This is a genomic window from Methyloceanibacter stevinii (assembly GCF_001723355.1).
GTDB lineage: Bacteria > Pseudomonadota > Alphaproteobacteria > Rhizobiales > Methyloligellaceae > Methyloceanibacter > Methyloceanibacter stevinii.
On sequence record NZ_LPWE01000014.1, the window covers coordinates 160950 to 218620 of the forward strand.

At 62.6% G+C, this 57671-nt stretch carries 51 protein-coding genes and 5 pseudogenes (2 of these 56 cut by a window edge); 32 read left to right on the plus strand and 24 right to left on the minus strand.

The annotated features are described in order from the left end of the window. Both AUC70_RS15555 and AUC70_RS15560 read left to right on the plus strand, forming a co-directional pair. Positions 1-2523, plus strand: partial view of an efflux RND transporter permease subunit gene (locus tag AUC70_RS15555; protein ID WP_069445687.1) — the 3' portion only. It extends 600 nt beyond the left edge of the window; 2523 of the gene's 3123 nt are visible here — the last part of the coding sequence; the start codon falls outside the window, past its left edge; the stop codon is at positions 2521-2523. Between the two features lie 267 nt (positions 2524-2790). After that, positions 2791-3276, plus strand: a complete 486-nt coding sequence (locus tag AUC70_RS15560; RefSeq protein ID WP_069445688.1) for a YciE/YciF ferroxidase family protein — start codon at positions 2791-2793, stop codon at positions 3274-3276. A gap of 42 nt (positions 3277-3318) precedes the next feature. On the opposite strand, the gene AUC70_RS15565 is transcribed toward AUC70_RS15560, so the two are convergent. The 3 genes from AUC70_RS15565 to AUC70_RS15580 all read right to left on the minus strand — a co-directional run bounded on the left by AUC70_RS15565 (position 3319) and on the right by AUC70_RS15580 (position 5983). Further along, complete coding sequence (locus AUC70_RS15565; RefSeq protein ID WP_069445689.1) at positions 3319-4083, minus strand: Crp/Fnr family transcriptional regulator; 765 nt, start codon at positions 4081-4083, stop codon at positions 3319-3321. Between the two features lie 431 nt (positions 4084-4514). Further along, a complete protein-coding gene (locus tag AUC70_RS18970) occupies positions 4515-5270 on the minus strand; it encodes a sigma-70 family RNA polymerase sigma factor (RefSeq protein WP_425283615.1) in 756 nt (251 codons plus the stop codon). Positions 5271-5464: 194 nt separating this feature from the next. Further along, positions 5465-5983: a PRC-barrel domain-containing protein gene (locus AUC70_RS15580; protein WP_083241652.1), complete on the minus strand. Its 519-nt coding sequence runs from the start codon at positions 5981-5983 to the stop codon at positions 5465-5467. 417 nt (positions 5984-6400) lie between these two features. On the opposite strand from AUC70_RS15580, the gene AUC70_RS15585 reads away from it, so the two are divergent. Further along, a complete protein-coding gene (locus AUC70_RS15585) occupies positions 6401-6559 on the plus strand; it encodes a DUF3309 family protein (RefSeq protein WP_069445693.1) in 159 nt (52 codons plus the stop codon). Between the two features lie 34 nt (positions 6560-6593). Here the strand turns inward: AUC70_RS15585 and AUC70_RS18685 are convergent. Further along, positions 6594-7723 (minus strand): annotated as a pseudogene (locus tag AUC70_RS18685) (YihY/virulence factor BrkB family protein). Positions 7724-7835: 112 nt separating this feature from the next. Between AUC70_RS18685 and AUC70_RS15595 the strand changes: the two are divergent. The 3 genes from AUC70_RS15595 to AUC70_RS16910 are packed head-to-tail and all read left to right on the plus strand — an operon-like array spanning position 7836 to position 8760. Further along, positions 7836-8114, plus strand: a complete 279-nt coding sequence (locus AUC70_RS15595) for a DUF883 family protein (protein WP_069445694.1) — start codon at positions 7836-7838, stop codon at positions 8112-8114. A gap of 12 nt (positions 8115-8126) precedes the next feature. After that, on the plus strand, positions 8127-8528 hold the full coding sequence (locus tag AUC70_RS15600) for a hypothetical protein (RefSeq protein WP_069445695.1): 402 nt from the start codon (positions 8127-8129) through the stop codon (positions 8526-8528). 25 nt (positions 8529-8553) lie between these two features. Then, entirely contained in the window at positions 8554-8760 is a 207-nt protein-coding gene (locus AUC70_RS16910; protein WP_141702171.1) for a hypothetical protein, read from the plus strand. 81 nt (positions 8761-8841) lie between these two features. On the opposite strand, the gene AUC70_RS15605 is transcribed toward AUC70_RS16910, so the two are convergent. Then, positions 8842-9045 (minus strand): CsbD family protein, encoded by a 204-nt coding sequence (locus AUC70_RS15605; RefSeq protein WP_069445696.1) that lies wholly within the window; start codon positions 9043-9045, stop codon positions 8842-8844. 165 nt (positions 9046-9210) lie between these two features. On the opposite strand from AUC70_RS15605, the gene AUC70_RS15610 reads away from it, so the two are divergent. The 5 genes and pseudogenes from AUC70_RS15610 to AUC70_RS15630 all read left to right on the plus strand — a co-directional run bounded on the left by AUC70_RS15610 (position 9211) and on the right by AUC70_RS15630 (position 13174). Then, on the plus strand, positions 9211-10119 hold the full coding sequence (locus AUC70_RS15610) for an adenylate/guanylate cyclase domain-containing protein (protein WP_069445697.1): 909 nt from the start codon (positions 9211-9213) through the stop codon (positions 10117-10119). A gap of 33 nt (positions 10120-10152) precedes the next feature. Then, positions 10153-10991: pseudogene (locus AUC70_RS15615) on the plus strand (transglutaminase-like domain-containing protein). A 315-nt stretch (positions 10992-11306) separates the two neighbouring features. Next, positions 11307-11747 carry a sigma-70 family RNA polymerase sigma factor gene (locus AUC70_RS15620; RefSeq protein WP_244505664.1) on the plus strand — a complete coding sequence of 147 codons (441 nt, stop codon included), beginning with the start codon at positions 11307-11309 and terminating at the stop codon, positions 11745-11747. Next, positions 11744-12406, plus strand: a complete 663-nt coding sequence (locus AUC70_RS15625) for a ChrR family anti-sigma-E factor (RefSeq protein ID WP_069445699.1) — start codon at positions 11744-11746, stop codon at positions 12404-12406. The genes AUC70_RS15620 and AUC70_RS15625 overlap by 4 nt, the downstream gene beginning before the upstream one ends. After that, positions 12407-13174 (plus strand): SDR family NAD(P)-dependent oxidoreductase, encoded by a 768-nt coding sequence (locus AUC70_RS15630; protein ID WP_069445700.1) that lies wholly within the window; start codon positions 12407-12409, stop codon positions 13172-13174. Between the two features lie 9 nt (positions 13175-13183). Here the strand turns inward: AUC70_RS15630 and AUC70_RS15635 are convergent, their stop codons facing one another. The 4 genes from AUC70_RS15635 to AUC70_RS15650 all read right to left on the minus strand — a co-directional run bounded on the left by AUC70_RS15635 (position 13184) and on the right by AUC70_RS15650 (position 17045). Beyond that, positions 13184-14407 carry an SAM-dependent methyltransferase gene (locus AUC70_RS15635; protein ID WP_069445701.1) on the minus strand — a complete coding sequence of 408 codons (1224 nt, stop codon included), beginning with the start codon at positions 14405-14407 and terminating at the stop codon, positions 13184-13186. After that, positions 14404-15189 carry a DUF1365 domain-containing protein gene (locus AUC70_RS15640; RefSeq protein WP_069445702.1) on the minus strand — a complete coding sequence of 262 codons (786 nt, stop codon included), beginning with the start codon at positions 15187-15189 and terminating at the stop codon, positions 14404-14406. The genes AUC70_RS15635 and AUC70_RS15640 overlap by 4 nt, the downstream gene beginning before the upstream one ends. Then, positions 15186-16529 carry an NAD(P)/FAD-dependent oxidoreductase gene (locus AUC70_RS15645; RefSeq protein WP_069445764.1) on the minus strand — a complete coding sequence of 448 codons (1344 nt, stop codon included), beginning with the start codon at positions 16527-16529 and terminating at the stop codon, positions 15186-15188. Before AUC70_RS15645 ends, AUC70_RS15640 begins: the two co-directional genes overlap by 4 nt. Before the next feature lie 111 nt (positions 16530-16640). Then, positions 16641-17045, minus strand: a complete 405-nt coding sequence (locus AUC70_RS15650) for a DUF2177 family protein (RefSeq protein WP_069445703.1) — start codon at positions 17043-17045, stop codon at positions 16641-16643. A 255-nt stretch (positions 17046-17300) separates the two neighbouring features. Between AUC70_RS15650 and AUC70_RS15655 the strand changes: the two genes are divergently transcribed. After that, positions 17301-18140: a PfkB family carbohydrate kinase gene (locus AUC70_RS15655; RefSeq protein WP_206599415.1), complete on the plus strand. Its 840-nt coding sequence runs from the start codon at positions 17301-17303 to the stop codon at positions 18138-18140. Positions 18141-18166: 26 nt separating this feature from the next. Here AUC70_RS15655 and AUC70_RS15660 read toward each other — a convergent pair whose 3' ends face one another. The 3 genes from AUC70_RS15660 to AUC70_RS15670 are packed head-to-tail and all read right to left on the minus strand — an operon-like array spanning position 18167 to position 23138. Next, positions 18167-19288, minus strand: coding sequence for an ABC transporter permease (locus AUC70_RS15660; RefSeq protein ID WP_069445704.1), 1122 nt, complete (start codon positions 19286-19288; stop codon positions 18167-18169). 2 nt (positions 19289-19290) lie between these two features. Then, positions 19291-22080, minus strand: a complete 2790-nt coding sequence (rbbA, locus tag AUC70_RS15665) for a ribosome-associated ATPase/putative transporter RbbA (protein ID WP_244505665.1) — start codon at positions 22078-22080, stop codon at positions 19291-19293. Next, on the minus strand, positions 22077-23138 hold the full coding sequence (locus AUC70_RS15670; protein WP_244505666.1) for an HlyD family secretion protein: 1062 nt from the start codon (positions 23136-23138) through the stop codon (positions 22077-22079). The genes rbbA and AUC70_RS15670 overlap by 4 nt, the downstream gene beginning before the upstream one ends. 358 nt (positions 23139-23496) lie before the next feature. Between AUC70_RS15670 and AUC70_RS15675 the strand changes: the two genes are divergently transcribed. The 4 genes and pseudogenes from AUC70_RS15675 (at position 23497) to AUC70_RS15685 (ending at position 28501) form a co-directional block, all read left to right on the plus strand. Next, on the plus strand, positions 23497-24585 hold the full coding sequence (locus tag AUC70_RS15675; RefSeq protein ID WP_069445706.1) for a ligand-gated ion channel: 1089 nt from the start codon (positions 23497-23499) through the stop codon (positions 24583-24585). Positions 24586-24697: 112 nt separating this feature from the next. Beyond that, positions 24698-26527 carry an ABC-F family ATP-binding cassette domain-containing protein gene (locus AUC70_RS15680; protein ID WP_069445707.1) on the plus strand — a complete coding sequence of 610 codons (1830 nt, stop codon included), beginning with the start codon at positions 24698-24700 and terminating at the stop codon, positions 26525-26527. Between the two features lie 385 nt (positions 26528-26912). Then, positions 26913-27478 (plus strand): annotated as a pseudogene (locus AUC70_RS16525) (alpha/beta-hydrolase N-terminal domain-containing protein); the annotation flags it as partial. Positions 27479-27586: 108 nt separating this feature from the next. Then, the gene (locus AUC70_RS15685; protein ID WP_280138268.1) at positions 27587-28501 is read left to right on the plus strand and encodes an alpha/beta-hydrolase family protein; all 915 of its coding nucleotides are present in this window, start codon (positions 27587-27589) and stop codon (positions 28499-28501) included. Between the two features lie 56 nt (positions 28502-28557). Here the strand turns inward: AUC70_RS15685 and AUC70_RS15690 are convergent, their stop codons facing one another. The 4 genes from AUC70_RS15690 to AUC70_RS15705 all read right to left on the minus strand — a co-directional run bounded on the left by AUC70_RS15690 (position 28558) and on the right by AUC70_RS15705 (position 30646). Further along, on the minus strand, positions 28558-28842 hold the full coding sequence (locus AUC70_RS15690) for a hypothetical protein (RefSeq protein ID WP_069445708.1): 285 nt from the start codon (positions 28840-28842) through the stop codon (positions 28558-28560). Positions 28843-28870: 28 nt separating this feature from the next. Next, positions 28871-29680, minus strand: a complete 810-nt coding sequence (locus AUC70_RS15695) for a glycosyltransferase (RefSeq protein WP_083241658.1) — start codon at positions 29678-29680, stop codon at positions 28871-28873. Then, positions 29681-30073 carry a hypothetical protein gene (locus AUC70_RS15700; RefSeq protein ID WP_141702172.1) on the minus strand — a complete coding sequence of 131 codons (393 nt, stop codon included), beginning with the start codon at positions 30071-30073 and terminating at the stop codon, positions 29681-29683. It abuts the gene before it with no gap. A gap of 78 nt (positions 30074-30151) precedes the next feature. Then, positions 30152-30646: a c-type cytochrome gene (locus tag AUC70_RS15705; RefSeq protein ID WP_069445711.1), complete on the minus strand. Its 495-nt coding sequence runs from the start codon at positions 30644-30646 to the stop codon at positions 30152-30154. A gap of 904 nt (positions 30647-31550) precedes the next feature. Here AUC70_RS15705 and AUC70_RS15715 point away from each other — a divergent pair. The 11 genes and pseudogenes from AUC70_RS15715 (at position 31551) to AUC70_RS15765 (ending at position 43856) form a co-directional block, all read left to right on the plus strand. Beyond that, on the plus strand, positions 31551-32480 hold the full coding sequence (locus tag AUC70_RS15715; RefSeq protein ID WP_083241660.1) for a YegS/Rv2252/BmrU family lipid kinase: 930 nt from the start codon (positions 31551-31553) through the stop codon (positions 32478-32480). A gap of 241 nt (positions 32481-32721) precedes the next feature. Beyond that, positions 32722-33264, plus strand: coding sequence for a zinc ribbon domain-containing protein (locus tag AUC70_RS15720; protein WP_069445713.1), 543 nt, complete (start codon positions 32722-32724; stop codon positions 33262-33264). Positions 33265-33751: 487 nt separating this feature from the next. Further along, positions 33752-34429, plus strand: a complete 678-nt coding sequence (locus AUC70_RS17325) for a DUF3772 domain-containing protein (protein ID WP_069445714.1) — start codon at positions 33752-33754, stop codon at positions 34427-34429. Between the two features lie 23 nt (positions 34430-34452). Beyond that, complete coding sequence (locus tag AUC70_RS15730; RefSeq protein ID WP_141702173.1) at positions 34453-36552, plus strand: mechanosensitive ion channel family protein; 2100 nt, start codon at positions 34453-34455, stop codon at positions 36550-36552. 383 nt (positions 36553-36935) lie between these two features. After that, entirely contained in the window at positions 36936-37517 is a 582-nt protein-coding gene (locus tag AUC70_RS15735; RefSeq protein ID WP_069445716.1) for a phospholipase D-like domain-containing protein, read from the plus strand. Between the two features lie 60 nt (positions 37518-37577). Further along, the gene (locus tag AUC70_RS15740; RefSeq protein ID WP_069445717.1) at positions 37578-37787 is read left to right on the plus strand and encodes a hypothetical protein; all 210 of its coding nucleotides are present in this window, start codon (positions 37578-37580) and stop codon (positions 37785-37787) included. A gap of 154 nt (positions 37788-37941) precedes the next feature. Beyond that, positions 37942-38430 carry an ATP-dependent zinc protease family protein gene (locus AUC70_RS15745; protein WP_069445718.1) on the plus strand — a complete coding sequence of 163 codons (489 nt, stop codon included), beginning with the start codon at positions 37942-37944 and terminating at the stop codon, positions 38428-38430. A 67-nt stretch (positions 38431-38497) separates the two neighbouring features. Further along, positions 38498-39403 (plus strand): 30S ribosomal protein S6--L-glutamate ligase, encoded by a 906-nt coding sequence (rimK, locus tag AUC70_RS15750; RefSeq protein ID WP_069445719.1) that lies wholly within the window; start codon positions 38498-38500, stop codon positions 39401-39403. Positions 39404-39405: 2 nt separating this feature from the next. Next, positions 39406-40446: a succinylglutamate desuccinylase/aspartoacylase family protein gene (locus tag AUC70_RS15755; RefSeq protein ID WP_069445720.1), complete on the plus strand. Its 1041-nt coding sequence runs from the start codon at positions 39406-39408 to the stop codon at positions 40444-40446. 329 nt (positions 40447-40775) lie between these two features. Next, a pseudogene (locus AUC70_RS15760) lies at positions 40776-42769 on the plus strand (acyl CoA:acetate/3-ketoacid CoA transferase). A 121-nt stretch (positions 42770-42890) separates the two neighbouring features. Continuing rightward, positions 42891-43856, plus strand: a complete 966-nt coding sequence (locus tag AUC70_RS15765; RefSeq protein WP_158007477.1) for a D-alanyl-D-alanine carboxypeptidase family protein — start codon at positions 42891-42893, stop codon at positions 43854-43856. A gap of 410 nt (positions 43857-44266) precedes the next feature. Here the strand turns inward: AUC70_RS15765 and mdoH are convergent, their stop codons facing one another. The 3 genes from mdoH to AUC70_RS15780 form a co-directional block, all read right to left on the minus strand. Then, a complete protein-coding gene (gene mdoH / locus AUC70_RS15770) occupies positions 44267-46504 on the minus strand; it encodes a glucans biosynthesis glucosyltransferase MdoH (protein ID WP_083241662.1) in 2238 nt (745 codons plus the stop codon). Positions 46505-46507: 3 nt separating this feature from the next. Then, positions 46508-48049 (minus strand): OpgD/OpgG family glucan biosynthesis protein, encoded by a 1542-nt coding sequence (locus AUC70_RS15775; protein ID WP_069445723.1) that lies wholly within the window; start codon positions 48047-48049, stop codon positions 46508-46510. 237 nt (positions 48050-48286) lie between these two features. Continuing rightward, positions 48287-48628, minus strand: coding sequence for a hypothetical protein (locus tag AUC70_RS15780; RefSeq protein WP_141702175.1), 342 nt, complete (start codon positions 48626-48628; stop codon positions 48287-48289). Positions 48629-48701: 73 nt separating this feature from the next. Between AUC70_RS15780 and AUC70_RS15785 the strand changes: the two genes are divergently transcribed. Further along, entirely contained in the window at positions 48702-49508 is an 807-nt protein-coding gene (locus tag AUC70_RS15785) for a metallophosphoesterase family protein (protein WP_069445725.1), read from the plus strand. Here AUC70_RS15785 and AUC70_RS15790 read toward each other — a convergent pair. After that, positions 49468-49953, minus strand: a complete 486-nt coding sequence (locus AUC70_RS15790; protein ID WP_069445726.1) for a Crp/Fnr family transcriptional regulator — start codon at positions 49951-49953, stop codon at positions 49468-49470. The two genes, AUC70_RS15785 and AUC70_RS15790, sit on opposite strands and share 41 nt — an antisense overlap. Before the next feature lie 57 nt (positions 49954-50010). Continuing rightward, a complete protein-coding gene (locus tag AUC70_RS15795) occupies positions 50011-52320 on the minus strand; it encodes an AsmA family protein (RefSeq protein WP_069445727.1) in 2310 nt (769 codons plus the stop codon). A gap of 228 nt (positions 52321-52548) precedes the next feature. Between AUC70_RS15795 and gpmA the strand changes: the two are divergent. Continuing rightward, a pseudogene (gpmA, locus tag AUC70_RS15800) lies at positions 52549-53291 on the plus strand (2,3-diphosphoglycerate-dependent phosphoglycerate mutase). Between the two features lie 17 nt (positions 53292-53308). Here gpmA and AUC70_RS15805 read toward each other — a convergent pair. The 3 genes from AUC70_RS15805 to AUC70_RS15815 all read right to left on the minus strand — a co-directional run bounded on the left by AUC70_RS15805 (position 53309) and on the right by AUC70_RS15815 (position 55252). After that, positions 53309-53650, minus strand: coding sequence for a hypothetical protein (locus AUC70_RS15805; RefSeq protein WP_069445728.1), 342 nt, complete (start codon positions 53648-53650; stop codon positions 53309-53311). 46 nt (positions 53651-53696) lie between these two features. Then, positions 53697-54149: a hypothetical protein gene (locus tag AUC70_RS15810; RefSeq protein ID WP_069445729.1), complete on the minus strand. Its 453-nt coding sequence runs from the start codon at positions 54147-54149 to the stop codon at positions 53697-53699. 464 nt (positions 54150-54613) lie between these two features. Further along, a complete protein-coding gene (locus AUC70_RS15815) occupies positions 54614-55252 on the minus strand; it encodes a methyltransferase domain-containing protein (RefSeq protein WP_158007478.1) in 639 nt (212 codons plus the stop codon). Positions 55253-55562: 310 nt separating this feature from the next. Between AUC70_RS15815 and AUC70_RS15820 the strand changes: the two genes are divergently transcribed. From AUC70_RS15820 to AUC70_RS15830, 3 genes are all read left to right on the plus strand, one after another. Next, positions 55563-56300 carry a WecB/TagA/CpsF family glycosyltransferase gene (locus tag AUC70_RS15820; protein ID WP_244505667.1) on the plus strand — a complete coding sequence of 246 codons (738 nt, stop codon included), beginning with the start codon at positions 55563-55565 and terminating at the stop codon, positions 56298-56300. 192 nt (positions 56301-56492) lie between these two features. Then, on the plus strand, positions 56493-57365 hold the full coding sequence (locus AUC70_RS15825) for a hypothetical protein (protein WP_069445731.1): 873 nt from the start codon (positions 56493-56495) through the stop codon (positions 57363-57365). After that, positions 57320-57671, plus strand: partial view of a hypothetical protein gene (locus AUC70_RS15830; protein WP_069445732.1) — the 5' portion only. 272 nt of this gene lie beyond the right edge of the window; the window shows 352 of its 624 coding nt (coding positions 1-352); it begins with the start codon at positions 57320-57322; its stop codon lies beyond the right edge, outside the window. The genes AUC70_RS15825 and AUC70_RS15830 overlap by 46 nt, the downstream gene beginning before the upstream one ends.

Genomic DNA, 57671 nt, shown 5'->3' on the forward strand with positions numbered 1-57671 from the left:
ATCAGCATCGGCGACGTAGTGGATGCAGTGAAAGCCAACAACGGAAACGCCGGGGCGCAATACATTGTCAAGAACTCCGAGCAGTACCTCGTCCGCTCCATCGGCCTTGCGACCGGGATCGCCGACATCGAGGACACGATCCTGAAGGTCGTGGACGGTGTGCCCGTAAAAGTGCGCGACATCGGCCAAGTGAAAATCGGCGGCGAGGTTCGCCAAGGGCTGGCCACGAAAGACGGCGAGGGAGAGATCGTCGCCGGGCTTGTGCTCAAGCTGATCGGCACCAACACGTCCAAGGTCATCGAGGACGTGAAGGAGCGCCTCGACAAGATCAACGCCGCGCTCCCGGACGGCGTGCGGGTGGCGCCGTACTACGATCAGTCCAAGCTGGTGCTGCGCAGCGTGGAGACCGTGAACGGCGCGCTCGCCCAAGGGATCATCCTGGTCGTTTTGGTGCTGCTCGCCTTCATGGGTGCCTCCGGCCGAGCCTTGTCGGTGGCCTTTGCCATCCCATTCTCGATCTGCGTCGCCTTCATCGTCATGGGCGCCACCGGGTTGTCGGCCAACCTTATGTCCCTAGGAGGCATCGCGATCGCCATCGGCATCATGGTCGATGGTGCGATCGTCATCGTGGAGAATGTCGACCGCTATCTCAAAGAGCAGCACACGGCGCTATCCAAACGGGAGATCGTAGCGCGCGCGTGCGCCGAGGTCGTAAGGCCCATCGCCTTCGCCATTGTGATCATCATCGTCGTGTTCCTACCGCTCTTCACGCTGCAGGGCTATGAGGGCAAGACGTTCCGCCCCCTCGCCTTCACAGTTTCGCTGGCCATGCTGGGCTCGCTGTTGTTCGCCGTCTTCGTTGCTCCCGTCTTGTCGGAGATGCTCATGAAGCGGCCGAGCGAGACGGACCGCGACAAAGTAGGTTTCGCGGACCGGCTCTTAAACGGTCTGATCGGCGCGTACAGGCCGCTGATCCAGATGTTCGTACGGAAGAGGCCCCTCGCTATCGGGCTCGCGGTTGCAATTCTCGCGGTAGGACTTGCGATCTTTCCCCGGCTCGGCTCGGAATTCGTACCAAGACTGAACGAGGGCGACCTGCTGGTGCGCGTCACCATGGCGCCGTCCATCGCTTTGGAGGAGGCTCGCGACACGGTCACGCGCTTCGAACAGCAATTGTTGGAGACGTTTCCGGAAGTCGATCGTGTCGTATCGCGCGTCGGCCGCGGTGAAGTTGGCGCACACGCGGACCCGGTCAACAATGCGGAGGCGTTTGTTGGGCTGAAGCCCCAAGAAGACTGGCCGAGCGGGCGTACACCCGAACAACTGTTCGCCGCCATGAGCGAGACATTCGAGAGCTTTCCCGGTGCAAAGTTCAACTTCACCCAGCCCATCGCCGCCGCCGTGGACGAGCTGCTCACAGGCACGAAGGCAGAGCTTGCGATCAAGCTCTTCGGCGACGACCAGGATGTGCTGCTGGAGAAGGCCGGAGAGATCGAACAGGCTGTGCGTGACGTGCCTGGTGCGGCGGACGTACAGAAGGATCAGGTCACGGGCACACCGCAACTTCAGATCCGGGTCAACCGTGGGCAAATCTCCCGGTACGGGCTCACCATCGACGACGTGCAATCGGCCGTGCGCACGGCGATCGGCGGAGAGACGGCGGGACAGGTCTTCGAGGGCGTCAGGCGTTTCGACATTCTTGTCCGATACGACGAGGGTGCGCGCACCACGCCCGAAATGATCCGGGAACTTGTGATCCGCACGCCGGCCGGTTTGCTCATTCCCCTGCGTCAGGTGGCAGAGGTGTCGGAGATTGTGGGTCCCCGCCAGATCACGCGGGAGAACACCCAGCGCTTCATCACCATTCAAGCCAACGTACGCCGGCGCGATATCGGCTCGTTTGTCGCCGAGGGTCAGGAACGGATCGCCGAAGCCGTCGATCTGCCCTCGGGCTATCTCGTCGAGTGGGGCGGACAGTTCGAGCTTCAGCAGGAGGCCAACCGAAGGCTCGCCATCGTGGTGCCCATCACGCTTGGGCTCGTTTTCCTGCTCCTGTTCATGAACTTCGGCTCGCTGCGCGCGTCGTTGCTGATCATGCTCAACATTCCTCTCGCGCTGGTCGGCGGTGTGGTCGCGCTGTGGCTCGCGGGCCTGAACCTTTCCGTGCCGGCCTCGGTTGGCTTTATCGCCCTGTTCGGCATCGCCCTCGAGAACGGCATGGTGCTCGTCACCTATCTCAACTGGCTTGTCGAAGAAGGAAAGTCGGTGGATGAGGCGAGCGTCCAGGGCGCTGCATGCGCCTTCGTCCCGTGCCCGCGCCGACGGCCTGGGCTCATCCCACTGCTCTACGCCACCGGCGCCGGCAGCGAGGTCCAGGCACCGCTGGCCACGGTCGTGGTCGGCGGCCTTGTCAGCTCCACCGTCCTGACGCTCCTGGTGATACCCGCCGTCTATAAGTGGTTCGTACCTGGGGCCTTGGGAGCATCCATGGCCCCGCAAAAGGCGGACGGACCGGCCGAATAGCCAATGTCCGCTTTGTGACAGAAGCGGACATTTGGGTCCTCCTCCCTCCCCGCCAAGCCTCTCCACCAAGTCATTCTTCACCACGACAGCCGCACATGGTCCGTTCTGCCGGCGACCCGCATCCGATCCGCGCCGACTAGCATGGACCGCACGCACTGTCTCTAGGGATGCGCTGCCGCCCGCATCAAACGCGGAACACTCGCACCTCCTTCGTGTTGACGAGGCCCAGTCCCGACTTGGGACCAAACACGATATGAGGATGACGCAGTGAAAACTCTGGAAGGCTTATTCAAGCACTTTCTCCGCGACATGTACTACGCGGAGAACAAGATCCTGGACAGTCTGCCGAAGATGGCGAAGGAAGCCGATGCGGCGGAACTCCGCGATGCGTTCAATGCGCACCACAAGGAGACCAAGGCGCAAGTCGCTAACCTCGAAAAGGTCTTCAAAGCCTTGGACCTCAAGCCGCGCGGCGTAACCTGCGAGGCGATCAACGGCATCATCGACGAGGCCAAGGAAATCATGAAGGAGTGCGAGGACCCGGACGCCCGCGACGCCGGCATGATCGCCGCCGCACAGGCCGTCGAGCACTACGAAATCACGCGCTACGGAACGATGGTGGCCTGGGCGCAGCAGCTCGACATGCCGAATGAAGCAAAGCTGCTTGCGGCCAATCTCGACCAGGAATACGCGGCCGACAAGAAGCTATCGATGCTTGCCGAGAGTGCGCTCAACAAACAGTCCGTTGCGTAACGGCCGCCCGAGACTTCCGAGAGGGGCGCGTTAGCCCAGAGACTAAATGAACGGGCGCACCGGCAAGGAGGTGAGCTCGTCATTCGCCGCCCGGACGAGCCCCTCGAGGTCTTTCACATGAAGGATCGGCGGGTGCCAGTCGATCAGGTTCTCGCTCGTGAGCTTCTTGATCGTCTTGTTGGTGTGAACGTGCGAGAGACCGAGCGCATCGGCTAATTGTTGCTGCGTGAACGGAATATCGACGCGGCGCCCGCGCGCCATGCCGAGTTGCTGAACCCGTTGGAAGACGTGCAGCAGTACCGAGGCGACCCGTTCAATTGCCGTGCGGCGTCCCACGGTCAGCAGGTTCTCGTCCAGCATGAACTGCTCGCGCGCCGCGAGCCAGGTCAGGTCGAATCCGAGATCGGGATAGTGCTCGTAGAGCTGCCAGACCTTCTCCCGCGGAAACACGCACAGCACGACGTCGGTCAGTGCTTCGACCGAATGATCCATCTCGCCGAACATGGACGATTGAAGGCCGAAAAAATCGCCGGGAAGTCCGAAGTTCAGGATCTGACGCCGACCGTCGTGGAGAAGCTTGTAGCGGAATACCCACCCGGACAGGACCGTATACAGGTGCGCGCTGTTGTTCCCCTCTAGGAAGATCGTCGTTCCCGCGTCGGCGACCAATTCGCCGCCCTTGAACTTCTGAACGAAGTCCAGCTCCTCTTCGGTGAAAGCCCGAAAGGCGTCGTTGCCCCGAAGCGGGCAGTCCTTGCATTTGATTTGCTCTGTATTGGGGGAGCGGCCCGGCGGTGTAAGTGTCATGGCCCAGGTCTCAAGGCAAACGGCGTGCGAAAGTTTAGTAGACTGTCTATGGGAGGTCACCTTCAACTTATGGCCAGTGAGGCCACTCCTCTAGAGCCGCCCGTCTAGAACTCCGACGGGCGATCTTCGTGCCGTTTGCGGCGCCTTGTCCCTCCGGCATTCGTATCCGCGCGGAGCAGAAATGGCGAATGTTAAACCGCTACGCCGTTGAAGAGCCGTCCGGCGCCGAGGGACGGACTCTGACAATCTTCGCCAGCCTCTCGGGGACCGGCTCATCCAAGATGTGTTGCCCGAGGCCGCGGAGCATTTGGTTGATCAGCCACAGGGCGGCCACTCTGCGTCTCAAGTGGGGATTCGCTGCGACGTGGGCGGCAAATTTTGCGGCCTCGGGCGCCGAGAGCCGGCCGTCCACGAACTCGTGGATGTTTTCGTCAGAGGGCGTCAGCAACGATCCTACTTCGTTCAATTGGGCGCGGCGCGCCGTCATCCATGAGAGAGGCCAAACAGGCACGCGCACGCGACAGTCTCGATTTTATCGTTCCCATCGTCACCCCGAGAATCTCCGCCGTCTGCTCGTATGTCATCCCTTCGACAACGACGAGACTAAGAATTTCGCGGTGGTCCGGGCTCAAGGACATGAAGGCTCGTTCGAGCTCCGAAAGCATCAAACTGTCTTCCTGCTGGGCCGGAAGCTGTTGCGGCGCCGCCGTTCCCAGCTCCTTGAGCGATACCCGCTCGCGCTTGGCTCTGCGGCATTCGTTGAAGAAGACGTTTCGGAGAATGACGATCAGCCAGCCTTGAAGGTTCGTGCCCGGTTGAAACGAGTCGATCCTTGCGATGGCACGCGCAAGACATTCCTGTACGAGGTCGTCCGCCAATTCGATATCGCGCGCGAGAAAGCGCGCGTAGCGCCGTAACATCGGAATTTCCGATGCAACCTGTGAAACTGTCTCGGTTTGTGTGCTTTCCCGCATCGTGGCTTTTCCTAACCGCCATAGGTGGTCCGGCGACCGGGCAAAGCCGATCGATGGACTGCAGCACGAGCGCGGTCCCTCAAAGCGCTGATGCGCATGAGCGAAGTTGTTTCCAAGAGAGAGTGCGGATTGCATGAGGGGGCAACACCCGCACCCCACGTTCGTTCCCTCGGCAATATCCAAGAAGTTCGCCGAGGCTTCGCTTGGAGTCATAGCAAGCCGGTGCGGGATCCGAATTAAGCTATGCTAATCGCGCCCTAAAAAGCCTGGGGCCCTAAACTTGCGTTCGATGGGATGCCGTCGGGCGTGTCCGGACGGCAAGAACGGCCGCCACAGGAGCGACCGTTCTTGGCACTTGACGGGCGTTCAGCCGCAACTGGCTCAGAGCCCTTGGTCGGCAACCGCGACTACTCGGCCTTTGTGTCGGAGTCCATCGTCGACTCGTCGTCCATCTTTTTGGCTTCGGTATCGTCGTCGGCCTTGGGAGCGGCAGCCGGCGTAGCAGCGCGCTCGTAGGCAGACGCATTCATTAGGGCGTCCTTGTCGGCGTTGAGAACCAGAAAGAAATCGTCGTCGTCGTCCTCACGAACCATATTGAGGCTCGACATTTTCACCGCAATGTCACGTTCGCCGATTCCCAGGAAGCCACCGACACCGACGATCACGGCCTTCACCTCGCCGTTCTCGGTCAGGATGACGTCGTCGATTTCACCGATGTCGTCCCAGTCGGGTTTCGACGCCGTCTTGTCATCCTCTTTGCTCATATCCTTGTCGGTCGCATAGACGCGCATGCCAATGAGCTCCGAGGCATAGATGTCGCCGGCTTCGTTTTGCGCGACGGTTCCAAAAGGTTTCGCGTCCTGGCTCGCCGCCAACGCGGGTGTCGCGAGTGCTAGGGCCAGCACTGTCGTTACGAGAAATCGCATCACGTATAGTCTCCTCAATCCATGATGATGATCGTGCAGTCTCGAACACAGTTCGTGTTCTCCTTCGCAACACCATGCGCAGGGCTATGTTCCGGCAACGCACAGGACGACTGACGACACAGGTCGCTTAGCGAGTGACGGCCGCGGCGACGCAATTGCGGACAGCCCAACGTGCGGCACGCACCTTGCCGGTCGCCGCCGTGCACAGGGAACAAAAGCAACAGTCCCGTGTTGCCTGTCGAAGCATCAGAAGAGGCAGGAGAGCACCATGCACAACATCTTTTACATCATCGGGGTCATCGTCGTTGTGGGCTTCATCCTGTCGTTCCTCGGGGTTCTCTAGGACGAAGCGTTCGCGCTTCGAAGGTTTTCCCCTGGACGCCAGTCACCCTCAAAACAGACTAGGAGCACCACGACATGAGCCTTGGGACAATTCTCGTCATCATCTTGATCCTCGCCCTCATCGGCGTGATCCCCAATTGGGGCTACAGCCGCGGATGGGGCTACGGTCCAACGGGGATCGTGGGTCTCGTTCTCGTCATTGTACTGATCTTGGCCTTGCTCGGACGCCTCTGACGCCCCGAACGCGGGCGCGTTCTAGCGGGCCTTCTCAGCGCCAGGCTTTGCCGACCGTGTCCGCCATGACAGCGCCGCGCGCTCCGAGCGGTTGCTCGGGGCGCACGGTCGTGTCTTCCGCCGTCTGGTGCTCGAGCTCGGCATTCAGTTCCGCGCCGAACAGCACGACGATGACCGAAACCCAAAGCCACATCATCATCCCGATGACAGCGCCGAGTGAGCCGTAGGTCGCGTTGTAGTTGGCGAAGTTGGAGAGATACCAGGAGAACAGGCTGGACGCCACCAGCCAGCACAGTGCCGCGAACACACTGCCGATACTGAGCCACTGCCACTGCGCGGCCGTTCGGCTGGGACCGTAGCGGTACAGCAGCGCCAGCCACACCAGCAGGACGATCAGCAGCGCGGGCCAGCGAAGCAGTGAAATGATTCGCTCGTTGATGGATTCCAGGCCCAGCCATGGCATCACGAGCGGGGTTACGACGACCGCCGCCAAGGCCAAGAACACCAAGAAGAGGCTACCGATCGTGAAGGCGAACGAGACCAGCGTCAGTTTCACGAAGCTGCGCTTCTCACGCTCGTCGTAGACGACGTTCAGCGAATCGATGATCGCCTTCATGCCGCCGTTGGTGCTCCAAAGCGCGAACGCAAGTCCGATCAAGAAACCAAGACCGAGCGACCCGGACCGCGCCTCCGCGACGCGCGTGACTTGGTCCCGCACGATTTCGACGGCGCGTTGGGCACGACACCAGCCAACAGGGAAAGTTGCGCGTTGATCTCGGCGGGGTCGGATACGAGTCCGTAGAGCGAAACCAAGGCCGTCAGCGCCGGGAACAGCGCGAGCAGCATGTAAAACACGACGCCTGCCGCCACGGCGAGCAAGCGATCGTTCTGCAGCTGGTTGTAGATCCGCCACAGAACGTCCATCCAACCCTTGCCCGGGATGCCGGTCGGGGACGAGGCCGCGCGTCCGCGGCCGGCCTCGTTCGTTCGGCTTTCATGAAAATGGTGGGGCTCCTGGGAGGGCCGCAGGTCGCTGTCGTCAGCCTCTGCTGTCGATGCGCCTGCACCCGGGCCCCTGCGGGACCTATCCAGTTGGAATGCCAGGGTAAAGAGTCCCGCGAGCAGAGCAATGTCAGTGACCAAAGAGTTGCGACTGTTCCTCATGGTTTGAGATATTCCGACACGTTCCCCGGTGTTTCAATCACACGCCATACTGAGAAGGGAACAATGCGCACAAGCTGGTGTTCCCAAAGCATTCATGACCAGGGGAGATACGATGTCTACTGCAAGACCCGGCCAAGGTGGAAGCGATGCCGCAGCGGCGGCGCGCGAGCACCTCGACAAGCTCGTCGACGAAGTTGGCAAGATACAGTCCGAGTTGAGTGCCATGGGCGCGAAGGTCAGCAAACTCGCAAGCGAGGGCCTGAGCCGCGCTCAGGAGGGAGCTGCGGAAGGCGTGCACGAAGCGGAAGAGGCCGTGCGGCGCAATCCCCTGGCCGCCCTCGCGATCGCCGTGGGTCTTGGCCTGCTGCTCGGCGTCTTCATGCGGCGATGAGAGCCGCGCACAATGGTCCTTACGCTGATTTCCCAAGTCAAGCGGCGCATCGACAATTCGATCAGCGCGTTCGTGCACAAAGTCATCGTCATAGCGGTTGCGGTCGTCTGTGTTCTGTTCGCCGCCGCGTTCGGTCTCGTTGCCGCCTACTATGCGCTCGTCGATTCGATTGGCTTCCGTCCCATCGAAGCCGCAGGCATCGTCGCGGGATGTTTGCTGGGGCTGGCTCTTGTGGTTCTCGCCATCCTGCCGTTGGCAGCGCGCGCGAGACCTCGCGAAACAGCTGCCATTGCGGCGCCGGGCGAGGCTCTGGCGCTCGTGGACAAGGGACTTTCTCGTGCCACGCAGCACGTCGGAGCCCTGCCACTGGTGGCTATCGCATTCGTATCGGGCTTCCTGGCGACAAGACGGTAGCGCGCCGCCGAGTGAGACAGCACGCATGGAAAAGCTCAGTGATCGCGAACTACGCAGCGCGCTCGTGAAACCCGATCTGAGCGCAAGGAAGCGCGCCTACGCCAGGGAGCTTCTGCGGCGGCGCTGCGACAAGAGCGGCAAGTATGCATGGCGAAAACTCTGGGTCGGGGCGCTCTACTGGGTCGGCTCGTGCCGTGCCGCGCTTTCCCGGCGGCCTTCCAGCGCTCGATGAAACGGCAACCGACAGTTCCAACAAAGAAGGGGCAGCCTGTTGAGGCCGCCCCTTTAGATAGGAGGGAGGGTTTGAGCGGGGCTATCCCGAGATGCTCTTCATCCAATCGTCGACTTGCCGCTCCGCCTCTTCTTTGGCCACGCCGTAGCGCTCCTGCACCTTGCCCACGAGCTGGTCGCGGCGCCCTTCGACGACATCGAGGTCGTCATTGGTCAGGTGGCCCCATTGCTGTTGCGCCTTGCCGCGCAATTGCTTCCAGTTTCCTTCGATCTGATCCCAGTTCATTTCCTTCGGTCCTCCTTGCGATGCAGTTGGATGCTTTGAGAACATCAAAGACGCTGTCATGTTCCCACCGAATTTGGGGCGCACGGAACCGGACCAGCCGCATGGGAATTGTCAGTGCAAGGTCCTGCAGGGTGAGTGCAGATGTCACACGATTCGAAAGATCTAATGGAACCCGTACCAACATCGCCGCGCATCGAACGAAAGCTCGTCGGCATACTGGCCGCTGATGTGGTGCGTTTCTCGTCTCACATGGAGCATGACGAGGAGCGAACGCTGCAGCTTCTCACGGAGCGCCGGAAGTTGATCGATGAGCTCATAGAGACTCACGCCGGTCGGATCACGGGCACTGCCGGCGACAGCGTCGTCGCAGAATTTGCGAGCGCGGTGAATGCCGTCGATTGCGCCGTGAAGATTCAGCGCGAAATCATGCATGTGAACGCCAAGGAAGCGGAACATGACGGCCTGTCCTTTCGGATCGGCGTCAACGTGGGAGACGTCATGGTCAAGGACGCCGACATCTTCGGCGATGGCGTCAACGTCGCCGCACGGCTCGAATCGTTATCGGAACCGGACGGAGTCTGTCTGTCGCGCGGCGTACACGAATATGTGCGCAAACTAACGAACTACGTCTACGCGGACTTGGGCGAGCAATACGTCAAGAACATCGAGCAGCCGGTGCGGGCCTACCGTATCGTGTTCGAGAATGGCGAACCCGTCATGTCCGAGGAGGATACACCCGGTCAGGAAACGCTCGACGTGGAACCGCATGAACCGCCGGAATACGAGCTTGCGTTTTGGGAAAGCATCCGGGACGGCGATGTCGTCGCCGAATTTGAAGCCTATCTCGACAAGTACCCGGAAGGCGCCTTTGCCGCGCTCGCTGCCGAGCGCCTGAAGGTGCTTTCGGAAAAAGAAGGTGAGCCCGAGTTGCCGGAGGCGGATCCCGTCGAACTCGCCTACTGGGAGAGCATCAAGGACAGCGAGAACGCCGAGATGTTCCAGACCTATTTGGAAACTTACGCGGAAGGTGCCTTCGCCGCCATTGCCCGGCTGAAGGTCGCCGAGCTCGGCTAGCAGCGTCCATCACACCCAAGGAACACGACACGGATGACCGTCAAACTCGGTTGCAACCTGAACTATGAAGTCTCGGCGGATACGATTTTCGTGTTCAACGTCGAGGTCGCGCGCCTGGCAACAAATGCCAACCTGAATGACACGGTCACGGTCAGTCAGGGCGCCAATGTCGAGTCCTACGACACCCCGGGTCTTGGCAACCGATACTTACGCGTTCCGGCTTCGCCGGGCACGTTGTCGCTCCACTACGAGGCGGACCTCACCCTAGATGTCGTGAGAGCCGATCCGCAGACATTGGCCGAAGTGCCGGTTGCCGCGCTCCCGTTTTCACTGATGCCCTACCTCTTGCCGACGCGCTTCGTACCCTCGGATCGGGTTGCGGGATTTGCGCAGGCGGAGTTCGGTCAACTCCCCAAGGGTCATCAGAGAGTCAGCTCCATTTGCAACTGGATCAACGATCATATCGCCTATATGCCGGGGAGCAGCGACGCGGAGACCACGGCGGCGGAGACAATCATGAACCGTGCAGGCGTGTGCCGCGATTTTGCGCATCTCGGAATCACCTTCTGCCGCGCACTCGGCATCCCCGCACGCTACGTCACATGCTACGCATTCGGCCTCTCGCCCCCCGATTTTCATGCGGTGTTCGAAGCCTATCTCGGTGACCGCTGGTGGCTGTTCGACCCGACGCGGCAGGCCGCCCTTGATGGGCTGGTCAGAATCGGGGTGGGGCGCGATGCCGCCGAGGTCGCGTTCGCGACGCTGTTCGGCAGCGCGACCGCTTCGCCGCCCGAAGTTGGATCGAACGCTCGGATCAGAGCCCCGGCGACCCGCGCACGACCGACGCGATCAGCCTCGAGGCTCTCTCGTAGCCGAACCCGCCCCGCCTGAAACGGCACGCTAACCCTAGGACGGGGTGTGTTCGCAATCGCGCACGCCATGCCCTGCTCTCGAGCCAAAAAACCCGGCGCCACAGGTGATCCGCGGCACCCCTTGTGTCGTATACTACGCACACAACAACGACAGGACCTGGCGGCATTCGAGGAATGAGCGCGGCCCAACCATTGTCAACTTGCCCGGAAGACAACCTGGACGATCGAGCGCTCGTCGTACGCGTAGCGCAGCATCGCGATCGCGAGGCGTTCCAGCGCTTGTTTCTGCATTTCGGGCCGAGAATCAAGGGATTGATGATTCGGAGCGGGAGCGACGCCGATACGGCGGAAGATTTGGCTCAAGAGGTGATGCTGACGCTTTGGCGCAAAGCCGGTCTTTACGCGCCCGAAAGAGGCACGGTGGGCGCATGGGTCTTCACCATCGCCCGTAACGTCCGGATCGATCGGCTACGCCGGCAGTCATCCCGGCCCTATGAGGACATCGCCGACCTCCAGCTGGAAGCGCCGGATGCAAGCGGCGAAGAGGAAACGGAAATGCGGCAGCGCGAGAGGCTGGTGGGACAGGCTCTCGCCGACCTGCCGGCGGAACAGCGCCGTGTGGTCGAACTGTCGTTCGTCGAGGATATGCCGCAGGCGGAAATCGCGACGACACTCGGCCTGCCGCTCGGAACAGTGAAGTCCCGCTTGCGCCTTGCGTACGCAAAGCTGCGGGAACGCTTGGAGACTTTGAAATGACGATTGTCCATCACCCCGATACCGCGACCTTGGTGAGCTACGCCGCGGGCAGTCTCGATGAGGGATTTGCGACCTTGGTCGCGGCCCATATCGCCACATGTGACGCCTGCCGCGCAGCACTGCGCGAGATCGAAGATGTCGGCGGCGCGGTACTGGAGAGTGTCGAAGCATCGCCCATGAGCCCCGCCTCACTCGATCGGGCCCTCAGTCTTCTCGACGATCACGCCGACGCGCCAGCGGAACGCACCAAACCTCGGCCGAAGGATACGCGGCCGGGAGTCCCCGGCCCGCTCGCGCGGCTGCTCAAAGGCGGCCTAGACGACATTGTATGGAAGAAGGTCGCGCCGGGTGTCTCCAAGCATGTCCTTCCCGTCTCCAAGACGGCGCGCAGCACGCTGACCCTGTTGCGGATCGCGCCTGGAACCAAGATCCCGGACCACGGCCATGGCGGCATGGAATTGACTCTCGTTCTCGAGGGTTCCTACCGCGATGTGTTCGGGCGGTTCGGACCGGGCGACATCGCCGATCTCGACGAACATGCCGAGCATCAGCCCGTGGTGGACTCGCCGGAGGCCTGCATCTGCCTCGTGGCTACGGAGGCGCCGACGCGCTTCAAAAGCTTTTTCGGCCGGTTGCTGCAGCCCATCGTGGGGATCTAGGTGACCGACGCGCCGGCGCTCCCATGGCGCACCGCCTGGATTGTCGGCGCGAGCTCCGGACTTGGCGCCGCGCTCGCGAAGCTCCTCGATGGACGCGTCGACACCGTGGCCATCTCCGCGCGCTCGGCCGATAGCCTCAACGCCATGCAAGAGGCCTCGCAAACGCTCCTCGCCTATCCTCTCGATATTACTGACGCGGACGCCGTGGCGCGCTGCTACCAGGACATCGAGGACAAGGCAGGAAAGATCGATCTCGTAGTTCTTTCCGCCGGCACGTGGGAAATGGTCGTGCCGCCCGATATCGATCCCGCGGTGTTCAAGAGGTCCATGGACGTCAATTTCATGGGCGTCGTGAATGTCCTGGCGCAAGCCGTCCCCGACATGATGCGCCGCCGGGCCGGGCAGATTGCGATCATCTCGTCCGTGGCGGGCTATCGTGGGCTGCCAAAGGCCGCTGCCTACGGGTCGACCAAGGCGGCTCTCATCAACCTCGCAGAATCCTTGCACCCAGAACTGGCGGCAAAGGGTGTGACGTTGTCGATTGTCAATCCCGGATTCGTGGACACGCCCATGACTGCCGTGAACGACTTTCCGATGCCGTTCCTGATGCCGGTGGACGACGCGGCGCAGCGGCTCCTGCGGGGTCTCGAGCGCAAGGCGTACGAAATCACGTTTCCGCGCCGCTTCACCTGGGCGATGAAGCTGATGCGGCTGCTGCCGAACGCCGTCTATTTCTGGATCGTGCGGACCTTCATGCTCCGCGAATAGGGGCCGGGTTCAGTCGCGTATCAGGCGATAGAGGCCCACGTCGATCGATCCCTCCAGGAAGCCGGCCTCGCAATACGCAAGGTAATAGAGCCACTTGCGGCGAAACCGCTCGTCGAAACCGAGCTCTTCGATTTCGGGCCAGGCCGCCTCGAAGCGCACGCGCCATTCCGCCAGCGTACGTGCATAGGATGGACCGAATGCAAGGACCGGCTCATAGCGGAAACCGGCGGCCCGGGCCTGCTCGGCGAGGATGCTCTTGGTCGGCAGCATGCCGCCCGGAAAGATATAGCGTTGAATGAAGTCCGGCTGGCGCTGATAGGTCTCGAAATGCTCCTCGCCGATCGTGATCGCTTGCAGTGTGGCGATACCTCCCGGCTTGAGACGATCGTGCAGCGTCCGGAAATAGCGCGGCCAATTCTGTTCCCCGACGGCCTCGATCATCTCGACAGAGACGATCCGGTCGTACTGGCCGGTCACGTCGCGATAGTCTTCCAGGTCGAAGCGCACCTGTTCGTCGAGCCCTTCGCGTTGGGCGCGAGCCCGGGCGTGGGCCAATTGCTCGTGAGACAAGGTGATGCCGCGCACCGAGACGCCGTGATCGCGGGCGGCGGCAAGCGCCAAAGCGCCCCAACCAGCGCCGATCTCCAGCATGCTCATGCCGGGCTCCAGACGAAGCGAGTCCAGAATGGCGCGCAGCTTGGCTTTCTGCGCGGCTTCGAGCGTCGTGGCGCCGTCCTCGTACAGCGCGCTCGAGTAGAGCAGATCCTTGTCGAGCCACGCCTCGAAGAAGGCATTGCCCAAATCGTAGTGCTCGGTGATGTTGCGGCGGCTCCCCTGCCGTGTGTTGCGACGCTGAAAGTGCCCAATCCGATCCAAGACACTCGCGCTGAACAAGGAGCGCCCCGAATCGTTGAGCGCCGCCTGGTTCCGCAACACAAAGCGGAACAGGCCGACAAGATCGGAGCAGTCAACGTCGCCGTCCATGTACGACTCGGCAAAGCCGAGCGCACCCCGCCGAAACGCCTTTCTCAAGACCCGGTAATTCTTGAGGGTAAGAACGGCGTCATGCGGACGTTCGTTGCCGAAGCGCACGCGCTGACCGTTTGGCAGTACGATCGAAAGCGAGCCGATGGGCTGCCAAGTCAGCAGACGCCCGCCGATGCCAACGACGAGGCGGGTCAAAAGGTCGAGCGCCAAGGGCGCCCGGCCGGCGGCAATCGAAGTGTCCGTCATTGCTCTCCGTGCTCTCCCGGTACTGGCGAATAGGCGATCGCGGACTTGGGGCGCCGCGGCCGCTCAACGAGCCGCAATCCCTTGAACCAAAGCTTGAGTGCTTCATAGTGAATGGCGGCCATGACCTTGACCGAAAGCCAGCCGGTTCGTGCCAAGGCAGCCGCGAGTGTTGCGTCGGTCAGTGCCGTGCGCTCTCCACGGAAGAAGGCCTTCAGCAACGGCCCCTCCTCCGTGTGAAGCGCAATGCCGATCGTGATCTCGTCTTCAAGCGGCGTGACGTGAAAACTGTACCGCCCGTCGACGCTGTTGAAGGGCGAGACGTAGAACGTCTTTCCGCAGCTTTGATGCAGCGTTTCGCCGCCGCCGGGCCGCACCGGCACCACGTAGGTCTGCCGCTCCCCGAACGTGTTGTTCACCTCGTACACGATGAGCGCCGGCGTGCCGGACGCATTCAGGCCGAAATAGACCGTTACCGGGTTGAAGCCGTAGCCCAGCACGCGCGGATAGCAGAGCATCAGGAAACGCTCGATCCCCGTCACGCCGCTCTGGTCCCCAAGGCCCCGCAGATACACCGCAATGGGCGTCCCGTCGCCATGATTGGCGTCGTGCAGGCTGCAGACATTGAAGCGATTGTAGGAGAAGAGACGCAAGCGCCGATCGAGATCGGGAAGCTCGTCGCAATCGATCAGAAGCGAAAAGACGTGATAGCGGAGCGCATGCTGAACCGGGCGCACACGCTTGTGCACCACGACCCCGTTATAGAGCGCCGACGCAGACATCATTCCGCCGCCACGAGGGGCACGGTGCCGACAGCGCCTGCATCGTGTGTGATGTGTATGCGGTCCGACTCGCCGGACACCGACCATGGCCGCCGCACGCCGCCGAGCTGTTCGGCGACCGCGAGCCCGCTCTGCAGCCCGTCCTCATGGAAGCCGTAGCCGAAATAGCTGCCGCAGAACCAGGTACGGTCCTTGCCCTGCATCGACCAGAGGCGGCGCTGCGCGGCGATGGCGTGTGCGTCGAACACCGGGTGGTCGTAGTCGACCTCCAAGTCGATCGCCTTGGGGTGAATGTCCCAGGGCGGGTTCAGGGTCACGAACAGGTCCGTCTTCGTCGGCAGGTTCTGCAAGCTATTCATCCAGTACGAAACGCACAGCTCGGACTCCAAGCCATGCCCGCGTTTGATGTAGTTCCAGCTCTGCCAGAGCCGGCGGCGGCGCGGCATGAACCGCGGATCGCGGTGGAGTACCGCATGATTGCGTTCATAGGCGAACATGCCAAGAAGCTCCTGCTCCTTTGGAGTCGGGACAGCCAGCAATTTTAGCGCTTGATCCGCATGCGTCGCAATCACGACGTGGTCGAACATTCGGACGATGCCTCGCGCATCCTCGACGTGGACGCAGGAGCGGGCGCGGCCTATCCGCCGGACCGGGGAGCCGACGGCGGTTTCGAAGTCGCCGTCGTCGAGCAGGCGGTCAACGTAGTTCTTGCTTCCACCCGCAACGGCCCTCCAAGCAGGGCGGCCGGCCGCCTGCAACATGCCGTGATTGGCGTAGAAGTTGATGAAAGTCGCCGCAGGAAAGTCCAGCATGCCCGCCATCGGCGTCGACCAGATCGCGGCCCCCATGGGCAGAATATGGTCCTCGATGAAGGCGTCGGAATAGTTCTCGGCCTGCAGGAATGCGCCCAACGATAGCCCCTCCGGATAGCGTTCCAGCGCGCGTTGCGCCGTGCGGAAGAACCGGAAGAGATCGGAGACGAGGCGCCATTGGCGCGGGTTTGCGAGATTGGAGAGCTGGCCGAATAGTCCTGGGCCGCTGCCGGCATACTCGAAGGCGCCGTCGTTCGCAGAGACGGCGAAAGTCATCTCGGTGGGCTCGGTGCGGACACCAAGATGAGCAAAGAGTGCGGTCAGGTTCGGGTAGTTCAGTTCGTTGTAGACGATGAACCCCGTATCGACTGCCACCGGTCCATCCGCAGTCAAGGCGGTCGTCGTGTGGGTATGGCCGCCGAGCCGATGATCCTGCTCGTACAGGGTGACCTTGTGATGTTTGGAAAGCAGCCAGGCAGCGGAGAGTCCTGAAATCCCCGATCCGACAACTGCGATATTGAGAGGAGCCATGGTCACCTTGATTGACGGCAGCACTGGAACCGTTACGGACCGATCGAAAGAATGGATCACCTGCAGGGGGGTAGATTGTGCGACACCGTCTCGGACGCCGCCGCAGGCTCCTTATGCGCCGGCAAGCGTCCGCGTGACGCTATAGCCGGCAACGGCGGCCGTGCCCGTGAGGAACGTGCCCCAGGCGATATCGACAACCGTGACGGTCGGGCTCCAGCCTTGCAGCGTGGCCAGATTGGTCATGTCATAGGTGGCGTAAGCGAAGAAGCCGAACAGGGCGCCGTAGAGCAACGCCGTTCTCCACGTACCGCCCTGAAGCGCGGGAGCCACCGCGAAGATGACCACACCTGCGATGAAGACCAAATAGAACCCGACCGCCGCAGCCACATTGAACTTCTCGAGAAGAAGCGGGCCAATCTCCTGCTGGTAGAGAGGCTTGGCGACATATCCCAGCCAGATGAAGTCAAGCACGAGAAAAGTGAGCGCGGTTGCCACATAGGCAAGAGCATAGGTCATGGAGCGGTCCCGGGGCGTTTGTCCGTATGCCCACTACGGAAAGCACCCCGATCCGGATCACTCGTATGGCCCGAACGGCCGGCTCTTCCGAGAACATTGCCGACCCGTTCGGCAAATAGGGCTTCGCTTTCAGTTTCCGTTATGCTTTGGGCCGATAGGTTGACCGTATGAAACCCGTCCTCGATCGCGCCGAAGCGGAACTCGCCGCTTTAAGGTAGGGGCCGCATCGACACGCTATTCTCTGGGAGTTGAGCTATGGCGTCTGTTGTCGTCGTCGGCTCCATCAACCTCGACATTGTCGCGAGCGCTTCGCGCCTACCCACGCCCGGCGCAAAAGTAACGGACGCGCTGCTAACGCATCATCCGGGTGGTGGCGGGGCCAATCAAGCGTTGGCCGCACGCCGTCTTGGCGCGGACGTGTCCCTCATGGGACGCGTGGGCAGCGACGCCGAGGCGGATACGGCTTTGGCACTCTTGCGCGAGAACGGGGTCGATCTCGCTGGCGTGGTCGCCGTACCCGACGCCGCAACCGGCGTTGCCCTGATCGCGGTTGCCGCAAGCGGAGAAAACCAAATCGTCGTGGCGCCCGGAGCGAACCTGCGCCTCATGTCCGAGAGCCTTCAAGTTCCCGCCGTCGATGCCCTCATTGGAGAGCACCTGGCGCCTCGGGATGCCGTGGCACGGGCAATAGAGACCTTCGACGGCTTCACATGCGTCACCTTGGCCACCGCCTCCGAGGTCGACGAGGTTGTGCTGCGGGATGCCGACCTGATCGTCGTCAACGAGTCGGAAGCGGCTTGGTATGGCGACAGCCTCTCGTTACGAGGCGGCATGGTGGCAAAGACATCTGGCGCCTCGGGCGCTGCGCTTTATCGCGGGCGTGAACAAGTGGCTCGGGCCGCATCGCCAACGGTGAAGGCCGTCGATACCACCGGTGCGGGGGATGCTTTCACCGCCGCATTGACCCTCGCTCTGGTCGAGGGGCAGCCATACGCCGAAGCCCTGGCTTTGCCTGTGCCGCCGGTGCGGCAGCAACCCAACGAAACGGCGCTCAACCGTCTCTGCCGGCACGAGATGAGGTCGAGCGCCTCCTGAAGGGGAATGACTAGCGCTCGGCCGATCTAGACCATGGTGCCAAGCTTGGCGCGGAACCGCCGCAACGATATGCCGAACATGACGAGCCCGATCCCCGCGAGCGCGAGGAACTGCGGCCAGACCACATCGAGACCGGCCCCGCGGAAGAGGATCGCCTGGGCCGCCAGCACGAAGTGGGTGTTGGGGGCAACGAACATCAGCGTCTGAATCCCTTCAGGCATGCTTTCGCGCGGCGTCACCCCGCCGGAGAGCATTTGCAGCGGCAACAGGACGAGGATCAGCAGCAGACCGAACTGGGGCATCGAACGCGCAAAGGTCGCGAGCAAAATTCCCAGAGACGTGGTTGCGAAAAGTTGCAACGCCGCACCCACGAGGAACAAGCTCAGCGAGCCCTGAAGGGGCACGTCGAGCATGCCTTGCACGACGAAGATGAGCGCTACGGCGCAGGCCGTCAGCACCACGGCGCCCATCGCCCAGACCTTGCTCGCCATGATCTCGAACGGGGTGACGGGCATGACGAGGAGATGCTCGACCGTGCCGTGCTCGCGCTCGCGAATGAGCGCCGCGCCGGTCAACACGATCGCCAGCATCGTGATGTTGTCGATGATCTCCATGATCGCGCCGAACCAGGATTGGGTCAGCTCCGGATTGAAGCGGGCCCGCAAGGTTAGCCCGACGGGCGGCTCGTAGGTCTCGCGATAGTGCGCGACGAAGGCGCGCACCTCGTCGCTGACGATCGTATTGACGTAGTTGCTGCCCGTGAACGCTTGGCTCATGCGCGTGGCATCAACGTTGAGTTGGACGGTGGCGCCGTGCCCCGCCAGTACGTCGCGCTGGAAGTTCGGGGGGATATCGAGCGCGAACGTGTCGAGCCCGGCGTCGAGCCGCGCATCCATCTCGGCATGGGTGATGAGCGCCGGCGTCTTGAAGTACGGCGGGTAGAACGCAGAGACGATGCGGTTAGACAGGGGCGAGTGGTCCTCGTCGACGATCGCGATCTGCGCGCGGTGGAGGGTCTCCGGGATGGCCGTGGCCGATGCGTACACGGCGAGCGTAAAGGCATAGACGATAAGGACCAGCATGCCCCGATCGCGTGCGAGGCTGCGCAGTTCCTTGATGCCGAGAACCCAAATGTGACCCAGCCGCATAATCAGCGCTCCTGCTTCTTGAGCAGCATGGCCGCCGCTGTGAGCAGCACCGGGCTCGCAACCGCCAGCGCAAGGAACGGCGCGTGCAGATCGGAGAAGCCCAGAGCCTTGGAGAACACGCCGCGCGAGATGGTCAGAAAATGCGAGGTCGGGTAGACCTCGCCGATGACGCGTCCGAGCCCTTCGAGCGACGACACCGGATCGATCATTCCCGAGAAGCTCACCGCCGGCAGGAGCGTGAGCACCGCAGTCCCGAAGATCGCGGCGATCTGGCTCCGCATGAAGGTGGAGATGAGCAGACCCAAACCGGTCGCCGCACCGGCATAGAGCAGCCCTCCGCCGAGGAGGGTCAGGAGGCTTCCCTTGAGGGGGACGCCGAAAACCGTCACAGCCAGGATGATCAGCACGAAGAAGCTGAGCATGGCGAGCACGACGTAGGGAATCTGCTTGCCGATCAGGAATTCGAGCCGCGTCGTCGGCGTCACGTAGAAATTGACGATGGAGCCGAGTTCCTTCTCGCGCACGACGCTGAGCGCCGTCAGCATGGAAGGGATCAGCATCAGCAGAAGCGGAATGATTCCCGGCACCATGGCCACCACGCTGCGGACCCGGATTGTAGCGGAAGCGGATCTCATTGGCCAGCTGCGAAAGGGCGCCCTCCGCGCCGGCCTGGCGGGCTTTCTCCGCAAGCCACAGCACGTGCATGCCTTCCACGTAGCCGCGTGCGGTTTCACCGCGGGTGGGCATGCGCCGTCGAGCCAGGCCGCCACGGACACGTCGCGCCCCCGCGCGATATCCCGGGCGAAGTTTGGCGGAATCTCGATGGCAAGACTGAGCTCGCCGGAACGCATTCGCCTATCCAAATCTTCATAGCTGACGATGGGCGGCTTCTCGACGAAGTAGCGCGAGCCGGTGAGATTGAAGGCATAGTCCTGGCTGATGGCGGTCTGGTCGCGATCGAGCACGGCGAAAGTCAAATCCTCCACATCGAGATTGATCCCGTACCCCATCACCAGCATGAGAATGGCGCTGCCGATCATCGCCAACGTCAGCCGGATCGGGTCGCGGCGCAGCTCGAGCCCTTCGCGTTTCGTATAGCTCAGCAGACGGCGCAGATTGATATGGCCGCTCCAGAACCCGGTCCGTGGCTTTGGTTCGGGCGCGCGCATGGTCTCCGCCAAGGCCTTCTCGGCTTCCGCCTCGGCCTTCTCGTCCGCCGCCTCGCCGGCGACAGCTTCTTCGAGATAGTGGATGAAGGCGTCCTCCAGGGTCTCGACGCCGCACGTCCGGACGAGTTCGTCCGGCGCCTCGGTGATCAACACCTTGCCCGCATGCATCAGGGAGATGCGGTCGCAGCGCGCCGCCTCGTTCATGAAGTGCGTGGAGATGAAGATGGTCACGCCGTCACGGCGCGAGAGATCAACCAGCATCTGCCAGAAGGCATCCCGGGCGATCGGATCGACGCCCGAGGTCGGTTCGTCGAGGATCAACATTTCCGGCTTGTGGATCATGGCCACGGCGAGCGACAGGCGCTGGCGGTGCCCGAGCGGCAGCGCGGCCGGATAGGCATCGATCACGCCGGCGAGTGCAAAACGCTCCACCATCTCCTGGACGCGGGCGGGAATCTCCTCTTCCGGCACCTCGAAAAGCCGTGCGTGCAGCTCCAGGTTTTGCCGAACCGTAAGCTCCGTGTAGAGCGAGAAGGATTGCGACATGTAGCCGACGCGGGCGCGCGTGGCGAGGTCGTGCGGGTCCAAGCTATGGCCGAACAGCCAAGCCTGGCCCTCGCTTGGCGGCAGCAAGCCCGTCAGCATTTTCATGGTCGTGGTTTTGCCGCAGCCGTTCGAGCCGAGAAAACCGAAAATCTCGCTGCGCTGAATCTCGAAGCTCACGTGATCGACGGCGGTGAAGTCGCCAAACCGTTTCGTCAGCCCCTTGGCCTCGATCGCCGTCGCGTGATCGTCGGAAGGGCGCGGCGGGATCGAGACGGGCTTGTGCGCGCGCCGCTTTTCCTCGGGCAGAAGCGCAATGAACGCCGCTTCCAACGAAGTAGTGTCGGTGCGGGCGACGAGCTCCTCCGGCGTGCCCGTGGCGAGCACGGTCCCTGCGTCCATTGCCACCAGCCAATCGAAGCGTGCCGCTTCTTCCATATAGGCGGTGGCGACCACGACGCTCATCCCCGGCCGGTCGCGGCGAATGTCGTCGATCATGCGCCAGAACTGCCGGCGCGACAGCGGATCGACGCCGGTGGTCGGCTCGTCGAGGATCAGAAGGTCTGGGTCGTGCACGAGCGCGCAACACAGGCCGAGCTTCTGCTTCATGCCGCCGGAGAGTTTGCCGGCAGGCCTGTCGACAAAGGGGGCAAGCCCCGTGCTTTCGGTGAGCAGGGCGATGCGCCGCTCCCGTTCGGCGCGATCGTGCCCGAACAGCGCGGCGAAGAAGTCGATATTCTCGGCGACGGACAAGGTCGGGTAGAGGTTCTTGCCGAGTCCTTGCGGCATATAGGCAATGCGCGGGGCAGACGCGCGCCGATGGCCGGCCTTGGCCATGCTGCCGCCGAGCACCTCCACCTTCCCTTCCTGGATCGCACGCGCCCCGGCAATGAGCGACAACAGGCTCGACTTGCCGATGCCATCGGGGCCGAGTAGGCCGATCATGATACCGGCAGGAAGGTCGACGTCGATCCCGGCGAGCGCTTGCGTCTTGCCGTAGCGCAACCGCACGCCCCGCAAGCGGACCACGGGAGCAGCCGCTGTCCCCGGCACATCGGCGTGAGGGGACGGCGCGCTCATTCCGGGAGCCGCACCTTCAGATTGTCGGGCCAGGGGATATCCGGGTCGAGCTGAACATAAGCGATGCCAGGAAGCCCGGTTTTGACGTCGCGGACATGCTTCTCGAGGAGCGCCGGATCGATGCGCGTCTTGATGCGGAACATCAGCTTCAGCCGCTCTTCTTCCGTCTCCACCGTCTTCGGCGTGAACTGCGCCACGTCGGCCACGAAGGACACGTTCGCGGGCACGACATATTGCGGGGCGGCATCGAGGATGACCCGCGCTTCTGCGCCCAGCTTCACCCGGCCCGCGTCGATTGTGGGCAGGAACAGCGTCATGTAGACGTCCCGGAGGTCGATGAGATTGACCACCGTGCCACCCGCCGCCAGCACCTCGCCGGGCTCGGCGACGCGATACTGCACACGGCCGTAGCGTGGCGAGCGCAGTGTGCTGTCGTCGATATCCGCCTCGATGCGTTCGATCGTGGCTTGCGTCGCATCAACGGCCGCATGGGCACTGATGACCTGCGATTGGGCAAGCCCGATCGCCGCCTCCGCCGCAGACACTTGCGCCTTGGCCGCCGCGACTGCTGCCTTGCCCCCTGCGAACGCCGCCCGGCGGTCATCGAGAACCTGGACCGAGGTGGCCCCTTTCGGGACCAGTTCCTCGGCGCGCGCCAGACGCTTGTCCGCCGCATCCAGCTCGGCCTCGCGCTGCGCCACCGAGGCCTCGGCGGCCGCCTTCTCCGCTTCGCGCTGGGACACTTGGCTTTCGGCGGTCTTGACCCCGACCTTTGCGCGCCGGAGTTCAGCGTCCGCCTCGCGGAGCTGCGCGTCCAGCGCCTCCGTATCCATCACCGCGAGAACCTGGCCCGCGTCGACAAAGTCACCTTCGCGGACTTCGATCTTCTCGACCCGGCCGGCGATCTTGGTGGCGACGTCGATTTCCGTCGCCTCGATGCGGCCATTGCCCACGGCGAAGCCTTCGGGCGGGCCGTCCGAGCGCAGGGTTTGCCAGAGAAAGTAAGCGGCGCCAGCGATCAGCGCGGCAATCGCGGCCCTCACGAGCCAAGTCTTCATTGTTTGCGTCATACTTCCGCCAAGTGGCCGCCGGCACCCCAACGAGCCCTTAATGCCCGGTTCGGATTCGCACTTCCAAGGTCCGGAGCTTTAGCACAGCGGACAGCCGCTTTCGATGTCTGCGGCCGCGGCAGCCTGCTGCAGGTCAGAAGCGGACAGGTAACACCGACCGGCCAAGGCCATCACAGGCCAGGTTGGAAATTCTCGGGTGTTGAACCGCTCCGCGACAATGGGCTAAAGCGGGCCCTTACGATGTCGGAACTGATTCCAGCCCGCCGCCCCAGACCTCAGGATGCCCGTTGAGCGCCTGAGAAATCCCTGCCGACTTGCGCGTGGTGCGCTCAGCAAAGGTAGATCCATGAGACATGCCGCCCGCGCAATGTTCAGACCAGTGCTCCTCTGGGTGTTGTTGCTTCTCGGCCCCACTCCGGCCTTCGCCATGGATGCCGGCATGCCCAATCCGCCCGCCTCTCCGACCGTCGTCAAGGTCGGCATTTTCTTGGCGGATATCGTCGACTTGGACGAGATGGACGAAACCTTCCAGGCCGAGCTGATTGTTCTGGCGGAATGGACGGACCCACGTCTCGCCTTCGACGCGAACGAATATGGCAGCGACCGCAAACTGTTTCAGGGTGGCTTCCAGTTCGACGAAGTGTTCGGCGGCTGGTGGCCGTCATTGATTTTTCTCAATGAAATCGGGTCGGGCGATCTCAACGCCATACAGATCGAGGTGTTTTCCGACGGCCGGGTCGTCTCCAAGGAGCAACGCAACGTGACGCTCGAGACGCCCATGAATCTGCACTCGTATCCCTTCGATGTGCAGGTTCTGGAAGCGGACATGATTGCGTTTGGCGATACGAGCCGCGAAGTCGTTCTCGATGTTCACAAGGGCATGCAGGGGGCCAGCGAGGAGTATGCCAAAACCAACAAGAAGGTGAATATCGCGCAGTGGCAATTGGTCGGCGTCGACGTCACGCCGTTCATGTCGAAGCACCGGTACTACGCCGAAGACGCGGAGATTTCCGCGGTCAAGCTCGCCATAACGCTGAAACGCGACCCCATGAACATCATCTGGAAGGTGCTCACGCCCATGGTGATCCTGGTGTCACTCATGTGGGCGGTCTTCTGGATGGATATCCACGACCTGTCCGATCGGTTGAACGTCTCGTTCATCGGCATTCTTACGATCGTCGCGTATCAGTTCCTGATCGACGGAACCATGCCGCGCATATCGTACTTCACGCTCACCGATACGGTTGTGCTGTACTCCTTCGTCATCATGTGCCTGACGATCTTGGAGAGCCTAGTGGTGGTGTCCCTCTCCAGGGCCGATCGGGATTCGATTGCCCGGCGGGTCGACAAGACGGCCCAGTGGCTTTTCCCGGTCGTCTATTTCTCCGGGCTGATCCTTATTTTCGCGACCTATCACTTTCTCTTTGGTAGCTGACTTCTTGCTAGCTGAGATCGGCTTTGCTGCCGATCCGGCCAACAGCCCAACGAAGTCGCCGCCTCATGGATTTCCGTCTAGGCATTGAGGCAAAGACGGGCTAGCACGAGCCATGGCTTCGCCTCCCCTTCTTCTTCTCAAGGACGTCTCGCTCTCTTACGGCAGCAAACCTCTGCTGTCCGGTGCCGTCTTGTCGGTCGGGCAAGGCGAACGGCTTTGCTTGGTGGGCCGCAATGGCTCAGGCAAATCGACGCTCCTGAAGATCGCCGCCGGCATGATCGAGCCCTATGCCGGCAGCCGCTTCGTTCAGCCGGGCGCCACCATCCGCTACCTAGCTCAAGAGCCCGATCTGTCCGCCTATGCGTCCACGGGCGCCTTTGTCGAAGCGGGGCTCGCCCCCGGCGATGATCCGCATCGCGCGCGGCAACTTCTGGAGAGCCTCGGACTGACCGGCGATGAACTGCCGGCAAATTTGTCGGGCGGTGAAACAAGGCGCGCGGCATTGGCGCAAGTCTTGGCCCCGGATCCCGACATCGTGCTGCTGGACGAGCCGACCAATCATCTTGACGTCGCGGCGATCGAGGAACTGGAGGCGGTGCTCAAGGCTCCCCGTTCGGCGTTGGTCTTGATCAGCCATGACCGGCGCTTTCTGGAAAACCTCTCGCAAGCGACAGTCTGGCTCGATCGCGGCATCACCCGGCGGCTCGAACAGGGGTTTGGCGCCTTCGAGGCATGGCGGGACGGCATCCTCGAGGAAGAAGAGACCGCGCGTCACAAGCTCGACCGGAAGATTGTCCGCGAGGAGCATTGGCTGCGCTACGGCGTCAGCGCCCGGCGAAAGCGCAACCAGCGCCGCCTCGAGAACCTGGTCTCGCTGCGTGGCGAGCGCACGGTCGCCAAGCGTAATCGCACGCAGGCCGACGTGAAAATGTCCGCCCATGAGGCCAACGAATCCGGGCGCAAAGTGATCGAAGCGCGGGGTGTCTCGAAACGCTACGGCGACCTGGTTCTCGTGCGTGACTTCAACATCAAAATCGCCCGCGGCGACCGGGTTGGTCTCGTGGGCCCCAACGGCGCCGGCAAGACGACACTCATCAATATCTTCACCGGAGCGCTGGAACCGGACGCAGGTCGCGTCAAATTCGGGACGAATCTCGAAGTGGCCACCCTTGATCAAAAGCGCGAACGGCTCGACCCCGAGAAAAGCGTCTCCGCGACCTTGACCGGCGGGAGCGGCGACACGGTGATCATCAACGGCGAAGAGCGTCACATCATTAGCTACATGAAGGACTTCCTGTTCGAGCCGGAGCAGGCGCGCACGCCCATCAAGGCACTATCGGGCGGTGAGCGCGGCAGGCTGATGCTTGCCTTGGCGCTGGCGCACCCGTCGAACGTTCTGGTTCTCGACGAACCCACCAACGATCTCGATCTCGAGACATTGGACGTGCTGCAGGAATTGCTGGCGGACTATCCGGGAACCGTGCTGCTGGTCAGCCACGACCGTGACTTTCTCGACCGAACCGTCACCTCGATCGTCGCCTCCGAAGGGGACGGACAGTGGATCGAATATGCCGGCGGCTACACGGACATGGTGGCGCAGCGTGGGGCCGGCGTGGGCACGCCGACACAGGAGAAGCCCGCTGCGAAGAGCCGCGAGAAAACATCGCCGCCGCCGAAGGCCCCGCCCGCACCTCGCAAGCGCCTCAGCCCCAAAGAGCAGCATCTGTTGAAGACCGCGCCCAAGCGCATGGACGAGCTGACGGAAGAAATCCGCCGGCTGGAGCAAGTCCTTGCCGACCCGCAGCTCTACACGAAAGACCGCGAGGCCTTTACGGCCGCGACCGAGGCGTTGGGCAAAGCCCAGGTGGAGCTTGCCGCCGTGGAAGAAGAATGGCTGCGGCTCGAACTGCTGCAAGAAGAGATCGCGGCGAAGGTTGGCTGAACTCACGCGCAAGGTGGCGCGGTGACCATTGTGACGGAGAACGCAAAACTCGAGAACCGTTGAGCGCGTGGGCGTTCCGAGGGTTCGCATCCCTCCCTCTCCACCAGCCTCTCGGGACACTGATATCGACCGGTCGCTCGGCTCTTGCAGCTTGCCGCAGCCCATCCGCATTCAAGTCGAAAGCTACCGGCGAGCCTCGAGCCGTTGTGGGGAATGCGGCTGTCATTCAACTATTTCTGGGTGGTAGTGTCGGGTAGATCAGCCAGCCTTGCCACTCGGAGAATATGATCAGTAGCCCACGTTCCGCACCGACCGAGCCTGAGGCAGCCCCTTGGTGGCTCCCTTCCTATGTAGGGATCTTTCTCGGCGTCATCTTTTTCGCCTGATGTTCACGCCATCCTTGGTACCGCGCCCGCCGATCTTTCAAGGGCTCCTCGGCGGTTTGGCCTTTGCCATCGGCTATGCCATCGGGCACGGCAGCGTGGTCCTGTGGCGCTATCTCGAGCTGCCGGAAGTGCCGCGGCCGTGGCGGCGGGCGGCGAATATCGTCATGGCCGTCGCCTGCGCCATCGCTGCCGTCATCTACGTTCCGCAGGCTGCCGCCTGGCAGGACGAGGTCCGGGCCCGGCTGAACATGCCGCCCGTCGAGACAGCCAATCTTTTGCTGGTGTTCACGGTCGCGGCGGTCGCGGCGCTGCTCCTGATCCTCTTGGGGCGTCTGGTGGTCGCAGCGTCCGGGAGGCGTCGGCCGTCGTTTACCGCTGGATGCCGCGGCGGATCGCCGGCTTGCTCGGCGCCGTGATCTTTGTCGTGCTGCTGATCACGATCGTGAACGGGACGCTGGTCAGCGCCACGATCGGCGCGATCGATCGCGCGGCAGCTCTCGTGGACGTGACTGATCCGCCGGGGGCCGCCGTGCCCACGGAAGACACCCGCTCGGGCGGCCCCGGCTCTTCTATCGCCTGGCAGGAACTCGGACGCGCCGGCAAGCGGTTCGTCACGGAAGGACCGAGAAAGACGGACATCGAGGCCTTCACCGGGCGCGAAGCGCTCGAGCCGATCCGCGTCTATGCCGGACTCCGCGCCGCTGATACCCCTGAAGAGCAGGCCGAGGCGGCCCTGGCGGATCTGATTCGTATGGGCGCGTTCTCGAGGTCCATCCTGGTCATCGCGACACCGACTGGGACCGGCTGGGTCGACAACAACGGGATCGCGCCCCTCGAATACATGCATGACGGCGATATCGCGACCGTCGGCGTTCAGTATTCTTATCTGCAAAGCCCGTTCTCGCTGGTGCTCGAACCGGGCCGCTCTCAGGACTCCGCGGCCGCCGTATTCAGGACCATCTACCGCTATTGGAAGACTCTGCCCGAAGACAGCCGGCCGAGACTCTATCTCTTCGGCCTCAGCCTCGGCTCGCACGGATCGGAAGCCTCGCCGCCGGTGCATGCCTGGCTCGGGGATTCGTTCGATGGCGCCGTCTGGTCCGGCCCGCCGTTTCGCAATCGACTCTGGCGCACCATTCAGCGCGACCGGGACGAGGGGTCGCCCTCTTGGCGGCCGGTGTTCGAGGGTGGCGCCAATTTCCGCGTGATCGGCCATGGAGGCGATGCGAGCGAGGCCCCCGCGGATTGGGGAAGGGTGCGCATGGTCTACATGGTGTATCCGAGCGACGCGATCGTGTTCTTTGAAGAGAGCATGTTCTACCGGCAACCAGAATGGTTGACCCCGCCTCGTGGCGAGGACGTCTCTCCGCTACTGCGGTGGTATCCGATCATCACTGCCCTGCAGGTCGGGATCGACATGATGTTGTCGGCGGAAGTGCCGCCGGGACACGGCCACGACTACGCGGTGGGGGATTACATATCGGCTTGGAATGCCGTTACCGCTCCGGAAAACTGGACCGATGAGGACGCGAGGCGACTAGCCACCACGATCGAGACGGAAGCCGCCAAGCACAGCGGATCCTGGTGAGGACACGAGGAGCGACGCAGACCTAAAGATGTCGCGCTCCGCGATCCAGCTGCAACTCACTCCGCATCGGCACGAGAGACCATGCACATGAACGGCTGACGGTCGACGCCCTCGAATAGGATCTCACCGATCACCGTTACGATGCCGTGCTCCTTGTTCTTGAGGGCGGCATTGATCTCATAGTCGATGTGGCCGATTTCGTGCGTGCCCTCCGCGCTGTCCATGAACGCGCGCATGACCTGAAACGGCGCCTGAGCAAGGAGGTCGTCCGGCCCCGAGAATTCGTAACGCCCCTCGCCGCCGTACTTTCCATGGATGAGAATAGCCAGGTACTTCGCCATCTGCTTGCTCCTTGTGGTCCCGGCGACATCATGGGGCACGGCAATGACGGTTCTCTGACAACGAACCGTAAGATGTTGAATTTGACTGGGACTCTGGTCTTCCCGGCACGGAGCGGAGCCTGCGGCTTCCAGTTCGGGTCGGACGCGGACAGTCCCTGCTCACATGGAGGTCACCGGGAAAATAGAGATCAAAGCTTCTTCGCGATACGCGCAATGCCGAGCTCAGCGCGTAGCTGCGTGACGCCGTGATGTCCTCCAGCCTTGTGCGAAGGTCCGCCTCAGACGCGCTGGCTTGCTTCAACTGTTTGCGAAGCCCTTTGAGAGAGTCTTGCTGATGCCGGATCTCAGCTTTCTGATCAGCGACTTCCTGCTCCAACTGAGCGTGCCCCTGCACGATAGCCGTGACGACATGTTTTGGCATAGAGACACGCCGGGTTCCAGGCTCAGCGCAGGCCAGGTCGCGCAGAATGCTTAGGAGCTGATCTCCGCTGCAGACGAACTTGACGTCGCCGTGCTGCTTCGCTGCCACGCCGATCCGAGCCGCGCGATCCGGATCGTCCGCCAGTTCTTCGATGCGGTCCGCCAGTTCCTCGACACTGCCGGGCGTGTAGGAAAGCCCGGTCACACCATCGCGCATCATCTCGGGTATCCCGCCGCTCGCCGTATAGATAACCGGCCGGCCAAGCTTCATGCCATCCACCACCACGCGGCCGAAGGCCTCGTTCCGTGAACAGACGAGCAGCGCATCCGCAGCAAGCATTGCGGGATACGGATCGTGGATGAAATCCACGATCCGCACGTGTTCTCCGAGCCCATTCTGGCTGACGAAGTCTTCGATCTACCAGCAGAGTTTGGCCCCGGACGTGCACACATAGGGTGAGACCACACCCGACCAGCATGTTGTGTAGGAGCTCCTCTTCACGATGTCCGGCTTGTAGATGCCGCACCAGACGTTGAAGCAGAGCATGTTGTTGCTGACGCTGGTGCGCCAATAAGGATTCGGCGACGCGCGCATGGCGCTCACGGTAACGGCGCCAAGCCTCTTCTGCGCCTTGTAGTCCCTAACCTCCTCGGCAAGCGCGGCTTGCGCGCGACCGACCGCCGTCGGCTTGTCGAACCCGTCAGCAGTACCTGACAGGAGAACGCAACCGGCTTGCACCGGAGCGCTCAAAGTCAGACACGAAATCGCAACGGCAAAAACCAGCGCGAAGCGATGCCAATACACCCTCATCGGAACCCATCCTTCTCACTCAGCCCGATTCCCCATCTGGCGCAGACCAACACTCTACCGGCGCCGCCCTGGATCGTTTCACCGCTTTGTGTCTTTCCAGTGCTGCGTCATCTCTTCCAGATATTCGACGATCTTGCGCCTGGTCTCGGGATCGGCGATGCCTTCGAAGTCCATGGTGGTTCCAGGAACAGTCGCTTGTGGATCCGTCAGAAACTTGTCGAGCCGTTCCGGCGTCCATGTCCCCCCGAACTGCGCCATCGCCTTGGAGTAGTCGTAGTTCTTGTGCGTTGCCACCTTGCCGCCGACGACGCCCACGAGGTCCGGGCCAACACCATGGACTTCTTTCCTGACCGCATGGCAACCGATGCAGGCGGAGAAGATTTGATTGCCGGCCTCGACGACTTGGATCGTATTGCGTCCGTTCCAGAGCACGAGCCGCCCGTCCGGGAGTTCCACGAGATCTTCGATCCACTCCCCTAATTCCAATCTTTCGACGACCACCGCCCCGCCTTCTCTCACCCTCACCCGGTAGAGCGACTTCCCGTTCCCGGCGCCCGTCTTGGAGCCGACCATGAGGTCGCCCTCCGGTTTCGTTGGGCAGCCTCGTCTTGAGGCACGGGTCCGTCTCATAGCGCACGGTCCAATCGGCAGAAGACGGGTTCTCAAAGTCGATCTTGGCTTCGGACAGACGCAGCGTGTAGCACTTACGCGCGCGATCCCAATGGGTGGTGTCTGCGTAGAGCAGATCCTCGTCGCCGTCCCCTTTATCCAAAATGATGTCTGTAACTCGGTACCACCTGTTCTTGGCCTTTGGATTGAGCTTGCGGTGGGTCTTGACGTCCAGCGGCGGCTTTATGTCGAGAGGCTTGAGCCGTAGTCCGCCTCGTCAACAAAGAGCAAATAGGAATCGCCGTCTCCAGTCGTTAGGAGCACGCGATTACCATCGGCCAGCGCCAAACCACCGCCGCTTGCTATCTTCGGCCTGAGAATAAGGTAGATTGATACTTTCACATCGTAGTATCTACCGAAGACATACTCGACGGACGCTTCGGAATCCCGCGCCGCGCCCGGTCCCGATCTTGTATTACTCTTGTAGTTACCTTTCAGATAAACTACGCCCACGATGCCGGCCAAACACAAGAGCCCAATCAGAGCACCTTAGATCGCTCGCCTTCTCAAAATCGGCCTCCGTTTATAGGTCCATGTGGGATGAAAAAAGGGACTTCTAGATAGCGGCTGATGTCTGGCGGGAAGAGATAGCAAAACGGGGGCGACCGCTTTCGAACAAGATGTTGTTTCGGATCGAGCCCCGTCCCGCTCGGAAACGGCAGAAAGGCAGCCGCTGGGGACACGGACGATCCCGGCTGGACGGGCTGTTTCGAACCTTGGAACAACCTGGCAAACCAGCTGTTCGGTCTTGGGGCGGCTGCTGGCATCAACGTGGGGAGTTGTCCGAGTGCGCTGGAGGTACGCCTGAATGCCGATCGAACGTCCCGGTGCATGCCTGCTGGCTCGCGAGGAGATCCTCTCCCGGCTGGATGTGGCAGCTGCGGTGGAAGAGGTGCGGCGCTCATCCGTCGCGCTTGATATCCGCACGCCGCCGAGCCCCGACGCGCTTAAGGAGTCAATCCCCCGCGCGATCGAAGAGGGCGCCAGCCGGATCGTTGTGGCCGGCGGCGACGGCACCCTCAACGCTGCGGTCGATGCGCTAATGGGAGCAGGCTTGGGCGGACAGGCATCGCTCGGGCTCTTGCCGCTCGGTACAGCGAACGACTTCGCGAAGAGTGCCCGCATCCCCGCGGGCGACCTGGCCGAAGCACTTGCTCTCGCCTGTGTCGGCCAAGCGACTGCGATCGACGTCGGACACGTGAACGGACGCTATTTCGTGAATACGGCCAGCCTCGGCTTCGGGGCGCAGGTCACGGCGACCACGCCGCAGGACATGAAAAAGCTCTTGGGCGGCACGGCCTATTCCATCATGGGACTCGTACGCGCGTTCCAAGCGGAGCCCCACGAGGGACGACTTACGCTGCCGGGCGGCGAGACGATCGAGACGCGATTCTTGATCATGGTGGTCGGCAACGGCCGTTTCGCAGGCGGCGGGTTTGACGTGGCCCCACGGGCCAGTCTGACCGATGGCCTACTCGATATTGCGTTGATCACCGATACGGCTACCGAGTCGATCGGCACTCTGCTGGATGAGCTAAGTGATCCGGCCCACCCCGAGAACGAGCACGTCTACTATCGGCAAGTCCCCGGCTTCACGCTCGAAACAACGAACCCGCTCCACGTCACGCTGGATGGGGAGCCCACCACCGGATCCCGGTTCGAATTTCGATGCAGCCCTCAGGCCCTGTCCATGGTCTTGGGCGCAGACTCTCTGACCGCCAAGGAGACGCCAGCTTGAGGAAAGTGGACGTCGCCCCCATCCCGACGCTGGCCGACAAGGGCCGACACCGAGACCTGGAACATCACCATGCACCGCACGTTGACGACGGCATGCAATGTTTTGATGATAGCGGTCAGTTAGAGTGGTTCGAGTCGGCGTAGGCTCTCTGTGCGCAATAGCTCTATTGTCGCGATGGCGGCGGTATCGCCAGTGGACGCCTGCCAATAGAATGCAAGAGTGTTAGGAGCACTGACTACCGATGGCTCATGTCTGCCCAAGCTGCAATGCGCCCCTCGCCGATGACGACAAATTCTGCAGCGAGTGCGGCAGAGAGCTCGACGCCTTTCTGGAGCTCCCTGACGGTTCGCGCCCGGTGGCGCGCCGGCCGAACCTGTACCGGGACGCCATCGTCTTTTTCGTTCTAGCGGCCATCAGCACGCTCGTAGCGGACTTCATCGAAGTTAATCTGGCGCTGAGAGCGACCTGGGACATCACGTCGACGCCGTCGCTCTACCTCGTCTATTCGTTGCTTGCGATGGGCGTTTTCGTCATCCTCTATATCCTCTGGGGGCGCATTTTCCGGGGTGCGGGAGCGGGCTATTCCGGCCGCCGGCTGCTCGTGCAATTGATCTGCCTTGGGCTGGGCATGGCGGTCTTGTTCTACGGCCCGATCACCGATGCGATCTACGAATTGACCGACCCGGAGGGACCAATCTGGGTCCAGTTCGATCTTCTGAATGCCTTGCTGGCCACACTGCTGTATGCGGCCTATCTCGCGTTCACCTTGAGGCGCGCCGACTGACGGCGACACGAAGCCGGCCCCAGCCGGTGACGAGACGTTCGAGCTTTGTCCGGGCCTCGCCGGACTTGGCGGTTTCCGCTGGATTTGGCTGAAAAGCACCCGCGGGCGCGGATTCAGCCCCGCAGATGGACTCGCCTGCCGTCAATCTTCCTCATTGTCGTGGCTGAACGTCAGCCGATAAAACCTGTTCTGGAACTCCCAGGGAGCTTCCAGCCGCTTTTCGCCGAGGAGACCCGTCGACCGTGCCAAGCTTGGGGCCACTGCCAAAAATCTTACGAATGCTGACGGTTTCCGGTCTTCTCCTGGCGCCGCTGGGCTTGGCGTGCGCTCACGCCCAGGATGCACAAGTCGCGCCCGCTGCCGAAACACCCGCTACCGAAGCACCCGCTACCGAAGCACCCGCTACCGAAGCACCCGCTACCGAAGCACCCGCTACCGAAGCGGGTACCACCGAGCCGGGGCCGCAGAAGCCGGAGCCGCAGAAACGGTGCCAGCCGAAGCTGCCGCTACCGATCCGGATGTTCTGGCCTTCAGCGAAAAGCTCGACAGATGGCGCGCCAAGATCCAGGCCGCGGAACGAGAAATTGCCGATTCTGCAACGACCGACGAGGACCTCCGGAACATCCCGGACGAACTCGAGGAACTGCGCCAAACGATCATCGACCGTCGCGCGAAACTCCGGCCGAGTTTGGAAGACCGGCGGGAGCGGCTGGCAAAGCTCGGCCCCGCGCCTAAAGACGACGCTCCAAGGGAAAGCGACGAGATCGCTGAGCAAAGAAAGCAACTCGAGGAAGAGGTTGCGGACATTGACGGCAAGCTGAAACAAGCGGACGTGCTGTTCGTGCGCGCGGGCCAGGTGATCGATCAGGCCAACGAGGCGCGCCGCGATCGCTTCACGGACTCGCTCTTTCGGCCGGTCCCCAACCTATACTCCTCCATCCTCCCGACGGCTCTTGAAACGCTGCCTCAGCAGTTCGTCCGCATCTTCGCGGAGGCCGAGGAGCGGATCGCGGAAGCTTGGAGCAAGGGAGTCCTGGTTTTCGGACTTCTATTGATCGCGCCCTTCGGTGCCGCCTTCGCGGCCAGCCGCTTCGCTCCTCGCTTGGCGCCGAGTGCGTCGAGGCCGGTCAAACCGCCAGTCTTCAGGACCGGGGCGTCGCGGTAATCAAGGCTTTGCTGCGAACCTGCTTGCCCGTTTGGGCGGGGCTCGCCGCTTTCGGTCTCATCGCCGTGTCGGCAGGACTGGCCGGTCCCACGCTCGACGCCTTCCTGCCGCAAGCGCTGATGGCAATTGCCTGGGCCACACTCCTCGCATCCCTCGTTCGCGAGACGCTCGTTCCGGACGGCGGCGTTCAAAGGATAGTTCCCGCAACCGATGCAGTCGCCTGGAAGGTGGCGGTCTTGCTATGGGCGCTGATTGCCGTCTGGCTGCTCGACAAGTTGTTCGTGTTGAAAGACTTCATCGTTTTCACGCCCTATCAGGTCTCGGTCTTTCGCTCGACCCTGTTCGCCGCGCTGTGCGGGCTCCTTCTCCTCTCGGTTCTCTGGACAATCCACAAAGGACCGCAGATACGCCAAGCTGCTCTCAGCGGTTGGCGGGGCTGGCTGTTTTCACTCGCTGCCGTTCTCACCGGCGCCATCCTGCTGGCCATGCTGCTCGGCTACGAGTCGCTCGCACACTTCATCGGGACTCATGCCGTGTCGACGGCCGGCGTGCTGTGGATCATGTATCTGCTGCATCTGGCCGCCGAGTCCATCTCGAGCGTCAGCATGATCTCGGGCCAGGCCATCGACGACGATATCGAAGAAGACGAGAACATGGGGGCGCCCTCGCTTCTGACGATGCGGATCATCGCCAGCCTGTTCCTGGACATTGCCATCCTGGCGGTCGGCATCACGATTCTGCTACTGCTGTGGCGGTTCGACTGGGTCGAGGTTCACAGCTGGATCAAGGCGGCCTTTTTTGGGTTCCAGTTTGGCCCAATACGGATCTCGCTTCAGTCCGTGCTGATCGCGCTTGGCGTCTTTGCCTTGGGCTTGGCGCTCACGCGCTTCGTGCAGCGCTGGGTCACGGGCCGTGTTTTCGCCGGACGGAAAAGCGAATCCGGCTTGCACGAATCCGTCCGGATCGGCATCGGCTATCTCGGGTTCGTCTTAGCCGCGCTGGCGGGCATATCCTATCTCGGTGTCGACTTCTCGAACCTCGCTATCATCGCCGGCGCGTTGTCGGTCGGCATCGGCTTCGGCCTGCAGAGTATTTTCAACAACTTCGTGTCTGGTCTCATTCTGCTTGCCGAACGGCCGATCAAGATCGGCGACTACATCCGGGTCGGCGACCAGGAAGGAACCGTCAAGAAGATCAGTGTTCGGTCGACCGAAATCGAGACGATCCATCGGCAATCGGTCATCGTTCCGAACGCGACGCTCATCACCGATCCGGTGGTGAATTGGATGCATCTCGACAAGAGCTGCCGCCTCGATCTGCCCGTGGGCGTCGACTACGGCACGGACATGGAACTGCTCAGTTCCACGCTGCTAGACGTTGCGCGGTCGCATCGCGGCGTCCTCAAGCATCCGCCGCCCGTGGTGCACTTTTCCGGCTTTGGCGACAGCTCGCTCGATTTCGAGCTCCGCGTGTTCTTGCGTGACGTGCGCGAGCGGATCACAACGAGCAGCGCCCTGCGCTTTGCGATCCTGGCTGCGTTGCGCGACGCGAACATCAGCATTCCGTTCCCGCAGCGCGACGTGCACATGCGGGGGGCGCGCCGGAGGATGGGGTGGAAGAGGCAGATCTCCCGCCAGCGAAGTAGTCGTCAGGCGTTGGATTTGCCAGCCTCACGCCGGTGCTACGAAAGCTGGATGGCCCCGCTATTCGAAAGTGACGATGCGCCCGCCGACACTCCATTCGAGGCCAAGCGGATCGACGGTCACGTCGTCCTGCAAGGCGGCCGGCAGGCAGCCGCCCCAGGCTTCTCCCGGTTTGAGAATCTTGTCGCTGCTGTAGGCCCGGCGGCTCGCCAAGTTCGTGGTGTCGCCCTTACGCTGGGCCCTCAGCCGGAAGCTTATCTCCTCGAGAGTCTTCGACGAGTTGTTGACGATGTCGACATAAAGCGGACGGTCTTGGGCGTCCGAGCAGATCGCGCCAGCGCCTTGCGGATGGACGGTCACGCTGACGGCGACCTTCTTGACGTGGCGTTCATAGGTCCAATGCTCATAGGCGGTGACGCCCACCCAAAGCAGCAGGCCGAATACGGCGATCGCGAGCAGCGCCTTGAGCAACCACGTTAGCAACGCACGACTGAACACTTTGACCGAGTCGGCCATCGACCCTACCCTTTGGCTCTAGTGCCCACAGTCTACCTGGGCAGGCATGGATCACCAATGGCCATAGCTGTTTTCACATGGGTGTTGTCATAATGGGAACACTGCGATGCCAGACGCGGCGTAGCCCGGCACGCTCACGAGAGGATGCGCGCCATGAGCGCATCTGAGGCGCTTTATCAGCGCGCGGGCATACTCCTGTCCGAGGTTCCAAACTTCAATCGGCAGGGCGCGCTCAGCGAGCAAGAAGACCAATGGCTGGCCGCGGCACTGGCCGTGATCGAGAGCGCATCCGAGATCGTCCCCGTACCGGACGTCTGGAGATTTTCGACGCGAAGTACGCGGCAAAGATGGTCGTATCGCAGATCGCCAACGCTCATCTGCGGGCGACGAATGCGCGTATCGTCATATCCCTGCTTCGCCGCGTACTGGGACGTCTGGAGCTTCAGGTCCAAACGGCAATCGTTGGCGCATATGTCCCCGCGGGCGATGTCGACGAAGCCCACAAGGCCGTCGGCGCCGTGCTGAGGACTGCGGTCAAGGATGTCCTCCTGGTTGATCCGTTTGCCGATGAAACTATCCTCAAGGCATATGCGGAACAGGCTCCTGACAACATCGTCGTCCGGGTTTTGACCGATCCCGACAAACACGAGCCGACACTCAAGGCGGCGCGTGAAATCTGGAAGGCGCAATACGGCGACAAGCGGCCGCTCCAGGTGCGCCTCGCCAAGGCCCCGTTGCACGACAGGTTAATCATCGTGGACGGAGAGCGGGCCTGGACGGTGACACAGTCCTTCAAGGACCTGGCCGCAACGCGCCCAACGACTATTGTCAGTACACCAAGCGAAATTGCCGAGCTGAAGATCAAGGCCTACCAGGAGATTTGGAGCGGCGCGTCTCGGATTGTGCCGGCATCCGAGCCTTCACCGTGACTTTGGTCTGAATGCCGGCGGCGCGCTTCAGATTCCCATACGCCGAGAGGTGCGGACCCGATGAATACAGAGACCTACCTAGAAGAGGCTCGCGTGGCCCACAGGAAGATTGTGGAGGCGGCGGCGTATCTTCGCGAGGCGGCGGGGCCCTTCGCCGACACGCCGCGCAGAAGGGCCATCGAGGCGGTCGCAGCCGACGCCGAAAAGCTGGCTCTCGACCTGGAAGGCCATATGCAGGAAGTCTTGCGCGGGCTCTGGCAGGGCGAATAGGTCAGATGCTGCACGCAGCGATTCGGGGCTCTGAAACACGCATGCCTGTTCTTGATAACCGGGCCACTTCAGCCCTTCGCTGCTTCACGTTCAGCGGAAAGACAGTATGGTGCACTGACTTCGTCGGGCCCCATGGCGGCAAGGACCTCGTGTCATGAAGAAACGCGTCCCTCGTTCGAAACGTCTCGACGGCCGTGAGATCGGCTGGCGTGAGCACGTTGCCCTTCCCGAACTGAGGATCGCGTCAATGCGGGCAAAGATCGATACAGGTGCACGGACGTCGGCCTTGAATACCGACCATATGGAACGGTTCGAACGCGATGGACAAACTTGGATAAGCTTTACGCTTCCCGCGGCTGGACGAAGGTCGAAGGAGCGCTACGAAGCACAACTTGCCGATGTCCGTGCGATCAAGAACACGGGGGGCGTGGCGGAGACTCGCCCCATAATCAAGACGACAATGGTCCTCGGGAAACGTGCTTGGGTCATTGAGATTTCGCTCGCCGATCGTGAGAATATGAAGTTCGACATGATCGTTGGCAGAACCGCGCTGCGCACGCAGCGATTGATCGTCAACCCGGGCCGGTCGTATCTCGCAGGCGACCCCATCGGGCCCACGCCACTTGAGTCGCACGAAACGTAGTCGTGAAACGTCCTAAGGACGCATTGGCGTCTTGTTTTGTCTAATTCGTTGATACCGGGGTTTTGATATGAAGATCGCAATGTTGGCCCGCAACGCGGAACTTTATTCGCATCGGCGCTTGAAGGAAGCAGCAGAGCAACGCGGCCACGAGCTGGATATCATCAACACGTTGCGTTGCTACATGAACATCGCCTCGCGTCGGCCGGAGATCTACTACAACGGCGAGAAGTTGCCCCACTACGATGCTGTCATCCCACGCATTGGTGCATCGGTGACCTTCTACGGCTTGGCCGTACTGCGTCAGTTCGAGATGATGGGTGTCTATCCCCTCAACGAGTCGGTCGCCATCGGCCGCTCGCGCGACAAGCTCCGTTCGATGCAGATTTTGGCGCGCGATGGAATCGGCTTGCCGGTGACGACGTTCGCTCACGATCCAAAGCAGACCGAGGAAGTCGTCAGGCTGGCCGGCGGGGCGCCGCTGGTCGTCAAGCTTCTCGAAGGCACGCAGGGCATCGGCGTGGTCCTCGCGGACACGGATCGGTCCGCCAAGTCCGTCATCGAGGCCTTTCGCGGCGCCAATGTGAACATTCTGGTGCAGGAGTTCATCAAGGAGGCTGGTGGCAGCGACATCCGCGTTCTTGTTATTGGCGGAAAGGTCGTCGCCGCCATGAAGCGCACCGGCGCAGAGGGTGAGTTCCGGTCCAACCTCCACCGGGGCGGCTCCGCTCAGACGGTCAAGATTTCACCTGAGGAGCGGTCGACGGCGGTCCGCGCGGCAAAAGCGCTCGGGTTGAATGTCTGCGGTGTCGACATGCTGCGCGCCAACCACGGCGCCGTTATTATGGAGGTGAATTCCTCCCCGGGGCTTGAGGGCGTCGAGAAGGCCACAGGCATCGATATCGCCGGGAGGATGATCGAGTTCCTCGAGAAAGAAGCGAAACCAGGCAAGACACGGACGCGCGGCAAAGGTTGAAGTTGAGGCGAAAACCATTCGAGATCGGCGGCCGTCAAATCCCGCCAGGCTCACGCCAGACCGTTGATCTTCCCGTCAGCGTTCTGTCCGATCACACACCTGTCACCATGTCGGTCCACGTGGTGCACGGACGAGAACCGGGACCGACCCTGTTTGTGAGCGCCGCGATCCACGGCGACGAAGTCATGGGCGTGGAGATCGTACGCCGGCTCTTGCGTATGCCGAGCCTCGACACGCTGAAGGGCACGCTGCTGGCGATCCCCATCGTCAACAGCTACGGCTTCCTCAATCATTCACGCTACCTGCCGGACCGGCGGGACCTCAACCGCTCCTTCCCCGGCGACGCGGTCGGGTCCCTGGCCGCGCGTCTCGCCAACATGTTCATGACCGAGATCGTCAAACGGTCCGATGTGGGCATCGACTTGCACTCGGCGGCGATCCACCGCACCAACCTGCCGCAGGTCCGCGTCTCTCCGCGCAAACCGGAGACGATGACGCTTGCCGAGGTCTTCGGTGCGCCGATCGTGATGACATCCAAGATTCGCGATGGATCCCTGCGCCAAGCCGCCCGTGAGCATGACGTCGACATTTTGCTCTACGAAGCCGGCGAAGGCTTGCGCTTCGATGAGGTCTCCGCGCGAACGGGCGTGATGGGCATCCTGCGGGTGATGCGTCATCTCGGGATGGTCAAGGCCAAGGGGATTGCCAAGCCGCAGGTCGCGCCGATGCGGTCCTCGTCCAGTTTTTGGCTCCGCGCTCCGGCCGGAGGGCTGTTGCGTACCGTCAAGACGATCGGCGCTCACGTAGAGTGCGGCGACATCCTCGGACTGATTTCCAATCCGTTCGGCGAGGTCGAGACCGAGATCGTTGCCGGCGAGCCGGGCCTGTTGGTCGGCCGCACCAATCTGCCCGTGGTCAACGAAGGCGACGGGCTCTTTCACGTCGCCAGAATCCGCGCCGACGACGATCCAGCAGCAACGATCGACCTGCTGGCGGGCCAGCTCGAAGAAGACCCGCTGTTCGACGAAGACGAGATCATCTGATCGCGGCCTCCGACGCCCGTCGCCGGTTGCCGTCGCCAAAGACCGCAACAGGGCTGGATGCGGCATGACGCGAGAACACCCGTGTCAGCCCGCCCTTCCGGGCCTCCCCGAGCTGGACCCGGCGTTTCCGGCTCGCCCTCGCCATCCGCAACTCGGTTCGACACGGTCTGGAAGTCAATCGCAACTCGGTTCGACACGGTCTGGAAGTCAATGAGCCTTTGGTCTAATTCTGAAAGGCTGAAGCTCAGCGATCGGGCTTCCAATAAAGCTGTGCCCATTTCGCAAGTGCGAAAAGAGAAGACCCCAGAGGAAACGGATTGAGATTGAGAATGACAGACAAGACCATAAAGGCTGACGAAGCCATCGCGCTGATCCGTGACAACGATGTCGTCACAACGACCGGTTTTGTTCAAAGCTGCATTCCGGAGGCGCTTCATGCAGCCCTCGAGGCCCGCTTTGTCGAAACCGGCGGCCCCCGTGATCTCACGCTGATCATGTGCGCCGGCGCCGGCGACAGTAAGGGTCTTGGAACCGGCCGCCTGCACCATGAGGGTCTTCTGAAACGCGTGATCGCCGCCAATTTCGGCCGGATGCCCAAAGTCGCCGAGGCCGCCCAGCAGAACAAGATCTGCGGCTACAACCTGCCCCAAGGCGTGATCTCTCAGCTCTACCGGGCCTGCGCCGCGGGCCAGCCAGGCCTCTTCTCCAAGGTCGGCCTCCACACCTATGTCGATCCGAGGATCGACGGCGGCAAGGTCAACGACGTGACGGAGGAAGACATCGTCAAGCTCGTCGAGGTCGAAGGTGAGGAGTGGCTCTTCTACAAGGCGACGAAGATCGACGTGGCCTTCATCCGCGCCACCAGCGCCGATCCGTCGGGCAACCTTAGCATGGAGAAGGAAGCCCTGACGCTCGACAGCCTGGCCCAGGCCATGGCCGCCTACAACAATAGCGGCCTCGTCATCGCCCAGGTCGAGCGCATCGTCGAGCAGGGCTCTCTCAAGCCGAAGGACGTGAAGGTTCCCGGCATTCTGGTGGACTGCGTCGTGGTGGCCGACCCGCCCGAAATGCACCGCATGAATTATGGCGTGATCTACGATCCGGCGCTGTCCGGCGAAATCCGCGTGCCCGTGGAAGGCATGCCCAAGATGCCGCTCGATGCCCGCAAGGTCATCGCGCGCCGCGCCGCGTTCGAGCTGCCGCCAAATGGCGTCGTGAACCTCGGCGTCGGTGCGCCTGACGGCGTAGCTCGATCGCCAACGAAGAGAAGGTGACGCCCTATATCACCCTTACCACCGAAGCCGGCGCCGTCGGCGGCGTGCTGGCGGGTGGATCGAGTTTCGGATCCTCGGCCAACGCCCACTCGATCATCGACCAGAACACCATGTTCGATTTCTACGATGGCGGCGGCCTCGATCTCACCTGCCTCGGCATGGCCGAATGCGATGCGCAAGGCAACGTCAACACCAGCCGTTTCGGCGGACGCCTCAACGGGTGTGGCGGCTTCATCAATATCTCGCAGAACTCCCGCGCCGTCGTGTTCGCCGGGACATTCACCGCGGGCGGCCTGCAGGTCGAGATTGCCAACGGCACGCTCAAGATCATTCAGGAGGGCCGGGCCAAGAAGTTCGTCAAACAGGTCGAGCAAATTACGTTCAGCGGGCACTTCGCGCAGCAGCGCTCCCAGCCGGTGATCTACGTCACCGAGCGCTGCGTGTTCCAGCTCACCCCGGACGGCCTCGAGCTGATCGAAGTCGCGCCGGGCATCGATATCGATCAGGACATTCTCCCGCACATGGAGTTCGAGCCGATCTTCGTCAATCCGATCTGCATGGAACGGCGCATCTTCTTCGAAGAGCCGATGGAACTCTTGTCCGACCTGATGAACCTGAAACTCTGGGAACGCGTCAGCTACGACGAGGACCGGAACATCCTGTTCCTGAACCTCGAAGGCTGGAGCGTCCGCAAGAAGAGCGACATCGACGACCTTCAGAAGGTCCTATGCGATGCCTGCGAGAAGGCCGGCAAGCGGGTCAACGCTGTCGTCAATCACGACGGCAGCCGGATCGCGGAGGATCTCTACGACGACTATGCCGCGATGATCGCACACATGATGGAGCATCACTACGCTTCGACAACCCGGTACACGACCAGCGCCTTCATGCGCCTCAAGATGCAGGAAGCGCTGAGCAAGCGCGGGCTTGCACCGCATGTCTTCGAGAAGGCGTCGGAAGCCCACGAGGCTCTCGGGCTCGAGGACAGCGCCAATTCCGGCAAGAAGCCGACAGTGAACCACCTGGCCGAAGCCCCGATGGGCAAGTAGGACCGACGCCAACACGGGCTGCGCGTGCACGACCTGCGACCACCGCGCCGTTGGAACTGTCATCGCGCCGCATTATAGAATGCGCAACGACAGTCGAATGGAACGCGGCGGCGCCGATATCATGTTGCAAAAGTGGGGGCGGCTTTTCGGACTTGCCTGCATCGTCGTGACGGTGGTTGCGGCGATAGCTTTGACAGGGCTGCACCGGACCGCACAGTCGAGCGCAATGAACAAAGGGATCCAACCACCGGACGTAAGCGCGAAATCGGTATTCGTGCTGAATGCGGATACGGGCGAGGTCCTGTACGAGAAGAACCCCGACGAAGTCTTCCGTATCCTCAGCCTCACCAAGCTGGTGACGGCCTACATCCTCGTGGACCGGATGGGCGACCGGCTCTCCGAGACGATCAAGATCAATTGGCCGCATCTGACGGGCGGCTCGTCCGCGAAGCTCAAGCGGCTCGATGTCTGGACGCTCCAGGACCTGCTCTACGGCATGGTCTTGGTCTCCGGCAACGATGCCTCGCTCGCCATCGCCGACGCGATCGGGCACGACCTGTTGGCCTCCGAGGGCAAGCGTGGCGACACCGCCAAGGCGACGGCGCGTTTCGTCGAAGAGATGGAAGCCGCCGCCAACGAACTCGGCGCGCACAACGCGAGCTTCGCCGATCCTTATGGACTGTCACCCAAGAACGCAGCGACGGCGCGCGACATGGGGCTGATCGCGGCGAAGATCTTCGTCGACCCGCGCCTCCTGCCCGCATGGGCATGTACCGAGCGCACGCTGCATATCGATGGAAGGCAGCCCCGCACGGTCGAACTCAAGACGAGCCTCGAGATCCTCGGCGAAGGAACGGTGATCGGCGCCAAGACCGGATCGCACGTGTCCAAGAATATCTACAACCTGGTTACGGCGTGGCGGGCCCCCAATGGCCAAACCATCGTGGGCGTGGTGTTGGGCAGCAAGAGCCACCCCGCGCGCTATGACGAGATGCGCGCCATCGTCGATTCGGCGCCCCGCGACTTTCCGGGACTGGGGGCGGCCGAGATCGCTACAAAGCGCGCGCCCACCGATACGTGCCATTAACGGAAACGGCCTAGACCGCCTTCCGGCACAAACGGGCGAGCGCGGATGGGCAAGCGCATCCCTGGTCGTCTCAAAGCCGGATGATCGCAACGGTGGCGCGCTGGATCGGGCGTCGGGCCTGTGGCATAGTGCGCGTCTGCGTAGGGAGTAACGTTCATGGCCGAGCATAAGCTACTCGGGATTCTTCTGGCGATCGGCCTTTGCCTTGTCGCGGGTGTCTTCTTCTTGATCGATACCGAGGACACGACCACCAAAGACACGTTGGGCATGACGGTCGATGTTACGCCGCCAGCCGAGGAGGCAGGCTCGCGTCCGGAAGCAACCAGCCGACCATGGGCACACCATTGCCGCCTGGCTCTCCCCTGGCCGGCAAGGTTCTCGTGTCCAAGCAACCCGTGCAGGTGCTGTCCTCACCCAGCCCGTCCGCATCGCCGCTCTACAGCCTTCCCATGGGACGGCCGTTCCGCGCCGTGGCCAAACAGGGCAAGTATCTCCGCATTCAGGACGTGAACAGCGGCGCCGGCGGCTGGATCGAGCAGGCCGCTCTCGCACCCGCGCCCGCCCAGAAGCGAGCCGCGGAGCCAAGCCGGGCCGCCCCGTCCGATTCGGGGGCCAGCCCATCGCGGCGGACCACGACGTCCAGTCCGCCGAGGCAGACAACCACGAGCTCGGCTGCAGCGCCCAAGAAGGAGCAGCCCCAGCGCCGTTCCGGAGGCGGCCTGTTCGGGGGCAACGGACCCCTCAAAGGCCTGTTCGGCAACTAGCGCATTCTTATCCTGGAACGGCCTCGCCCTTAGGCATGGGGGCACCCTTGCGCTCTCGCCGCTCGCTGGCGACCCGAAACAGGCCTGCCCGTAAGGCCGCCATGCCCACACCCCGCCGCGCTGTGACATAGCCAGCGGAATGGCGGCGCTCAGTCCCAGCCAAACGGGCAGCAGCCACAGCCACACGGACATGGACACGCTGAACGCCGCGTAGGATGAGACGAGCCCCATGGCCGTCAGCCCCAGATTCCGCCGGGCGACGACAATGAAGGACGCGTCCGCGGCGAACCGCTGCTGGGCGCCCCAACCCGAGTCGCGCCCCAGCAGCACATCGAGCACGGCGCGGCTCTGCAGCAGCATCATCACCGGCGCCAGCAGGGACGACAGCAGCACTTCGAGAACGACGCTGCCTGTCAACGCAAGGCCTCCGCCTGCGGCCGTGCGCCTGTCGCTGTCCATCATGGCCGCGGCCCAGGCCAGCAGCTTCGGCATGAGGAGCACCGCTAGGGACACGCCCAGCAACGACAGCGCCTGCCGCGCATCGAACTGCGGCCAAGTCGGATACAACGCGAAATCGCGAGGGAAGTAATCGGTCGGAACGGCCTCCGCGATCCAGCTCAAGGCGAACCCGGTGGCGAGGAACAGGAGCCAGATGGGAGAAGCCAGATAGCTCATGATGCCGTTGACGAGATGAAACCGGCTCATCCAATGCAGCCCCGCCCCGCTGACGAGGCGCGCGTGCTGCAGATTGCCTTGGGCCCAGCGGCGGTCGCGCGCCGCGTGCTCGGCCAGGGTCGGGGGCGTCCCCTCGAAACTCCCCGCGATATCGGGCCGCATGGAGACGCCGTATCCGGCCCGGCGCATCAAGGCCGCCTCGACGAAATCATGACTGAGAATCGGCCCGCCGAACGGCGGCACGCCGCCCAAGGCAGGCAGACCGCACGCATCGGCAAACGCCCTCACCCGGATGATCGCGTTGTGGCCCCAGTAGTTGCTGTCGTTCCCGAACCACAGCGCAAGGCCCGATGCGTGGAGCGGCCCGTAGACGGCCGCGGCGAATTGCTGGAGCCGCGCGAACAGCGTTTGGCCGCCCGTGAGATGAGGCAAGGTTTGAATGAGGCCCGTCCGGGGCTCCGCCTCCATGGCCTGCGCGAGCGTGACCACCGCGTCGGGGGTCATCGTGCTGTCCGCGTCGAGCACGATCATGAAATCGTAGCGTCCGCCCCAGCGCCGTACGAACTCACCGACGTTACCCGCCTTCTTGCCTTCGTTGTCCGGCCGCTTCCGGTAATACGCACCGATGCCATGACGGCCGAGCGCGCGAAGCCGTTGCGCGGCTGTCTCTTCCCGGCGCAGGGTCTCGGGGTCGTTCGTGTCGCTGAGGACGAAGACCTCGAAGTGCTTCGCGCATCCCTTTGCCGTGAGCCCCCGCGCCAGATCGCCCAGCGTTCCGAACACCATCTCCGGGTCTTCGTTGTAGACGGGCATCACGATCGCCGTGCGCGTCGTGAGGGGCGCCGGCCGGCCAGTGCGTTTCGCTCGAAGGCGGCGGCTGACCAGAACACAGAAGCCGAGGAGCGCGGTTGCCGCCGACAACGTGATCCACGAGAACGCCAAGGCGAACAGGATGACGAGAAGCACCTGCAGACTGGTGGCGTTGCTCTGTCCCACGATGGCGTACATCTGCGTCGCCCCATAGACGGTGACAGCTCCCGCGGTCACGAACACGAAGAGGCGGGCGAACAAAACCTTCCAGGAGAACCACCTCCGATGGCGCGGCCCCGGCCAGTGTTTGACGCATTGCCGCGGCATGGAGAGCCCGTGTTCCGGCGGTACGAGGGACGGCGCGCCGGTCGGCTCGGATATGGTGACTGTCTCTCCCATGGCTCAGCCCGTCCACCGGTAAAGCCAGGTCTCGCTGACAACCGCCTCGTCATGCTTCAGCGCGAGCCGAAGCTCGCTCAGGTCGACCCCGCTCGTGTCCAGCTCGAAGCTCGCCCGGTACCCGCCCGTGGCGCGGTTCGGGTAGCCGACGACGTTGGCCACCCCGCCGGCGCTGGCCCAGACGCTTGGCTCGATCTCGTCGGGAAAAAAGTCCGCGCCCTTGCGGCCTCCCGGCGTCTCCACATCCAACGGCGCTACGAAGTCCACGACAAAAAGCTGCCGGCTGCGATCGAGCGTCAGCCCACCGTTGGTTTCCTTCACGCGTGCCAGGCCGCTCTCGGTCATAGGCCGGCCCCAGCGCAAGGCATAGGCGTAGTGCAACGGCGCGCCAGGCTTGAGCACACGGGAGGGACGCCAGAAGGCGACGATGTTGTCGTTGAACTCCCTGTCGGATGGGATTTCGACGAGCTCCACCACGCCCTCGCCCCAGCCCTTGCGCGGCGCGACCCAGATGCTTGGCCGCAGCTCGTACTTCGCTTCGAGATCCTTGAAATCGGTGTAACGCACCGACCGCTGTTGCAGGCCGAAGCCCTTTACATCGTTGGCCGCGAACGCGCTCATCTGGAGCGTCTTGGGATTTGCGAGCGGCCGCACCACCCAATTGCCGCCCGCCTCGGCGACGGTCAGCGTGTCGGAATCGTGGACGGCATCGCGATAGTCCGGAAAGCGCGGCCTCTCCATGGACCCGAACAGATACATGCTGGTGAGCGGCGCAAGACCCAGATGGCCGATCTCCGCGCGGGCGAACAGCGTTGCGTCCACATCCATCAAGGTGGAGTGACCCGGCATGATATGGAAGGTGTAGGCACCGGCGACGCGTGGGCTATCGAGCAAGGCATGCACCGTTGCTGTTCGCGCGCCAATAATTGGACGTTCGATCCAGAACGACCGAAAGATCGGAAACTCTTCCCCTTGCGGCTCTCCCGTATCGATCGCCAGCCCACGGGCCGACACGCCATAGACCTGTCCTTCGCCGACGGACCGGAAATAGCTGCCGCCCTGAAAGACGGCGACTTCGTCGAGATAGCCGGGCGTGTTGATCGGATAGCGCAGGCGGATGCCGCTGAAGAGACGCGACCCGGGGTGATGGGGAAGTTCATTCTTCCCGAAGGCAAACAGGGACGGGTCGTAGCGCACCGGCACCTCGACACCGTTCTCGACGAGATGAACGTCGACCGGCGTATCGTAAATGAACCCGCTGTGCAGAAGCTCCAGCGCGAAGCCGCGCTTGTCGTCCGACCAGATCGCGCGTTCCGGCCGGAATTGAATATCACGGTACTGATCATATCCGAGCGCGCGGAAGGGATCTCCGACCCGTTCGGGACGCTGGTAGGGACGCGCAGCAAGAGCTTCGGCACGCTCAACGATCTCGTCACGATTGAAGGGGCGGCCGCTTTCGTCGGCCCAGGCCGGCGCGGCAACGCTCGGCGCGACCGCGCTCAACGCACTGCCTCCGCCAGCAACAAGAAACTCGCGACGGTTCATCCTGACCTCTCGGATGAAAATCCCAAACCTGAGACCAACGTAATCTTGCGTGTCGTGTTCCGACTTCAGAACCGGTTTGTGAATTGACGCGCAGGCAAAACGTCGCAGCGACGGCGAATGCCGTCTGCTTAAGCAGAGTCAGGAAAGGATTGCGCAAGGCGCGTGCGGATGGCGCGTATTTGCACAGAGATGCGTAGGTAGCTTTTTGGGGCAGCACAACGCCGCCATCGCTACGCGCTATAGAGAGCGGTGCTGACCGACGGGAACGCCGATGATGAGGTCGACGCTCGCGGACTCGACGCTGGGGACTTCGGGCACGGGAACGGTCGACAAGCGGTTGTCGAGTTGCGTGCCAATCCAGATCAGGGCAATCGCACCCGTCAGGCCGAACAGTTCGGCGAGCTGGTAGCGCCGGGCCACGGTCCGGAAACAGATCGGACGCCGCCGCCTCAGGAAGCGCTTGCGCCCGTAGAAGGGTGTCATCAGGTTGTGCATCATCGTATGCTGATCATTGGTGCCGTTGGGGCCTTGCGAGCGATGTTGCAGGTCTAACCGGGGCACCCCAAAAGAACGGTTCACGACGGCGCCGATTCTCCGATTTGCACGGGGAACCTGCGAACAAGGTGAGCAAACTATTGACGGTGGAAACGCGATGCGCCTGCTCCTGGTCTCCGACCTGCACTATTCGCTGCCGCTGTTCGACTGGGTCGTCGGCGTCGCGGGCGATTTCGACGTCGTGGTCATGGCCGGCGACCATCTCGATCTAGCCTCGCTGGTGGACGGTCGTGCGCAGGCCACCGTCGTTCGCAAATACTTCGACCGCATTCGGGCCAAGACGAAGCTTCTCGTCTGTTCGGGCAATCACGACCTCGATTCAAAGAACGAGGCGGGCGAATGGACGGCGCGCTGGCTGACGGGGCGCCGCAAGGACGGGGTTCTGTCGGATGGCGAGTCGACGCGTATCGGCAACATCCTGTTCACCGCCTGCCCCTGGTGGGATGGTCCCGTGTCGCAGGCCGAGATCGGACGGCAGTTGGAGAAGGCGGCGAAGGAGCGCCAGGGCCGTTGGATTTGGATCTATCATGCACCGCCGTCGAAATCGCCGATCGCCTGGAGCGGTCAACGTTATTTCGGAGACGATGCGCTGCTGCGCTGGATCGACGAATACCAGCCGGACATCGTCATGTGCGGCCACGTGCACGAAGCGCCTTATGTGGCGGAAGGGTCATGGGTGGATCGTGTGGGGGCGACCTGGGTCTTCAACACAGGCCATTATTTGGGAGCGCCGCCCGCTCACGTCATCATGGACACCGACGAGCAGGAAGCGATCTGGTTCTCTGCGGCGGGAACCCAGCATGTCCGTCTGACGGAAGACTTGGCTCGTCCGGTCCCGAAGCTGAGCGCCCTCCCCGATTGGCTCAAAGACGGGGATCCGATCCCCGCTCCGGACCAGGGCTGAACTCTCTTTCGTGCGTATGCATCAGCGTGTCGAGCACTTCGCCGACCATGCTGAGATGGTCCGCGCGGTCTTCGAACTGTTGCTTGATGTCGGCCAAATAGCAGGTGGCGGAGTTCAGCCGGCTCGCGAGAAGCCGCGCCACGTGAAACGCGATCTCCGGTCGCGACCGGAGGAAGCTCGCGGCATCGTCGAAGACGAAAAGGGTGCAAGGCGTCATCGTGCGGACGGTCGCCGTGTGGGGTCGCTGCAGCAGAACGGACATCTCGCCGAACAGGGCGCCCGGTTCGTCCACGACCGCCACTTGCGTCTCGCCGCGCAAGACTTCGACCTCACCGTGCTTCAGCACGAAGAGCTGTCCCGACGTCGTACCCTCGGTCAGCAACACCTCACCCGCCGGAACCTCGGCAAGCGGTGTACCCTGACAGACTTCGAGAAGCGATTGCATGACCTTGAGCCTATCGCGCGTCCAACGATTGTCAAACGGCGGCCCGGAGGCATTGCGTCACACGCCTATTGCCCGGACAGCCAATTGTTCAGGAGCTGTTTCCCAACATCCTCGGCCTTCAGCTTCTGATTTTGGTTTTGTTTCTTCTTCTTGTTGTTCTGTGCCTTCTTTTTGGTCTGGGGCTGGGACTGGGTGGTGGCATCGGGGGGCCGCCGCGGCGCCCGGCGCAGTGCCGGCACCGTTTTGCTGCGCGGCGCTGCCACCGCCGATCAGCCCGCCAATGCCTTCGATCAGCTTGTCCTTGTCGATCTTGCCGTCCTTGACGACACCGTCCAGCGAACCGGCTGCGCCGCCCAATCCGCCCGGAAGATTCTTGAGGTCCTTGCCGAATTGCTTGTAGCGCGCGATCGCCTCGGCCGGGTTCTCGAGAATGCCCTTGATGTCGGGGTAGATCTTGGGGTTCGCCCAAGGCCCGACAATCATGACCGGGACGCCGAGACCCGTCATCTCCTGGCTGCGCCCCTGGCCCTGCAACGAGGCCACGAGCTGCGGATCGACGCGAAGCTTCAGCGACTGCTGGGGAAGGTTGACCGTGCCGCCGCCATTCACCGTCACGAGCGGTCCGACGAGGTGAATGTCCTTCGTTTGGGCCACACCGTTCTTGATCTGGAAGCTCGCCCCAAGCGATGCGAAATCCGTCTTCTCGGCTGCACCGCCCTGCCAACCGTTGATGGCGCCCTGTCCCAGGTTGCGGATCATCTTGGCGACGTTGATGCCTCGAATAGCGCCGTTCTTGAACTCGACGCTCGCCTTACCGCCGAGCGATCCGACCATCGCCCGCTGACTGGCGCCGGCCGCCCCGACATTGAGTGACACGGTCCCCTTACCCTCGATGGAGTCGAGGCCCGCGGCATCGTTGAGGAACGTGCGACCGTCGAAATTCTTCAAAGACGCGTTCACACGCTGCGTTGGCCGCTTGCCGCTGGCATCGATGGCCACGGTTGCATTGCCCGCACCGCCATAGAGCCCGAATTGCGCCAGCTTCGCATTGAGCTTGCCGCCATTGAGTGTGACCTGGAGGGAGACGGGCGCGATCTTGACGTCGTCGTAAACTAGTTGCTCCGCACGCAGATTAACTTTGCCGTTTACCGATCTCAGGATCGAGAAGTCGATCTTGTCGTTGCTCCAACCACTGCCGCCTGCGCGCTTGCCTCCGCCGCCTTGCTTCTTCGCGCCGGAGTTCGGGCTCTTGGATTTTTTCGGCGAGGACTTCTTGCTCCCCGTCATCGCGTTGATGTCGATCGTCTTGGCGCCGAAGGCAGCCACGACATAGGGCACCTTGTTCGCGAGACTCGCCTGGACCTGGCCGGCGAGAACCGTACCGCGCACATTCGCCCGCAACGGGTTGATGGTGACGACGTTGTCCTTGTATTGCACGGTGCCCGCGAAGGTATCGCGGCCCATCGTGCCGGTGAGCTGGCTGAGCGTCGCCGCGCCATCCTTGTAGAGAGCCGAGCCCGACAGCGTCTTGTTCCCGGACTTGGCGCTGAACTGGGGCAATGTCAGCGTCTCGTTCTTGTAGGACGCGGTTCCGCTCAAGCTCACCGGATCATCGAGCGTGCCGGGCAGGCTCGCCTTGATGCGCACGGGCACAGTGGCACCACCCAGGAACGGCCCGAAGTTTCCGATCACCGCACCGAGCGTCATTGCCTTGCCGTCCACCACGGCGGACGTATCGAGTTTCATCGGCTCGTCGTATCCCGGCAGCGATGCCGTGAGGTTGAGCTTCTCGATCTTCGTCCCTGGCTTCCCGCCGGACGCGGGTAGCGTCACGGTGCCGTTCGTGATGACGAGCTTGTCGAGAGAGATCGACTTCAACTGTTCGGCGAACGCGGCCATGCCCGACTGTTCGCCTTGAGCCGCGGGAGCAGCCGGTGCGGCCGGTGCCGCACCCGGTTGCGCGGCGGGCGGCGCCGGCTGGGCAGTCTGTGCCGGCGCAGGCGCGGACGCTGTGGCCTGCGGCACGGCAACGACCGGATTGACAAGGGTCACCTCGCGCACGCGGGCGTTGCCCTGCAGGAGCCCGGTCCATGACAGATCGAACCGGACCTCCTGTGCTGTCGCGAACTCCTTGTCGCCGCCTGCCGTCGGCTGGGCGATCCCGACATCCTCGGCCACGAGGGCGAGCGTGGGAAACACGGTGATGTCCAGTGACCCGCTCACCCGAAGCCGGTAGCCGGTCATCTGCTCGACGCGCGCGAACAGTTCGTTCCGCACGTCGTCGGCGGAGATGAACATCGGGGCAACGAAAATCAGGCCCGCGATCAGGAGCACGATAGCCGTCAGGATTGAGAAGATGAGCCGCAAAATGCTCCTCCGCAGGTGTGGTGGGGTGGACGCCAGTTTACAGCGATTCCTGCCACGTCAGGAAAGGCCGCGAAAACCTGACAAAATACCGCCGTCAACGAGGAAATTGGCTTTGAAATACGCGCAAATAACGGCCAGACACAACAATGGCTGCAAGAATGTCCAGCTTGCCCTTTGGCTTGCGGCCTCATAAACCGTCACGGCGGATAATTTCCCAGGAGGAGCCCAATGCCGCGCCTGATCTTGCTGAGACACGGCCAAAGCGTCTGGAACCGCGATGCGATCTTCACGGGCTGGACGGATGTCGACCTTTGCGACAACGGCATCGAGGAGGCCAAGCACGCGGCAGCGCTCCTGAAAGACAATAATATTCAATTCGATCAATGCTTTACCTCCTACCTACACCGCGCCATCCATACGCTCTGGATCGTTCTTGAGGCGTTGGAGAAGACCTGGCTGCCCGTGGAGCGCAACTGGCGGCTCAACGAGCGCCATTACGGAGCTCTCCAAGGACGCGAGCGCGACGTGGTCAAGGAAGAGGTCGGCGCCGAGCAACTGCATATCTGGCGCCGGAGCTATGCCGTCCAGCCGCCGGCTTTGACGGAAGACGATCCGCGCTATCCAGCAATCAAGCCAAATACAAGGGCGTGCCGGAGCGGCATCTGCCCCTGACCGAAAGCCTGAAGGATACGGTTTCACGGGTTCTGCCGTTTTGGCAGGAACGGGTCGAACCGCTGCTGATGCAGGGACGCACGCCGCTGATCTCCGCCCATGGGAACAGCCTGCGCGGTCTCATCAAATATCTCGACGGGATCTCCGACGAAGACATCCCCAGCCTCGAAGTGCCGACCGGAAAGCCGCTGGTCTACGACCTCGACGATGGCCTGCGGACGGTCCGCAGCTTCTATCTGGAGGACGGCCAAGAGGCCCATAGCCTGCCGAAGGCCAAGGCGGCGCGCTCGACAGCCTAGTCGGCCGGCCCGGCAGCTTACCAAAGGTTCTGACGCCCATAGGCCCCGCAAGCGCCCTGCAGCCGGGTGTCGCCGCCCATCGCCTGGCAGATCTCCACCTTCTTGAGCGGGTTGTTGCGCACCTCCGCATCGGAAACACGCCAGCCGTAGCTGCGCGCGACACGTGCGATCTGGCGGTCCCGGCAGATCTGGGTCGAGACCAATCCGGTCTTGTTGACCTGGAAGATTCCCTTGCAGCGGATTTTCGCGGACGCAGGGCCCGCGCAGACCGCGACCAGCACGACGAACAGAGCGCTCACGGTGATCAGCGCGGCTGCACCGCGCCATGAGACGACCGGCTTCTTGGCTGCGTGTTGCATCGTCACCTCCGTGGACCCGGCCCGGGTCGAGACGAGCCCCGGTCGCCTACCACTCGACGGACTGCAAGGCCGGGAAGAAGCCGTCCTCGCGGAAGGCATAAGCCTCCCCGTTCGGCCACACGGCCGCAGGACGTCCGTCGGAAACCAGGGCGCCGTCCTCGAGGCGGAGGCGCGGCAGCGGTAAGCAGACGAAGCGCTGCCCGACAATCCAGAACGAACCGAGCCCGGCCATAAGCGCGTCCGCAAATGGAAGATAGGCCTCGTTGAGATCCTCCAGCCGCTCGCTCTCCACACTGGAGTTGGCCACCACGTCACGCATCACCGACGTGACCAACGAGGCCACGTTGTAACCTCGCGTGCCCGCGTCGCCCGAAACCAGGTTCCGCAGAGCCAGCGCGAATATCTCCAAATGCAATGCGTCGGCGATCCGGTCGGCCGCGTTGGCTTGCGCCTGGCGATAGGCCTCCGAGATCGCGGGATCTGCGCTGAGTTCGGCCAAGGCTGATCGCGCATGGACTTCGTGGTGTCCGCCCAAAGGCAGGATTCGGAACTCGAGAAGTCGATACCGGATAGTTCGTCGTTGGCCTGTTGCGGCCCCATGGCCCAGGTGAAGGATACGTCCCGAAAACCGATCAACCGTGCGTGTCGGCTCACGGCTTCCTCAACCACAATCGGGTCGAAATACGGCCGCTCCGGATCGATTCCGTTCAGGCGTGAGATAATTTTCTCGACTTCATCCACCACGGCCACGTCCTCCCTGCGGGGCATGCCTCCAGGTGCTGCCGGAGGCGCCGTCCAATCCCGAAACTGCGTCTTTTTCTGTGTTTCGTGTTGTTTATCACGGTCGGGCACGAGAAACGGCGCAGCGCCGAGTGCCGACCTTGCAGCGCGAACTATACGCCCAAGCGGACCTGTGGGGAACGCCCTGTGGCGGCGTGGCGGCCGGCGCGGCGGCAGACCCTGCTACGCAGCCTTGTCGGCAATGCGCATGGCGATGAAAGACTTGGCCATGCCGAGGAATTTCTCCTCGGAAAACTCCGCATCCGGGAAGAGCGTTTTCACCTCGTCTCGATCGAGCAGCCGTATTTCCTCGAAGAGCGCATCCACGTCTTCGCTGCTCGGCCGTTCCATCCAGTACTTGGCGCTGAACAACGGGATGAGCCGCCGGTACATCGAGCGCGGCAGCATATGGATCACGGGCGCGACAAAGTGCGGTTCGACAAAGAACCAGCGGTTCGGCGTCTGCACGTAGTAGCTCTTGGCGATGCGCCGAATCTCCCCGGCGAACCTGCGCTGAGCGTCCCAGTCGCCGACATGCTCGATCACCGAATTCGAATAGGCGATGTCGAAGCTATTGTCCTCGAAGGGCAGGCACGTTCCGTCCGCTTCGCGGAATATAAAGCGGCCGCGCTCTTCATTCTCGATACCGAGATTGCAGATGGTCACCTGGGGTTCCTGCGAGATGTAACCCCAGTTCTGCGGGGTACCGCCCACATCGATGATGCGGGTGTCGTTCGTAATGTTGAAGTGCTCCACGAACAGCTTCATGCGGGCCGCACGAAAGCGGTCCTGAAAGGGTCTGTAGAGTTGTTCAACACTCATACGACGAACACTCCCAAGTGGCGGCAAAGCGTGTGCAGAGAGGAGGCGCACCCCGGTTTCCTGGCGGAAACGCAGGGCACGAGCACGGACATACATTTGGGAGCCTAGGCCAAGTTAATTGACGAATCGTTCCCATTCGAGCATTTGAATCGACTGAGCCTACCCCCGATCCGCCTGGCGCGTAAATGTGGCGCGGGGCTCGCGGAAACCTACGAACCGGCGCTCACAGAAGATCAAATGATTGGACGAGCATGAGTTCCGAGCAATCTCCCAGCAGCAAACATGCCGACGCGATGGGCAGCGTATCAACGTGGCGTCGCAAGCCGAGGCACTGGACGCGATTGTCTCGGCGGCAGCGCAGGGACGCGCTTTCAACGTTTTCACGCTCAACCTCGACCATCTCGTCAAGCTTCGCCAAGACCCTGCGTTCCGGAGAGCCTACAGCAAGGCCACGTTCGTCACGGCGGACGGCGCGCCGGTCGCGATGCTGGCCCGGCGTCAGTGGCAGGAGGTCGAACGCACCACGGGAGCCGACCTCTTTATCCCGCTGTGCGAGGCCGCCGCGAAGTCGAACTTGCCCATCTACCTGTTCGGGACGGAGGACGCGGTCCTCGACACCGTTTCGCAGCGCCTGGCGCGCGATACCGCAGGACAAATCTCTATCGCCGGCACCGAAGCACCGCCGCGGGACTTCAGCCCGGACAGCGCCGAGGCCGATGCGGCCTTGGACCGCATACGTGACTCCGGCGCCCGCATCTGCTTCGTCATGCTCGGCGCACCGAAGCAAGAGTTGTTCGCCGCACGGGCATTGGAACGTGGAATCCCGTGTGGGTTTGTCTGCGTTGGCGCGGCGGCGGATTTCCTGACCGGTCACCAGATCAGGGCGCCGCAGCTCTTCCAGAAACTCGGGGTCGAGTGGCTTTGGCGTCTGGGAAGTCACCCCCGGCGCCTTGGCATGCGGTACGCGCGCTGCGCCGTGCTGTTCGCGCAGCTCCTCGCGGCCGACGCCAAAAACACCTTTCAAGGCCAACCGGGGTCTGGGCGCTAGTACCCCGCGCAGTCTGCCCTATTTCGATTAGCCGGCCGGGCCGGGGGCGCTCGCGAAAAGGCCCAAGTTCTGTCCCCCAATTGCGTGTTTGTTCACGATTTTTTGGGATACCGATCAAATGCGCGGGACGTGCCCCGGTCGGCTCTGTTTGCAGCCGTTTCCAAGCTCATTCGAATTGGCCCGTTATCCAGGATGACTGAGAAGCACATAGCCTACTATCTGGGTTCGAAGGTTATGGCCGCTCTGATCAACCTCGGAGCGCTCGCGCTCTTCGTGCGCATTGGCGGCACGGAGACGTATGCGGCCTATCTAATCATGTTCGCCTGGGCCTACATCCTGTACGGCGTGACCGTGCAGTGGCTGAAGTTCTCGTTCTTCGCCTGCTACAAGGACGACTGCAGCAGCGACCTCGTATCCACCTATCTCGGTGTGCTTGGTCTCGGCCTGATCGCCATCTTCGTGCTTCTGTTCCTGGGATACGTGCTCGGGTTCGAGACCGCCCAGTTCGGCATCGGCCTCGTGGCACTCATTCTCGGATTGTCGCTTTACGAAGCGCTTCTGGAACTCGCGCGGATTCGGCTTCACTCACGCGTCGTCGCGGCAGGGATCCTGATCCGCGCGGTCCTCATGCTGACGCTCGGCGTCCTGTCTCTCGTCGTCTACGGAACGGCCCTTGGACTCGCTCTCGCGGTTGGCGCGGCCCATCTCGGGGCGTCGATCCCGCTGCTGGTCGATGGACGCGACAAGGTCGAGCCCAAGTTTTCCGCGGACGCGCACGCGCGCTGTGGCAATACGGACGCCCCATGGTTCCGGCATTTGTGCTCGGCACCACAGGATGGCAACTCGATCGTCTCTTGCTGGCCCGTTTTGCTCCGCTCAGCACGGTCGGCGTCTACGGTGTCGCAACGGACTTCGTGCGGCAGACGATGGTCGTCATCTCGGAAGCGATCGCGGGAGCCTACATGTCGGTCGCTCGGGCGCAACTGGCCGAGAACCAAATCGAGAAGGCCACAAACGCGATGGGCGAGGCGTTTCTCGCCTACACCGCGCTCACGACATTCGTGATCGCCTTCATCATGCGCTTCGACCAGCTCGTCTTTGGCGTCCTGTTCGGTGCGGACGTGGCCACCGCCATAGAACCCGTGCTGTTTGCAATATTGGTGGCCAACGCCATGGCCATCTATCGGTCCTACTATTTCGAGCAGGCCTCTCACCTGACCGAAAGCTCCAACGTGTTTCTGTTGACCGCCGTTCTCGGCTTTGCGGTTTTGGTGGTCTCGTCTTTGCTTCTGATCCCGAGCTACGGGATGCTGGGCGCGGCGTTGGGCGTGCTGCTGGGCCATGTCGCAGGCTGCCTCGTCTACGCAATCG

Bases quoted from the DNA above. Each gene is read 5' to 3' on its own strand.
- AUC70_RS15565 (WP_069445689.1), bottom strand. From the start codon at position 4,083: ATGACACTTACACCGCCGGGCCGCTCCCCCAATACAGAGCAAATCAAA.
- AUC70_RS18970 (WP_425283615.1), bottom strand. From the start codon at position 5,270: ATGACTCCAAGCGAAGCCTCGGCGAACTTCTTGGATATTGCCGAGGGA.
- AUC70_RS15580 (WP_083241652.1), bottom strand. From the start codon at position 5,983: ATGCGATTTCTCGTAACGACAGTGCTGGCCCTAGCACTCGCGACACCC.
- AUC70_RS15585 (WP_069445693.1), top strand. From the start codon at position 6,401: ATGAGCCTTGGGACAATTCTCGTCATCATCTTGATCCTCGCCCTCATC.
- AUC70_RS15595 (WP_069445694.1), top strand. From the start codon at position 7,836: ATGTCTACTGCAAGACCCGGCCAAGGTGGAAGCGATGCCGCAGCGGCG.
- AUC70_RS15600 (WP_069445695.1), top strand. From the start codon at position 8,127: ATGGTCCTTACGCTGATTTCCCAAGTCAAGCGGCGCATCGACAATTCG.
- AUC70_RS16910 (WP_141702171.1), top strand. From the start codon at position 8,554: ATGGAAAAGCTCAGTGATCGCGAACTACGCAGCGCGCTCGTGAAACCC.
- AUC70_RS15605 (WP_069445696.1), bottom strand. From the start codon at position 9,045: ATGAACTGGGATCAGATCGAAGGAAACTGGAAGCAATTGCGCGGCAAG.
- AUC70_RS15610 (WP_069445697.1), top strand. From the start codon at position 9,211: ATGGAACCCGTACCAACATCGCCGCGCATCGAACGAAAGCTCGTCGGC.
- AUC70_RS15620 (WP_244505664.1), top strand. From the start codon at position 11,307: ATGATTCGGAGCGGGAGCGACGCCGATACGGCGGAAGATTTGGCTCAA.
- AUC70_RS15625 (WP_069445699.1), top strand. From the start codon at position 11,744: ATGACGATTGTCCATCACCCCGATACCGCGACCTTGGTGAGCTACGCC.
- AUC70_RS15635 (WP_069445701.1), bottom strand. From the start codon at position 14,407: ATGACGGACACTTCGATTGCCGCCGGCCGGGCGCCCTTGGCGCTCGAC.
- AUC70_RS15640 (WP_069445702.1), bottom strand. From the start codon at position 15,189: ATGATGTCTGCGTCGGCGCTCTATAACGGGGTCGTGGTGCACAAGCGT.
- AUC70_RS15645 (WP_069445764.1), bottom strand. From the start codon at position 16,529: ATGGCTCCTCTCAATATCGCAGTTGTCGGATCGGGGATTTCAGGACTC.
- AUC70_RS15650 (WP_069445703.1), bottom strand. From the start codon at position 17,045: ATGACCTATGCTCTTGCCTATGTGGCAACCGCGCTCACTTTTCTCGTG.
- AUC70_RS15655 (WP_206599415.1), top strand. From the start codon at position 17,301: ATGGCGTCTGTTGTCGTCGTCGGCTCCATCAACCTCGACATTGTCGCG.
- AUC70_RS15660 (WP_069445704.1), bottom strand. From the start codon at position 19,288: ATGCGGCTGGGTCACATTTGGGTTCTCGGCATCAAGGAACTGCGCAGC.
- rbbA (WP_244505665.1), bottom strand. From the start codon at position 22,080: ATGAGCGCGCCGTCCCCTCACGCCGATGTGCCGGGGACAGCGGCTGCT.
- AUC70_RS15670 (WP_244505666.1), bottom strand. From the start codon at position 23,138: ATGAAGACTTGGCTCGTGAGGGCCGCGATTGCCGCGCTGATCGCTGGC.
- AUC70_RS15675 (WP_069445706.1), top strand. From the start codon at position 23,497: ATGAGACATGCCGCCCGCGCAATGTTCAGACCAGTGCTCCTCTGGGTG.
- AUC70_RS15680 (WP_069445707.1), top strand. From the start codon at position 24,698: ATGGCTTCGCCTCCCCTTCTTCTTCTCAAGGACGTCTCGCTCTCTTAC.
- AUC70_RS15690 (WP_069445708.1), bottom strand. From the start codon at position 28,842: ATGGCGAAGTACCTGGCTATTCTCATCCATGGAAAGTACGGCGGCGAG.
- AUC70_RS15700 (WP_141702172.1), bottom strand. From the start codon at position 30,073: ATGAGGGTGTATTGGCATCGCTTCGCGCTGGTTTTTGCCGTTGCGATT.
- AUC70_RS15705 (WP_069445711.1), bottom strand. From the start codon at position 30,646: ATGGTCGGCTCCAAGACGGGCGCCGGGAACGGGAAGTCGCTCTACCGG.
- AUC70_RS15715 (WP_083241660.1), top strand. From the start codon at position 31,551: ATGCCGATCGAACGTCCCGGTGCATGCCTGCTGGCTCGCGAGGAGATC.
- AUC70_RS15720 (WP_069445713.1), top strand. From the start codon at position 32,722: ATGGCTCATGTCTGCCCAAGCTGCAATGCGCCCCTCGCCGATGACGAC.
- AUC70_RS15735 (WP_069445716.1), top strand. From the start codon at position 36,936: ATGGTCGTATCGCAGATCGCCAACGCTCATCTGCGGGCGACGAATGCG.
- AUC70_RS15740 (WP_069445717.1), top strand. From the start codon at position 37,578: ATGAATACAGAGACCTACCTAGAAGAGGCTCGCGTGGCCCACAGGAAG.
- AUC70_RS15745 (WP_069445718.1), top strand. From the start codon at position 37,942: ATGAAGAAACGCGTCCCTCGTTCGAAACGTCTCGACGGCCGTGAGATC.
- rimK (WP_069445719.1), top strand. From the start codon at position 38,498: ATGAAGATCGCAATGTTGGCCCGCAACGCGGAACTTTATTCGCATCGG.
- AUC70_RS15765 (WP_158007477.1), top strand. From the start codon at position 42,891: ATGTTGCAAAAGTGGGGGCGGCTTTTCGGACTTGCCTGCATCGTCGTG.
- mdoH (WP_083241662.1), bottom strand. From the start codon at position 46,504: ATGGGAGAGACAGTCACCATATCCGAGCCGACCGGCGCGCCGTCCCTC.
- AUC70_RS15775 (WP_069445723.1), bottom strand. From the start codon at position 48,049: ATGAACCGTCGCGAGTTTCTTGTTGCTGGCGGAGGCAGTGCGTTGAGC.
- AUC70_RS15785 (WP_069445725.1), top strand. From the start codon at position 48,702: ATGCGCCTGCTCCTGGTCTCCGACCTGCACTATTCGCTGCCGCTGTTC.
- AUC70_RS15790 (WP_069445726.1), bottom strand. From the start codon at position 49,953: ATGCAATCGCTTCTCGAAGTCTGTCAGGGTACACCGCTTGCCGAGGTT.
- AUC70_RS15805 (WP_069445728.1), bottom strand. From the start codon at position 53,650: ATGCAACACGCAGCCAAGAAGCCGGTCGTCTCATGGCGCGGTGCAGCC.
- AUC70_RS15815 (WP_158007478.1), bottom strand. From the start codon at position 55,252: ATGAGTGTTGAACAACTCTACAGACCCTTTCAGGACCGCTTTCGTGCG.
- AUC70_RS15825 (WP_069445731.1), top strand. From the start codon at position 56,493: ATGACTGAGAAGCACATAGCCTACTATCTGGGTTCGAAGGTTATGGCC.